Here is a 44,737-nt window from a genome sequence, read left to right on the forward strand (position 1 = left end):
CTGCTGCGCTGCATCCTCGACCACTGCGGTACCAATCGAGGATAGATCCGCTAGTTCGCTGAGCACTGCAAACCGCGTCCGTGCCTGCTCCCACTGCTCCGCCGACGCGGTCAGCACACCAGTCTCGGCGACATCGAACTTGTCCGCGTCCATCGCAGCCTCCGAACGCCCGGCCTGCGTGACCGACCGATTGTGCAGTCCACTTCTGCACTCAGAATGTCAGAAGACGACTGCAATCGGAGGTAAAACCCCAGGAATTTATGACGCCCACTTCTGAAACTGACACGATTTGTCAGTTTCAGAAGACGGCTGCACGATGTCAGAAGTGCACTGCAGTGCAACTCCGAGTTCTCGAGCACACGTCCGGCCTTATCCAGTGAGCGCTGCGATCCCTGACTGGATAGCGCATTGATGGTGAAATTTCCCATCAAGTTTTACTGGCCGTCGGTGAGCTGCGGGTCTAGCGCCGCGGCCGGCCATGGACGGCTGTTGTCGCGCGAAGTGCTCGATCGGACACTTGCGGCATGGGCGGCGAGAAAGTTGTCGACGATTTGGATGCAGTCGTCGGCGTGGATGTGGCGCAGTCCTGTGAGGCGAGCGAACACTATCGGTCCGAGGAGCTGAATGAGGGCGAAGGTGGTGTCGATCTCGCCGAGCACAGCGCGAGCGTCAGGCGCCGTCAGGATCTGATCCAGGGACCTGCGGTATTGCTCTATGACACGGGCCCGAAGCGAGACCACCGCGCCAGGATCGAGATCGCGCCGGCTGGCGTCGCCGCTGTTGACGGGCCCCATTGCCAGCCAGGCCAGCGTGGTCATCTGCACCGGAGCTTGGTCGATGAGGTCGGCTTGGGTGGTGAGCAACGAAATCAGACGTTCACGTAGCGGACCGGTATCGATATCGGTGTCGACTGGGGGTAATAGTCGCTCGAAGGTTGCAGCGAGCAGGTCAGTGGTACTTCCGAAATGTCGGTACAGAGTGGCACGTGCAACCTTCGACATGCGGGTGACCGCCTCCACGGTGACCGCCTCCACACCGCCGGTGGACAGCAGCTGACCGGCCGCTTCGAGTAACCGGTTACGTGAGCGCGCCAGCCGGGGGTCGGCCGAGCCCTCGGTTGCAACGAGAGGGTCGACCATGAACGGGCTCCGCTCCATTTGACTGACAAGACATGTCCTCGATTGATCATTCTGTCACACCCGCTGAGTTGTGATACTAATAGTCTCGTACCGAGACGATCAGTCTCGAACTGAGAGGCTGGCCGTTGAACGAACGTAGATCCGACTCTGCCAGCGTCGCTCGATGGAGCGGTGCCCAGTGGTGGATGTTGATTGTGTCGTGCATGGCAGTCGCGTTGGTGGTGGCCGCAATGGCGGCATTGTATTCAGCGTTGCCACAGATCGCGGTCGCGACAGGGGCGACGCAAGCCCAACTGACCTGGATAGTCGACGGTTACACGTTGGTATTGGCGTGCTTCGTGCTGCCTGCCGGTGCGATCGGTGACCGGTACGGTCGCCGGGGGGTGCTCGTGGCGGGGTTGGCGTTGTTCGCTTTCGCGTCGGCATTGCCCTTGTTTCTCGCCGACCCGGCGTGGCTGATCGCTGCTCGCGCGTTGGCTGGGGCGGGTGCGGCGCTGGTCATGCCCTCGACGCTGTCGATACTGACCGCGGGATTTCCACCGTCGCATCGCGGTCGCGCTGTAGGTGTGTGGGCCGGGGTTGCTGGATCCGGGGCGGTCCTGGGCATCCTCGGAGCTGGTGTGCTACTCGAGCAGTGGTCGTGGACCTCGGTGTTCGTCGGGTTGACCGTCGCCGGAACAGTCCTGGCCGGGTTGGCATGCAGTATCGCGGAGTCCCGCCAGCAGGAGCATCCACCGGTCGATTGGGTGGGCGCTGTGACCGTAGTTGTCGCAGTCGGGGCGATCGTCTTCGCTGTGATCGAGGTTCCGGCCCGTGGCTGGTCGGATTCGCTCGTCGCCGTCAGCACTGCGGTGGGCTTGTTCGCGGTTGTGGTGTTCGTCGTCGTAGAACTACGTTCCTCGGCACCGCTACTCGATGTCCGGTTGTTCGCCCGCCGTGGTTTCGGTGCCGGCGCGCTGTCTGTCTGTATCCAATTTTTGGTGACCTTCGGGGTGTTCTTGCTGTTGGTGCAGTATCTGCAGTTGATTCTCGGTTATGGACCGCTCACCGCCGCGTTGGCGTTGACCCCTATGGTCGTGCCGCTCATCGTGATCTCGGTGATTGCACCCTGGCTGTCGAACATTGTTGGGCTGCGGGTGATGACCACTGTAGGTCTGCTCACCATCGCGGCGGGACTGGTGATGGTGAGCAGACTGACCGTCGCGGCGACCTACCCTGACCTGCTGTGGCCCTTGCTCATCATGAGCGCAGGTTTGGGGTTGTGTACCGCCCCTGCGACTTTCGCCATCGTCTCGGACACTCCTGAGGCCAAGCACGGGGTGGCTGCCGCGGTCAACGACGCAGCTCGCGAAATCGGTGCCGCGATTGGGATTGCGGTAGCCGGTAGCGTGCTCGCGGCCGGTTACGTTCAGCACATTCAGCCGGCTCTGCCCCAGCTACCCGAGCCTGCCCGTGGTCCGGTGGCCGATTCTCTGGCCGCCGCGTTGCAGGTCGCCGACCGCGCAGGACCAGCTGGTCAGCCGCTGGCCGAGTTCGCCAGAGCCGCATTCGTACACGGAAGTGGTCAGGCGACGCTGTCGTTGGCGGCCCTGACCGCCGCTGGGGCACTCGTCCTCGCCGTCTTTGCGCCAGGTAGACGCAGCCGTACGACAGCCACCGCGGGTGATGGACGTCGGTGAAGGTCGGCCAGGGTGTCTATTGTTCGGTGTGATTCGTGTCTGTGGCCCGGAGTTGGGCTCGGGCTTGGGACTGCATGAAGTGTTCGACCTCGACCACCACGAACAGGGCAGTAGCGGTGGCTACGGAGCTGCCCTGCGCATCGTCCATCGTGGCCGTGAGATCCAGTTTGCGCCCATCACGAGACCGAACGGCAGCACGCAACACGTAGGGAGTGCCGAGCAGAACCGGCGCTAGGTAGTCGAGCTCGAGACGCCGCGTCACGGCGAGCTCACCCACTGTGTAGAGCAGGAAGCCGAACAGATCGTCGAGAACGGTCGCCACCGCGCCGCCGTGTGCTATCCCGGGTGCCCCGACATGACGTTGATCGAACACGTGGTGAGCCACCACGCCGTTCTCGTCACGCTGGACCGACAGGGCGTGGCCGTGCGGATTCTCCGGCCCACAACCAAGACAGTCGGGGTGGTGGGGCGGCAGATCAGGCGAATCGAAACTCGTGCTCCAGAACGAGCGCGCCCAGTTCTCGACAGCGGGGCCGGCCGACCCGCTGACCTCGTCCGGAATTCTCTTCATGGTCGGACCTCTCTGTCGTGAAAAAAATTGTGCCGAGTCTGTCGCGTCTTCGCGCGCTCGGCCTGCACCGCTGTCAGTTTCAAAAGAACAAACTGCACTATGTCAGAATTCAACTGCACTAAAGGATCGACCAAGCCGACATAGCTTAAAGAGAGAAGTGATCTGCCGCGAGGATTTCGGCGCACTCTTGGCGCTGATCGCGGAGTTGAACCGTCAGATCGGCGACCTCGAAGCCGAACTGACCCGCCATTTTGAAACACACCCGGACGCGGACACGCAACGCCGCCATCTACCTCTCCCCGCCAGGAATCGGTGTCATCCTCGCCGCCCGTGGCTCGGTGAATTCAGCGACGACGTCGACCGCTACACCAACGCCAAGTCTCGCAAGAATTACTCCGGTACGTCACCCCTGACAGTTGCGTCGGGCAAGAAGCGGGCCGTACTGGCTCGACATATCCGCAACCGGCGGCTCTACGATGCCATCGACCGGTGGGCGTTCTGCGCCCTCAGCCAGAGTCCGGCCGCTCGCGCGTTCTACGACCAACACCGTGCTACCGGAGACCCAAGCGCTCCGCGCACTCGCCAACAGACTTGTCGGGCTCCTGCACGGGTGCGTACGCCACTGCACCGAATACGACGAACACACCGCTTGGGCACACCGCACCGCGCAACAACCCGACGCAGCTTGACCAGTTACACTTCTGGGATATCTAGGGTGATTCAGTCTATTTTGTGGCGGGAGGCGAAACCGGGATGGCTGAATGGCAGACTGCGTGAGAAGGCCACGCCTACGGTTGCGGCCGCGCCGTCGATGATTCCCCACGTCGTCTCTGATAGGTGTGCGACGAAGAACGTATCGTCCACCCCTTGCTCACGACCGTTGTCGATCCACCACTGAGTCGCAGATAGACCAGAACCCAGAATGGACGCCACGGCCATGGGAATGACCGAGGTATCTGCGTGAACACGCTGAAGACTTTCAGTGAACCGATCGGCGACGACCTCCATCACCGACCTCAGTTCGTCAGCAACTCCGCCATTTCCCGATCCGGAGTACTGAAACAAGTGATTCGCCATAAGGAATCTGACGACCGTGGGATACCGCCCGACGATCGTGACGTAGCTCTGGACGGACGAGCGAACCATATCGTCAACCGAAAGATAATCTTGGTCGGCGAGAATAGTGACTTTCGCCGAATCCCACATCAACGCACCGAGTTTCGCCGCCACCGCCGCGTTCAAGCCCGCTTTGTCGCCAAAGTAGCGGTACAGCTTTGGTTTAGATACACGGGCCTCCGCAGCGATGTCGTCCATGCTGACGCCTGCACCATACCGTTCGATGATCCGTATGGTCGCGTCGACCAGCTGCGCGCGTACCTCGACTCTATGCTCATCCCAGCGGGTGCTACGGGCATCGGCCGCTCGACGCTGCACCTGAGATGGAGTAAATGAAACGCGGCGGACGAATGACATTGTGGGGTTAACAATACCCGGAAGGGTCCTCTCAAGCGAGTCGGGCTGGAGAGCCGTTCGCTGAAACCACTCGGTTCGCTCGCAGCGGTTCGGCACCCTCCCTCAAGCAGCCGATCGTCCGCCGGATCGCACCGTGTCGATCACATACACCGGCGGCACGACCGGAAAGCCGAAGGGAGCCATCGGCAGGCTTCGGCATTGTTCACGATGACGCAGATTCAACTCTCCGGAGTGAGAATGGCCGGGTACCCCAAATTCTCGTTGTGCACCCCGCTGTTGCGGGGCTGCGTTCTTCGTACCGACCCTGACGAAAGACGGCCCGATGATGGTGCTGCCGAAGTTTTATCCGCCGAGGTGCTGCGCACCATCGACGAAAAAAGATCACCGTGGCGATGCCATCGATGCTGTACGCCTCGATGGACCCCTCCCAACTCGGACACGCGCGGCCTGTCGACGATCGTGGCCGTCTCACGAGCTCATGTGTGTCCGGTCGACGGTTCAAAAGCCATCGCCTACCGTGGCTGCGTCCAATCGGGCCGCTGCTTCGTTAAAATAGGTTGGCGCCTCCATGTTGATCATGTGACCGATCTGTGGCAACGCCACGAACTCATGCAACCGGCGGCGCTGCTGCAGTCGGTCGGCGAGATCAATGGAATGAACCGCGGGTGTCAACTTGTCGGCCGAGCCCACGATCACTGTCGTCGGAACCGTAAGTGAGTCGATTCCTTTGCTCACATCGATGGTGGCCAGGACCCTGCCCCACATTCCCCGAACCGCAGGGGGGCACCGCAGTACTATGTCGGAACACTCAGCCACAACGTCTGCTGGCGCGTGTGGACCCATCGTCCCGTATTTCACCAACCGTCGGTTGAAGCGAGTGTCAAGCATCTCCGGTCCCGCGGTGGCGAGCCCGGCTGCGAAGGCCCGCTCCAGTGAGGCGCGGAATCGACGTGGCGACCCAATTAGCGTCGATTTACTCACCAACTGCGAGGGGCCGGTACTCGCCAAGACGGCACCGCGGGATAAGACGGGCACCGACTCCGGGTGCTCGGCAGCCCAACCCATGATGGACATCCCGCCCATACTGTGACCGGTCACCAATGCCTTACGATTAGACGTGACGACAGCGCGCAAGACAGCCTCGAGATCGTCGCCGAGCACCGACGAAGAGAAGGGCGCGCGACCCCGGTCGCTCCAGCCATGCCCTCGTTGGTCATACACCACCACACGGTGTGTGGTGGCGAAGTGCTCGATCTGAGGTCTCCAGAACCGACCTTGGCAAGCCCACCCGTGGCTGAACACCAGCAGCGGCGCATCATCACCGAGCCCGTACTCCTCGACAAACAGCCTCGTGCCGTCACTGGAGAGAACCTCCCGCGACCGCCGCGACAATAGGCCAGCTTTCGAGGAGTCAGAGGTCATCGAAACTCACCGTCACAGCGTCGGTGAGCGGAAGTGCCTGGCACGCGAGTCGCTCGCCGTCCTCAATGTCGTCGTCTACGAGGATGTTGTTCTGCACCATCTCGACATCGCCATCGATGAGCTTGCACACACACGCGCTGCATGCGCCCTCTCGGCACGAGTACGGGGCATTGTGCCCTCGCGAGAGCAGCACATCGAGCAGAGGCGTGTTACGTGGCCACTCCGTGGTGATGCACTCTCCGTTCAGGTAAACCGTGGCCGTAGCTACACCCTCGTCGTCACTGAGTCGACGCAGTGTTGCGGTGTCGAACGGGTCACCCGTCAGCGACTGGAATACCTCTCGATGTACATCCGAATGATCCACTCCGCATGCGGCGGCAGAGCTTTCCACAAGATCCATGAAAGGGGAAGGCCCGCAGGTGAAAATTGCCGATCCCTTGTGTTCACGAATAATCTTTTCTACAGCCTCTGATGTGGGAATCCCGTTCTCCGACTCAAGCCAGTCAACCAAAGTGAACCGCTCGGCGAATTCAGATCTAATCTGCTCAAGCTGGCACTCGTACATGATCGAATCGGAGTCACGGTTTGCGTAGAACAGGACAACTTCCCCACTGCCCGACACCAGAGCCGACTTCACCAGCGACAGAACCGGAGTGATGCCGCTTCCGCCAGCGAAGAAGAGCAAGTCGACGTCGAGGCTCTTAGCGGTAAACTTTCCCGATGGCGTGAGGACGGTCACCTCCATGCCGATGGAAACGTTGTCACACAACCAGTTCGACGCATACCCCCCAGCGGTGCGCTTCACCCCGATCTCGAGGCGGAAGTCATCGACATGAGGCGAACTGCTCAGCGAGTAGCATCGTGCGACGTGGCCCGTCTGGTCGGACGGGATCTTCAACGTAATGAACTGCCCGGGTAGATGCTTGAAATCGTCGACGATCTCGTCAGGCACTTCGAAGGCGATGCTCACGGAGTCCTTGGTCTCCTGCACGACCTCCGACACGGTCAGCGTTCGCGATCGCGCGGTGGTGCCCGGCCGATTCTCCTGTTCGAGGGTCATTTGATGATCCCCCGCTTACGAGCCAAGGCGTAGCCCGCGCGTGTGACAGGCGCAGAGATGTCCTGGTAGCGCGGACCGACAACGCGTGCGACAAAGTCGAAGCCACGTGCGTCTGCGCCGATCAGCACTCGGGGCTTCTTCTTGTCCATTCCCTTGAGGATGGCGCACGCAGCTTTCTCCGGAGTGGTCCTGGCGATGTTGTTGAACATCGAGGCAATGGTGGCGGTATCTGCCCCCATATCGGATACACCACGAGCGTTGTTGACGATATTAGTCTTGACGCCGCCGGGGTGAACGCATGTCACCGTGACCGGATGCCGACTGATTTTCATCTCTTGCCGAAGCGCTTCGGTGAAGCCACGCACACCGAACTTCGCGGCGTTGTAAGCGCTTTGACTGGGGATCCCGACCAGACCGAAGACGCTGGAGGTGTTTACCAGATGACCATCACCAGAGGCGATCAGATAAGGCAGGAACGCCTTGGTCCCGTTGACGACACCACCGAAGTTGATGCCCATCAGCCAGTCGAAATCCTCCCAGGACATGTCAACAACGTCGGCGCCGAGGGCGACGCCGGCATTGTTGAACACCATGTTGACGCGCCCGAAAGACGACTGCACGCTCTCTGCGTAAACCTGGAACGCAGCACGATCTGCCACGTCCAACACCGCGGTCTCCACGGTCGCACGATGCGCGGTACGGCACATGTCCGCCGTCTCCTCGAGATGCACTTCGTCGACGTCGGACAAGGCAAGGCTGGCCCCGCGTTCGGCCAGTTGGAGGGCAAGGGACCGACCGATCCCTGAGGCGGCTCCCGTGACGACTGCGACCTGGGTCGCGTAATTGCCTGCTGTCGAACTACTCACTGTCGGATACTCACTTCTCGATGACCTACGGTTGGATTGTCAGGCGATCTCGTACTCGGCGGGATCGAAGTCTTTCGTCGCTCGCCAGTACTGCCAGGTGAACCCGGGCCATACCGTACGGTTGACACCTTGCGAGTCCAGATACCAACTCGTACATCCGCCGTTGGTCCACACGCCCTTGGCGAGCTTGTGTTGGATGCTCTTGTTGAAGTGTTCTTGAACCTCGGCCCGCACATCAACACGCTCCGCACCTCGACTGTCGACGGCGTCGATGGCCTTCATGATGTACTTGATCTGCTGCTCGATCATGAACACGACAGAGTTGTGCCCAAGACCCGTGTTAGGTCCGAGCAGGAAGAACAGGTTCGGGAAGCCCTCGGTGGTGATGCCGAGGTGGGTATTGATGCCCGTCCGGTGCCAGTGCGACGGCAAGTCCTCGCCCCGAGCGCCCTTGAGCGCGAGTTGATCGAACCCGTCCGTGACATGGAACCCTGTGGCGTAAATGATCACATCCACAGGGTGTGACACGCCGTCAGGGGTGACGATCGAATCGGCAGTGATCTTTTCGATCCGATCGCTGATCACTGTCGTGTTGGGGGCGGCGAGCGCAGGGTAGTAGTCGTTCGATCCCAGGATGCGCTTGCATCCGATGCGGTAGGACGGCATCAGCTTCCGGCGGAGCTCGGGGTCGGTGATAGAACGCTCGATGTTCCATTTCGCCACCTTTTCGATCGGTCGCATAAGGTTGGAGTGGCCGTTAAGCCCGAAGGCCAGGCTCTCTGCGCCCCAGTAGACCGACCACCGAGCGAGGCGGCGAGTAATGGGGATCTTGCTGAGCAGCGTCCGAAGTACCGGCGGCACCGCGAAGTTCTTGCGTGGAAGTACCCAAGCCGGGGTTCGCTGGAAGACCGTGAGTGTGCCGGCGTCCTTCTGCACGAACGGCACGAACTGAATCGCGCTGGCACCGGTGCCAATGACGGCCACCCGCTTGCCCTGGAGATCCACCGTGTGGTCCCACTGTGCCGAATGGAACGCCTGGCCGGCGAACTCGTCGATTCCGGGGATATTCGGAAAATTCGGGATGTGCAGAGCGCCGACACCGGACACGATGTACTGCGCGACGTACTCCCGGCCCGACTCGGTACGCAGGTGCCACCGAGATTCGGACTCGCTCCAGTATCCGGAGACCAACTTCTGCCCGAAGTGGATCTTCTGAGTGACACCACGCTTGTTGGAGATATCTTTCAGGTACTGCTCGATTTCGGGCTGCGAGGACCACACCTTCGACCAGCTACCGCGACTCTCGAACGAGTAGGAGTACATCAGTGACGGTACGTCGCACGCGCATCCCGGATAGGTGTTGTCGCGCCACGTCCCACCGACGGAGTCGGCCTTTTCTAGAACGATGAAATCACTGTACCCGCGTCGTCGGAGCTGGACGGCCATACCGAGGCCAGAGAAGCCGCTGCCGATGATGAGAACTTTGGTAGTGATGGGCTCGGTTATTCCCGGGTCTGTCGCCGTGGCGGCGGACTTGGCGTTGGAGGACGGCATTGTGAAAATCTCCTGATCGAATGCAGAAAACGGACCCGCACGGCGCGCCGTGACGCGTGGCAGGTGTGGGAATGTCATCCGCCCAAGCCCACGAACCGAGGAATCCGGTGGTGGGGTCGAGGAATGGGCTGTGGGACGCGCGGACCGGGCCGGGCGTGTTAGCGCAGATCGTCGGGCAGGCTGCGCGTTGCGCGCCACATCGCCATCGTGAACTTCCCCTCCATCATTCCGGCCTCGTGGAAGAATCGGATCATCGGCTCGGACATGAACTGCAAGTTGACGCGATAGTTCGGGCTCGTCTGCTGCGCCCACAGGCCGCGCAGACGGCTGATTCCGACATCGGGATATACCTTCGGATTGATGAGCAACGGGTATGCAAAGTTCGCAATGGCCGCCAACGTGCCTCTATGCCAGGCGCGCGAGATGCGTCCGCGACGCTGCATCCCTTCCACCATTTCCAGCCGCGCGAACGTGATGTGACGGGCCTCTTCGAGAACGTGGATCTTCATGAGCTGGCGCAGCTGCGGCTGCATTTTCGGGTCATTCATCGCCTCGCGCTGAGCGCGGTCGAGGATCTCCTCGATGAGCAGAGTCGCGCCGGACACGGACGGGCCGAGAGGCACAAAGTGCAAGATCTTCGCGATGCTCAAGAACCCCTTCGGCAACTTGTACGGTGCCAGGCCCGTCTTGTTGATCAGTCGGGCGAACATCGTCGAGTGACGTGCCTCGTCGCCGATCTCGTTAAGGGCGTAGAGGGACCTTTGATCTGTCAGGGCGCCTTTGGCGGATGTTCGGAGCAGCGCCGAGCTGAGCAGATTCTCCGCGTAGATACCGAAGCTGAGGATGCTGACGATTTCGTGGCGCCCGAGTTCCGCCTTTTGCTCATCGCTCATTCTCTCCCACAGCTTGGTGCCGTAGAGCGAGACCCGATGCTCTGGCAGGTAGTACTTTCCTTCCTCCCAGGGTGAGTCCCAATCGATGTCGATCTCCGCGTCATAGAATTTTTCGGCCGCCGCCCGCAGCAGTCGGCCGGCAGATCTCTGCATGTCGACGGGCTTGCGGGCGCTGACACGCGCAGCGCCTTCCGTTGAGACGTCGGGCTTGGTCTCCACATTTTGAACGGTCATGTGACACCTCCGTTGCGTTCCGGGCCGAGCTGAGTCTCGACTTCACCCGTACTCCGGGTACCGGATACTGATAGTGTCAGCGCCAATGCGTTCTTTTGTCAATGTTCGATGTGAAGAAAGTGAGCCTTGCGTGTCTGACGACCACGATCTCGACTACTCCGGCGAGGGCACCTTGGTGTGCCGTGGCAAGGAGATTGCTGTCGGGGTGAAGATCAAAGGCTATTTCCAGCCCCTCAACGGCTTGTACACCTGGTACGGCAGGATCGACAAGAATGATGCGCTCCACGCCGCCCTCTCGGGAAGGCGCACGGTTGCCGTCTTTGCGACACCAGAGGGACGCGCCGAGTGCGTCGTGGGCGACCCTGATTTCTGGGACCGCTATCGCATCTCGGGCACGAGCAGACCGCCGTACCACATCCCCACCACGCTCGAGGAAGTTGAGTCGATAGCAGAGAGTGAACATCAGGGTTGACCGACCCGCTTTGCGCCCTGGGCGTTCCCCAGCATCCAGTCCGATAGCGCCCAGGCGGGTGAAGCAACGCCACCAGACAGCCGATTCTTGACTGCGGTAGGCCTTCTCGAATTCGTCTGGTGTGAGGTAGTCGAGGGTGCTGTGGGAGGCGGCGTTGGTTGAACCAGTCGACCCATCCCATCGTGGCGAACTCGACATCGTCGATGGTCTTGAGCGGGCCGTTCAGGAACGGGCTTCTCTTCGATACTGCCTCGGTCTTGAACAACCCAATTGTGCTCTCGGCCAACGCATTGTCGTACGCATCCCGACACAGCGGATCGATGCCGCAATCCCCTCGCAACGCTGCCACCCGCGACGGCAAGCTCGAGTACCGCACATCAGTGGCGCAATGGAAAGCCGATCTTGCGGCAAGGCGACCCAAGGTAGCCAAACTCGTTGAACACGAACCTCTTCGAGAGTACGTGCAGGAAGTGCTCTCGGGCGTGATCCGCGACGAAAACGGTGAGGTCTGATCATCGGGCTGGGCAGGTCCGCAGTGGGTACGCTTGTCGAACGCACCAGCAGATTCACCACGTTGCTGCATCTGCCACGTAAGGATGGGTACGGGGATGCGCCCCCGGTGAAGAACGGGCCGGCGTTGTCCGGTTACGGATCGGAGTCGGTCCGCGATGCACTCCAGGCTGCGATGACACCGCTGCCGGAGCACCTGCGCAGATCGGTGACCTGGGACCGCGGCGGAGCTTGCACGTCATGCGGAGTTGACCGCAGAAACCGGGATCCGTGTGTACTTCTGCGACCCGTACAGCCCCTGGCCGCGAGGACCGAACGAAAACACCAATGCATTGCTGCGACAATACTTTCCGAAGGGAACCGATCTCGCTCGATACCGTCGAAGTGACGTTCAGGCCGTGACGGATGCACTCAACAACCGCCCGCGCAAAACACATGGGTGGCGAACCCCAGCGGAAGTGCTTGCAGAGCAGATACGCTCGGCTTCACGGCACTGTGTTGCGACGACAGGTTGAATCCGCCCTGACTGCCGGCACCGCTGTGATGGATGAGCCCTGAGCCGACGCGGCGTCCACCGTGATCTCGTCGTCACAACGCCATCTTCAGCGCCGTGGTGACCATCGCTGTGTCTTTGACCGTCGGCACGGCGAGGAGGCCTGCAAAATCCCGACATTCCCGATTATGTCGGTGTTCGACCACTCGCAAACTGACCCGATCGAGTGGCACCCGCAACCCGAAGAGATCACCCAACTCCTCACCGGCGTCGACCCCGCCGACATCTCCGACATCTGCGACCGCGTCGAAGAATGAGTACCGTCCTGCATCTTGCTCTTCGTGGAACTCCTTCTGCGGAGCCGCCGCCTCATTCAGCTGGGCCATAGTCCTGAATTTGCCAGCCCTGGGCGGTTTTCGTCACGACCACCTTCAACAATGTCGGCAGTTCACTCGGTTGTGGATTCTGCACGTTCTGCGTCTTCTGGCTCGCGAAGACCATCACCGTGTATTCTTCGTCGGTGTCACCGGTGTCACCGGTGACGCTGGTGGCCAGAACGCGTCCCGACGCCTGCACCTGGGCCTGCTGGATAATCTGGGTCAGCGTCGGCCGAACCTCGTCATACCGCTTGACTAGAGCCTCACCCGCGTCCTCTTTGACTGCCGCGAAAAAGGCGTCGGTGTTCTGGTAGCTGTAGGTCAGGGATCTGGTCGTGTAATCCGAGGCGGCCTTCGCCGCGGCGGCCCGTTGCGCGGCGTCGTTTTCCAATACCGACTTCGCTTCGTCGGCCTCGAGGTAGAGGTAGGCGAACACGCCGGCCAGCACAGCGAGCACCACGATCACGGCCGAAACCACCACGGCACGTGATCGCGGCGATGCTGACCAGCGGTGCCCACCTGGCGAGGGGGGTTCGACGTCGCTGTCTCCAGCCCCAGCCGTGGCTACGGCGGACGCGGCTGGGGCGTTTTCGTCCATCAGTAGATCGCCATCCGGCGTCGCTGCTGCCGCGCTGTCCTCGACCTCAGTGGGCTCGGGGTGCGGTTTCGTTCGGTCGTCATTTGTCATGTGGGACCTTCTGTGTACTTACGGTGACAGTCGCTTGCGGACGGGGCGTCACCGTAGTGGCGGCGACACGGTGACGGGGACCTCGGCGCGACCTGGTCGCGACGCCGGGAAAGTTCGGCCGAGGAGGTCGCCGATCGACCCGAAGTCGACGTATGTGTCGGCAACTTTCTCGGTCGCCGGTTTCACCGCCCGGGTGATCGTCAGCAGATCCGGCTGCAGGATCTGAATATAGCCGTTGAGCTTTTCCACAAGCTTCAACACGGGAGGCCACTTGTCGTACGAGGTGGTTGTGAACCTGATGAACGCCCGTTGAATCCGCGCCAGCCCGTTCACGGCGTCAGGGGTGCGTACAGATGCCGTAGTGAGGACGTCCCCGGCATTGGACAAGAGGCCGAGCAGGAACTCGGCGTTGTCCGCGGTCACCCGGACGGACCCATCTTTGCCGACGAAATCGACTACACGGTGCATCATGTCGCCGATCGTGTCGAGGTCGTCCTGCCGTCCGGCGACGGCCTCGGCGACGGTCTTGTTGATGGACTCGATCGATTCCGGGTCGAGCCCATCTGCCACTGCAGCCAACTTTGGCAACACCTGGGGAACCGATTGCGACACGTGCACCGCGTCCGCGGGCACCACGTCTCCGTTATCGAAGTACCCACCGGTTGCCGTGCCCGCGGGCACGAAGTTGATGTACTGTTCCCCCGCGAGCGACAGATTCTGGATAGACATCTCGCTGTCCTGGGGGATCTTGTGGTCGGAATCGATCGTCATCTCGACCTTAATTGCCGAATCCGCGACGTTGATCGAGGACACCTTTCCGACGGGTACCCCCCGCACCATCACCGGCGATGTGTCCAGCAGACCGCCTGAGCTGTCGATGATGGCGGTTAACGAGTACTCGGAGCGGGTGGGGTTGATGTGTGCCACGCCGACGACGAGGTAGCCGAGCCCTACGACGAACACGACGGCGAGAGCCAGTATCGATATGAGCGTGCTGCTGCGGTTCACGGCATCATTCCGATTGATCTCAACACGGTTATGAAGGATTCGGCGTCACGCCGCGCTAGGTCCCGACCATCGATGGAGATGTCCGAGAGGTTGATGTCGGGCGACCGCACGAATGGAATGAGTTTGTCGCGGATGACGCTCGTTGCCTGCTCCGTGACGGACTTCGAGTAGATGTCGGAGTTGGCGATCGAATCGATCACCGGGGCGATCCCGGCCACTGACTCCTTGATCCGTAAGTACTCCGGATCCACGATCCTGCCCGCGGACACAGCGAAATCACGCAAGTTGGCGATGAGTAACGCGACCTCGATCAGGGAGTAGCCGAGGCCAGAAAAGTTGCGTCCGCCCTTGGTCAGCATCCGGTCGATTCCCGACGGATCGTCCAAGATCACTTTCAGAGTCTGATCAGCCGACCTCAACACTACGTCGAGTTTGTCGGTATTCGAGGAGACCTCCGAGACGGTCTCCAGCGTTGTCTGATACAGGGCGTCGAATTGCTGCAAGTCCTTGGGGAACGTGGTGTTCAATGTCGAGATCGCGGTGTGGATCTTGTCGAGCTCACCGCCGCCGAGAACATTCGACATCCCGCGCATGACGTCCTCGACATTTGCTGCCGGCTCGGTCCGTGCCAACGGGATCACCGAACCCGACCGCAGCAAGGCACCCGTCGACGGCTCGGCTGGGGGAAGGATGGCAACGTAGATCTCACCAAGGAGAGTGTCCTGACGTAGCTCAGCCCGCGATTCGCCCGGCAGCTGAGTCGTGTTGTCGATGCGAGCTTTCACGACCGCATGCCCGTTCTCGTACGTGACATCTTCGACGAACCCGACGCTGATTCCCCCCGAGAGAACTTTTGCGAGGGCCGGCAAGTTGAGTGCGCTGGTGAACTCCATCTGGATGTCGTAACCGTCCGCGTCGGAGGTCGCTATCGTCGGCGGATTGTCGGCGTTGATCCCACACGATGTTACGAAAACTATCGTTGCCATCAGTGCGACCACCATGGGTCCGAGGCATGCGCGATTTACCGAGATCATCAGGCCCCTCCCCCCATCATCCCTGCGATCGTCCTCGATACATCGCTGGACCCGCAGACTCCGTTTGCCACCGGCGCGGCGCAGCCACCGACCAGGCTTCGCAAAGGCAGCGACACTGCGAACGCCTGCACAATTGACTTGGCATCGGGGTGTTTCACGATGAGGTCTGCCGTGCGGGCTGCGATCGCTACCACCATGTCCGGCTGCTCTCCCATGTCGGCGATGAGCGGAACGGCAGCATCACCGATCGCGAATATCGGGGGACCGAAATCTGTTGCGAACCTCGAGAGGATCGGAACGAACGTCCCCGCGTACTCGACTGCCGCGCCGAAGGTCTGGCCGAACGCGATGATGACCTCGATGGCACCTACGAAGTTGTCGAAGAGGGCGGTCACCTCTTTGTCGTTCTCGGTTGCCACCCCCGTCAGTGCGGCGAGGTTCCCGACGATGCTGCGAATCTGCATATCCCGCTTTGCCGGGTCGTTGATGAGCGTGGCTGAGTCCTTGATGATCCCGGCCACGTCACCCTGCGTTCCTTCTAGATTGCGGGAGACGAGCTCGAGGGACTGCAAGATCGCGTCGGTGTTCCTGCCGTTGTCCTTGACCAGGTCCTCGGACAAGTTGCTGATCGAGTCGAGCGTCTGACTGATTCCCAGCGGGGTTCTCGTCTTACTCAACGGAATGCACTGATCCGTCTCGTATCGGGCTCCATCAGAGTACGGCTTGGTGAACTCGATTTGACGTTCGGTCACGATGGATGTCGACACCAGAGTCGCGCCGACGTCGGCGGGCAGCGGAACGCTCTTGTCGATCCGCATTTCGATCCTTACACCGGACTGATCACTATTCTGGTGCACCCCGACGACGCTGCCTATCTTCTTGCCGAGCATGGCTACTGTGTTGCCTTCGAAGAGGCCCGATGCGTCGGTGAACTCGGCACACAGGGAGCGCGTGTCGTCGGACACCCTCCCCCCTATTTCCACACTAGCGACCACCACAACCACCACGGCGATCAGGAGCAACAGTCTTCGGATCCATGTAGTCAACATTTGTCGTCACCACTCGGAATGCACACACGAACCTCTGGTTCTGTGGTAGTCGACGCACCGACCGGCGCCTGGAGGAGGACGCCGAGGCGCTGAGTGATCTGATCAACCTGGGCCAGGGCATCGGAGTAGCCTGGCAGCTCTGACGACACCTTGTCGAGGAGCGTCTTGTATTGTTGGACAGACGGTTCGATTCCATCGCTGTAAGCCACGAGCGGCCTCGTGAGAAGTTTGAACAGACGACTGAGAAGGTCGAACCCGCCGCGGACGTTCTCGATATCAGGTCCCAGCGTACTGGCAAGGAAGCTGAGTTGACGGAGAAAGTCGACCAGCACCTGTTTTTGATCGGCGAAAGCGTTGACGTATTCATCGGATAGAGCGACCGCTTTGTCGAGCTGACCGTACTGTCGCTCTAAGAGTTCCATCAAACTGCTGGTGTTCCTCAGTGCGTCGGGAATGTTTGTGTTGCCGTCGGAGAACGCATTCTGCAGCAGCGACGCAGTCTGACGGAGATCGACGCCCTTTACATCGCGGAACACCGGCGTCGTCGTCTCGAGCGTGTCCGAAATGTCGTAAGTACTCGATGTCTGAACAAGGGGGATCGCCCCCGACAGCGAGGTCGGTCCTGACCCTGGGTCCAGATCCAGAACTCGCCCGCCGATCGGCGTGATCAGGCGAACCGCTGCGGTGGCATCCGAACGGACTGGCACTGAGTCGTCGAGTCGAAATTCGACTGTGATAAATGTTCCCGCGAGGTCCACCGACGACACCGTTCCCTGTCTTATCCCCGCTATACGCACCTGATCACCCGACTCCAGCCCTCCGGTGTTGACCAGTTGCGCCGAGTACACCTTTTGGCCGGGCGGTGCGATATACACGGTCCCGGCGATTACCAGACCGACCACCACGGTCACCACCACCACAGCGGCGACGATGAGGTCGCGTCTGCGTTCGGACTGGTGATGCGGTCGATTTCGACTGAACAACCTCACTTACACACCACCAATCGTTGCCCCATAAGCGCAATCGTAGCTGTATCCGGCAGGGGCAGAAGGCCTTTCGAACATCGTGCCTCAGTCGGCGTGGAATTCGTCGAAGCGTTCAGCGAGTCCATAAGGGGCTTGAGCAGTACCGCGCCATTCAGTAGCCCCTCCAACTCCCCGGGTTCTCGCGCCAGACGCTGATAGATCGTCGCGAAACTCTGGTCGTAAGTTGACTCAAGTTGCTCCCCGGCGATGACAGTTTTCTCCATGGACCGGTTGACCTCGCCTAGCGACTCCCGCAACCGGTCACTCACGCGGCTGAAGGCGTCGACGATCGATCCCAGCTGGTCGACGAGTTCGACCAGCTGCGCCGAGCGGCCTTCGAGTTGGTCGGAGACCTGGCCGAGGCTCGTCACAATATTCGTGATGATCTCAGACCGCTGGTCCCCGTAGGCGGTGATGTTGGCGACCTGCTCCAGAACAGGCGATATACCCCTCCCATCACCTTGAGCAACGCGCAACAAGTTGGACTGCAGTTCATTGATCTCGTCGGCGTTAAGCGTGTCGAACACCGGCTTGAACCCGTTGAACAAGGTGGACACATCAAATGAGGGAACGGTCTTGTCGAGCGCCACCTGTGTAAGCGCCGCCCCCTGTGTCTTTCCCTGTGCCGCACCGATCAATTCGACATATCGCTGTCCGAGAAGATTCTGATAACGCACGGCGGCGGTAGTGCTCGACGTGATCGCGACGTCGTTGTTCAGTTGGAAATGAACGACCGCGGTGGGCCCTTTCAGGCCGATCGCCGTCACATATCCGACCTTTACTCCCGCCAAACGCACACCGTCGCGAGGCTTGAGCCCAGATGCATCGGAGAAGACCGCAGACCGTTCAGAACTCGCTCCGTCCGAGCTGGGTTCGAGGATGGCGATGATCACGTAGGTGAGAACGCCGATGACTGCGGCGAACGCGACGATCTTGACGATGGTGGGAATTAACGACTTGAGCTTCATCTTCTTGGTCCTCCTGCTGCAAGCGCGCTCTGCAGCGCAGGTGACGTCTGCACTACCAGGGCGACCTGAAGTTGTACTCGCTCGCCGACTTGCGGCGTGGCGTTGTCGATGCTGTCCAGGATCTGCGGGATGGTGTAAATGGTCTGCGCGAGTCCCGATGCCGATCTGGCGACCGGCCTCGCCAGATCGAGGCCGACGTCCAGTACCGAACTCAACGCCGGGTAGTTTTCGCTCAACAGTCCTCCCAGTCCCCCGAACAGAACCTCGCCGGTGCTGTTGAGGTTGCCTGTGGCCTGTTTGATGGCCTCGTCGGTGGCGAAGAAGTCAGCGACGTCGACGTTTATGAGGATGCCCGGAACGAACGGCGTCATGAAGTCGGCAACGCCCTGGGACAGGTCTGCCGCGATCGCCAAATCCTGGCCCACTGGCCGCTGTTGAACGTCCCGAGTGAGCTGCGCGATCTGGAACATGAGCTGGCCGGCATCGGCAAACGTTTGGGAATCATCGACGACAAACTTCACCACAGAATTGAACGCCGGCTGATCGAGAGCATCGACCAGCTTCGAGAGTTTTCGAATCAGGGTCGATACCGAAGTGTGTTCGGACTGCAGCTTGCTCACATAGACGCTGCCGCCATCACGGATGAGGACTCCCCGCCCGGGGTCCACAATCTCCAGTGCCGTCGGCCCCAGCGCGCTGGCGGACGTGTAATTCACGGCCATGCCCTGACGCAACCGGATGTCGTCGTTCACTCCGGTGAGCTCGATTTTCACATTTACACTTTGGTCGCGCCCCGACACCGAGGACACCTTGCCCACCGTGAAGCCCCGATACTTCACCTCCGATCCGCCCTTCAACCCGTCACCAACCGCGTCGGTGGTGATCGTCACTGTCGTGTTGTCTTCATATTTTCCGGTCGCGTTGCCCGCCAGAAGATAGCCGGCAACCGTCACTACGACGAGAACCCCGATCCCGCGCAGGGTCAAGTTCGCCAGTGAGGGCGCGCGTCCTGATGGATCTTGAAATACAGCCACTTGAACTCCTAGCCCGAAATCTGGACGCCCGAATCGAAACCCCACATCAACAGGGTTAAGATCATGTCCTCCACGACGATGATGATGAGACTGCTGCGGATCGCTCGACCAGACGCGCGGCCGACGCCTTCTGCCCCGCCGCTGGCGTAGTAACCCTGGTAGCTGTGGATGATGACGACCGACACCACGAAAACGAGGACCTTGATGACTGAGAAAGCCAAATCCTGCGGTTTGAGGAACGCATCGAAATAGAAGTCATAGGTGCCAGCCGACTGGCCGTGTAGAAGGATGACGACCAGCTTGGCCGCGCCGAAACTGAGTATCAGCGTTACGATGTAGAGGGGGATGATGGTAGTGATCGCCGCGACTACACGCGTGCTGACGATGTACGGAATCGGCCGCACCGCCATCGACTCGAGCGCATCGATCTCTTCGGCGATACGCATCGAACCTATTTCCGCAGTGAGGCGACAGCCGGCCTGGGCTGCGAAGCCGATCGCGGCGATCATCGGTGCCAACTCTCGAGTGTTGGCGTATGACGAAATGAATCCCGTAAGAGACCCCATCCCGACCAGGTCTAGCGAGGCGTAGCCCTGGATGCCGATGGACGCCCCGACAGCCATTCCGAGAATCACAAGCACGATCGCGGTACCCCCGCCGACCAGTACAGCGCCTCGTCCCCAGGCAAACTCCTGTATGAATAAAAACGTCTGTCGTCGATAGGTGGTTGCGACGTGCCGAATTCCGGCGACGGTGTCGATGGTGAATGTTGTAATGTGCCCGAGCTGCGCGGGGACCTCAGCGAGGGGTGTCACAGCACGCACGATCGGACGAGTAACCAAAGTATAACGGGTGGATGGTACTGCGGTCACGTGTTCTCCGTCATCCGATGGTCTGCGGGACGAACATGATGGTCAGTTGGGTGATGAACACGTTGATGACGAAGCACGCCACCACCCCTAGGACCACGGTGGCGTTGACAGATGTAGCCACACCTTTGGGGCCACCTTTCGTGGACAGGCCCCGATGACACGCGATTGTCACGACCACGAGACCGAACACCACTGACTTGATCAGCGCTACAAGGATGTCCGCCGATGATGCGAACGATGCGAACGATGCGACGTAGCTCCCCGGCGTGATGCCCTGGACGTTGACGCTAAGGATGTAGCCAGCCACGAGACCGGTAAACACGATGAGCATGCATAACATCGGAGCGACGATGAGAACCGCGACGAATCGAGGTGCGACGAGTCGACGTGTCGAATTTAGTCCGAGCGTCTCCATGGCATCGATTTCTTCACGGACGGTGCGTGCGCCAAGGTCAGAGGCGATGGCCGACCCTGCCGCACCACCGAGCAGGAGCGCGGTGACGATCGGTGCCCCCTGCTGAATGATCCCGAGTCCACCGGCGGCTCCGGCGATAGATGTGGCCCCGACCTGCTGGGTTAGACTTCCGACCTGCACCGAGACGATGACGCCAAACGGAATCGCGACCAGGATCGCTGGCAACGTCGTTACGGTGATGACGAACCACGTCTGTGTGACAAACTCCCGAAACGGAAACCGTCCGGTGACAATATCGCGCACGGCCCACCGCAGTGCCTGGCCGGCGAGGGCAATCGAATTTCCAAAGGTCACAAGACTGGCTGTCGCTCGACCAGCAATTTCTGTATAGATACCGGTCTCCTCTTCTGTCTGCGCAGCTCGTCGCGATAAGGTTGTTCGCACAGTATCAGGTACGTGCAGTACCTGATACATGGTTTCGGGAACTTCCCGGGATGTCGCATTTTGAGTGAGCGGTAGTTCTTCGTTCCGAAGGGGTGGCTCGGGTTCGATGCCCGGGTCACCTCTTTTTCGGCTCTGGGGTGCTCTGTTCCGCTCGGTCAGGCCAGCGCTACGTTGGGTGCGGCGGTCAGGTGGGTGAGAATCTTGCCGATGTTGTGCACCGCGGCATGGAAGGACCATTCACTGGTCGCTCGGTCGAGGCCGCGGCTGGTGAATCGCCGGAAACCGAGGTTGTGTTTGGCATGTCCGAACGGTGTCTCGGCGATGTGAGACCGTTTGCGGTACGTTGCGATTCCCTCCGGGGTGGCCAATCGTTCGGCCATCCTGGCAATCGAATTACCCTGTGCTGGTGCAGGATCCGATACCGGCGTCGCTACGGCCGCGGCAGCGGCGGCTTCGAGTGTCCGCGATTTTCCGGTGGCGATCAACCGGTCCGGACCCGGTGCATCGAGGTTCTCGATCGAGCAATAGCCGGCATCGAAGAGCATGATCCCGATCGACGGCGGCTCGGCCTGCGGTGGTGCGTGGTCGGCGATCACTGCCGCCGCAGCGACCGCTTTGTCGACCATCTTCTCGTAGTAGGTGACATCGGAAGGGCTGGCACCGACGCCGGTGGCGATGATGATGCCGTCCTCGGCGGTGTACGCTTGGCAGTTGTAGCCCTGCACCCAGCCACCACCTCGCAGCGGCTGCATCCGAGAATCCGGATCGGTGATGTTGCGCCGCAATACCGTTGGCGTTTTGCGCTCCGGAGCACTGTGCTCGGCGACCGCCTTCGACAACGAGGTGCGTGCGGCGATCACGCGGTGATGGTTCTCGACCGGAACCGGAACTTTGCCTTTCGGTTTCCCACCGCGACGCGCAGCAGCATCGGCTCGCTGCCGGTACCGTGCCTCGGTGGCCTCGTGTCGTGCGATTTCCCGTGCAAGACGCCGGTGAGCAGCAGCTACCTGCGCGGCAAGCGGCACCCGACCCGCCGGTGACTGCCCGGCGTCGAGACGCTCGAGATGACCCTCGGCAGCGGTCCTCGCAGCCTTCTCGCGGGCATCGTCTTCGGCTTCGATCTGCGCCAACGCCTCCGCGATCCGCTTCGATCGCGACGTCGGATCGGCCAACTCGGCAGGAACCCGACCCGGTCCGGGATCGTCCTCGCCGTAGAGTTCGTCCTCGGCAGCATCGACCTCGGCGTGCGCACGGGCCGCGGCGACAGCGATCTCACGTGCCCGAGCCTGAGCAGCTTTCGCCGCCTCGGCGTCGGCGGCGGCCTTCAATCCGTCCGCGCTGCGGTTGGCTCCGATGGAGGCGTTCGAGGCGATCTTGACCCCATCGAGAGCGATGGTCCCCAACGACCCCAAACCGACCCGCGCTGCCAACGTCAATACCTGTGCGAACAGCGACTCGCAGGCCGCGTGGTTGTCTTTACGGAACCGGGAGATCGTCGCGTGATCGGGGGCATCGCCGGCGCAGATGACCCGGTAGGACACCACATCGGTGCACGCGGATTCGATCTGACGTGAGGACCGCATCCCTTTCGACCAGGCCCAGATAAGCAGCGTGAGCAGCATGTCCGGGTCGTATCCGGCGCGGCCGACCCCACCGGTGCGTCGTCCGGCATGAAAGACAGAGGTGTCCAGATGGGTGTCGACGATGTCGATCAGCATCCACACCGGATGCGACGGTGGTAACCATTCGCGCATGTCCGGTGGAATCAGAAATTGCTGATCACGATCGACCGGTCGATAACCCTTCGCCACCAACACATTGTCCCGCACCACCGACAATGGGGCGCCTCGACACTCGAGACGCCCCACTATCAAAATGCAACAGCCCCTTCCGTCGGATTAATCAGCTGACAGGTTGGCGTGTCCCCAAGTGAACGGAGCCATCTCGATTTAGAGCCTTGTTGCCCATGAGCTGGGCGGATAGGACGATGGAAAACATGGCTGGACGGAAACGCAACTCTGCCGAGGGCATCGTGCGCAAGCTGCGCAGTGCCGACGAACTGACCGCTGCGGGCAAGACGCAGGAGGAGATCGCGGCGGCGCTCGAGGTGTCGGCGGCGACGTTGTACAACTGGCGGCGTCAGTACGGCGGGATGGACACCGATGCCGCGAAGGAACTCAAAGAGTTGCGCGAGCAGAACGGCAAGCTCAAACGGTTGCTCGCCAAGGCCGAGCTGGAGAAAGATGCACTGCGGGAGGTAGCGAAAGGGAAGATTCTGAGCCCAGCCGCCAAGCGCAGCGCTGTCGACATGCTCGTGTACACCATGAGTCTGTCGAAACGACTGGGCGTGCGAAGCTGTTGGGCTTACCCGCTCCACCTACGCACGAACACCGATCGCCGACGCAGCCCTGAGGGCCGCGTTGCGGACGTACGCAGGCTCGCATCCACTGCACGGCTTCCGCCGCGCCTGGGCGCATCTGAGGCACGACGAGGGGCTTGTCGGTGAACAAGAAGAAGGTCCACCGGCTCTGGAAGGAGGGTCTGCAGGTTCGAATCTACCATCCCCGCAAACGCGCCGGCATCAGTTCATGACCGCAGGTCGAAGCCGATGCCCCGAAAGTGTTGTGGGCTAAGGACTCTCAGTTCGATTCGACCGTCGATGGTAAGGCGATCAAGATCGCGTCGATGATCGACGAACACACCCGGCAGTCCCTCTTGAATATCGTAGAGCGGTCGATCACCGCACAGCGGCTGACCGGCGAGCTCGACAAGACGTTCGTGCTGTGGGACGGGCCGCCGCAAGTGCTGCGGACGGACAACGGTCCGGAGTTCATTTCCCATGTGCTGCAACATTTCTGCGCGACCGTGTCGGTATCTCCTACATCCAGCCGGGGACGCCGTGGAACAACGGACACATCGAATCCGTCAACAATCGACTACGGAGGGCCTCAACCGCAATCACTGGACGAGCTTGCTCGAAGCGAGGGTGGTGATCGAGGACTTCAAAGACCACCACAACCATCGACACCGGCACTCATCACTCGGATACCTCACGCCGCCCTGGGGGTCCTGACGGCGCTCAACGAAATTCCCCACTGACGCTCACTGAAATTCCCCACCCGTGTGGCACCGCCAACGAGGGCGGGTCTCCCCGGATGCTGATGGTCTCTGACCACACACCAGCTACCCGAAGGAGACCCGCTCCTCATGCTTACACGGGAGGAAGACGTGGAAATACACGCCCTGCATCAACGAGGCTGGAAGATCGCCGACATCGCGAGACACACCGGCCGCGACCGCAAGACCATCCGGTCCTACCTCAACGGGACCACCACCCCCGGAGTGCGTAAGCGCAGCATCCCGGACCCGTTCGAGGTGTTCCTCGCCTACGTCATCGCACGCCTGTCCGAGGACCCGCACCTGTGGGTCCGCACCCTCTGCGACGAGCTCGAAGACCTCGGCTATGCGATGTCGTATCAAACGCTGCACCGCAAGATCCGCGTGCTCAAACTCCGTCCGATCTGCAAAGCCTGCCTCACCGCGACCGAGCGACCCAACGCAGTGATCGATCACCCGCCAGGTGAAGAGACCCAATGGGATTGGGTCGACCTACCCAACCCGCCCGCTTCCTGGGGGTGGGGCTCGATGGCGCATCTGTTCGTCGGAACGTTGGCGTGCTCGGGCAAATGGCGCGGGGTCCTCGCACCGAACATGACCCAACCGCATGTCGTCGACGGACTCGACCGCATCTGCCGAGGCCTCGGCGGAGTCAGCCGAGTCTGGCGGTTCGATCGGATGGCGACAGTCTGCCACCCCGACTCCGGTCGCATCACGGCCAGCTTCGCTGGCATCGCCAAGTATTACGGTGTCTCCGTTGCCATCTGCCCACCCCGCCGCGGCAACCGCAAAGGTGCGGTGGAGAAGTCCAATCACACTGCAGCCCAACGGTGGTGGCGCGCAGTCGCCGACGATCTGACCGTCGAGCAAGCCCAAGCAAGCCTCGACCGGTTCTGCAGTCTGCGCAGTGACACCCGGCTGCGGCCCACGAAAGACGGGAAGGCGTCGGTGGCGACGATCGCCACCACCGAGGGGTTGCATCCGATGCCCGCGGCTGCATATCCAGCGATCCTGACCACCGACCGCGTCGTCTCGCGCCAAGCGCTGGTCTCCTATCGCGGCAACCGCTACTCGGTCCCACCCGAACTCGCCTGTGCCGCTGTGACAGTGACGCACGTCCTGGGCTCCGATGTCATCGACATCGTCACCACCTCGGGCATCACCATCGCCCGACATCGTCTCGCTGCCGATGGCACCGGGGCGATGGTCCGCGACCACGGCCACATCTACGCCCTCGAACAAGCAGCGATGGCGGGTGCGAACACCGGCCGCCCGCACCGCCGCAAAGAACGAATCCCACCCGGACCCGACGCTCTCGCTGCCGCCGAGAAGCTCCGAACCTCGGCCGAATCAACACTGTCCTCCAGAGATGGACGGCGCGAAAGTGGCAGTCACGCAGCCAAATCCACTGACACAGGCGCGGTTGTCTACGACCTGTCGATCTACGAACGGGCCGCACACGGAAGGAACACCCTCTGATGGCCGACAAGAAAACAGGCGACCGGATTCCGGCACCGAACACAGCCGAAGCGGCGAGTCTCTATCAACGCCTGCGCGGGCATCTGGCGGTCCTGAAACTCCACGATGCCGCCGAAGCGTTACCCTCGGTCCTCGACCAAGCCGCGGCCGAGGACCTGTCGATGACCGCGGCGTTGGATCGGTTGCTTTCGATCGAAGTCGAGGCCACCGAGGCACGCCGGTTGACCGGACGACTGCGGTTCGCATGCCTGCCGACACCGGCGTCGCTCGAGGACTTCGACTACGACGCCGCAGCCGGTGTCGACCGCAAGCTCATCGACGAGCTCGCGACCTGCCGATACCTCGAGACGGCGACGAATGTGCTGCTCATCGGGCCGCCCGGAGTCGGGAAGACACATCTGTCGGTCGGGCTCGCGAGAGCTGCTGCGCATGCGGGATATCGAACATATTTCACCACCGCTGCTGATCTCGCTGCCCGATGCCATCGAGCTGCATTGGAGGGGCGGTGGGCGACAACGATGCGTTTCTACGCCGGCCCGACGCTGCTGGTGATCGACGAACTCGGCTACCTTCCACTGCCCGGTGAGGCGGCGTCAGCGCTGTTTCAGGTTGTCTCGCAACGGTATATGAAAACATCGATCGTAATGACGACCAACCGCGGAGTCGGATCGTGGGGTGAAGTGCTCGGTGACAACACCGTCGCAGCAGCCATGCTCGACCGGCTCCTGCATCGCTCCGTCGTGCTCAACCTCGACGGCGATTCCTACCGGCTGCGAGACCACAACGCCCGATCGGAGAAGCTCCGCAAAGCCACCACCGGAACCCGCCAACCACTACAGTGAAGACCGCTCACGAGTGGGGAATTTCGGTGAGCGCGGTTGGGGAATTTCGCTGAGCCTCGTCAGGTCCCTCCCGCTTGCGGGGGCGTACGCTGCCCGATGCACCCACAACCACCAACCGGTCGAGGGCTGCGAGGTCGCTGAATCAACTACACCATGGATCTAGAACACGGTGGCCCGACTTATCGGGGACCTGCCAAGGTCGCCTCGTCGAGCGTTGAAAACGTCGGCGAGGTTGCAGATGAGGGTCATCCACCCCGCAGCCCAGTGGCTGGCGTCGTGATCTGATCGGCCCAGGGATTCGGACACTAGACCCGCTTGGAATAGGGATCTACAAGCATGAGCAGATCGCGTCGATCTTTCAGCACCGAGTTCAAAGACGAACTGTGCCGAGAGGTCATCGACTCTTCCAAGCCGATCAGTGAGGTCGCCAGGGCGTACGGTGTCGGCGACGACAGCTGCAGCACAGTGCGATGCGCCCCGTGTACCGCGCGCCATCGAACGACGGTGGGCATCATCTCGTGATGGCGGACAGCGAGCGTGAAGCAGACTCCAGGGACTCCACCAGGATCAGCTCGAGTTCCGACAGTCTGGCAGCCGACACGGCCACCGCAGCTGCGCGTGTTCGTACATCGAGACCGCGTTGTGTTCCGGCGCGGGCAGTTTCGGTCCAGGCCTGGGCGCAGTGATCGGCGGCCACCGCGAGGTCTGCGGTAGCGGGATCACCGGTCAGACGTGCAATCTCGGTACAGCCGTCGGCGAGAAGCCGACGAAAGAGCCCGCCTCCGGTTCCGGCCTTTTCGATGAAGATACCGAGACTGAACAGCAGCGTCTCGAGGTCATCGGGCGGAAGGTCGACCCAGCTCTTGACGTCGGTTGCCAGCTGGTCGACCGCGGCCAAACCGTCGGCACCGGCTGCTGGTATGTGGTCGGCTATTCCCGGTGTCGATGGGGCGTGCATGCTGGCGGCGGATCGGGCGAAGGCCGCGGCCGCGGCAGTCGACACGGGCGGCAGTGTCTGCGGCCACGTGATTCGGTACGTGCAGTGACGTGTCGGTTGCGGGAACGAGGTGGAAGATCGCGCCCGAGCCAGCGCGTCGAGCGGGATCTTCTGCACGTCGGCCCGATCGTTGTCGACGACCGAGGCAGTCCCCCCGATCTCGTCGTAGCCGATCACCACGATGTCGTGGCGACTCATCTGCAGTTTCACCCGTAAGTAGGGCAGCTCAGCGATATCGGCCCAGACCAGACTGGGTCGTCCCGCATCGATGTCGTCGCGAACCCATGACCATCCCTCACCGGGATCGTCGGTCGTGAGAACCTCGACTTGTCCGCCGAGCCTGCGCGGTAAGTCGATCTCGAAGTCGGCACCGCGGCCGACCAGGTACATCGGTGGGACCAGGTCGTCCGATCGCAGGTAGGACAAACCGAGATCACCACCCAGTGCGAACACCAACCCCTCGTCGGGTGGTCCGTCCCATCCCAGACCGTGCCAATGGAGAAGGTCTCGCATTGCACCTGACCCGCAGTGCCCTCCCATCCGGTGGGGATAGTTCTCGATCAGAGTCGTGTGGGGCACTGTGGCTGCCTTTCGGGTGGTTGGTCGAGCGCGCGTGTCGGCATGCTCAGCTGTTCTGGATTCTGTCGAGATACGTTCGGCGAGCAGTCATGTCGACGTCCGCGAGGAACACCGAATCTGTGTTCAGGGCCGCACCCAGTCCGGTCGCCAGCCGCCGGGGGACGAATTTCACCGCCGCGACCATTGCGCCTGCGAGACGGGTGACGCGGACGAAGGGGCGTGGATTCTCGATCAGATCTGCTGTCGCGCGGGCGATTTCCTCCGGCTCGGCGTTGCGTAATCCCTTTGCGCCGGCGGTTCCGGCGACGAGTTCGGTGTTGGTTAACGTCGGGCGGACTGTGGACAGTCGAACCCCTGACTTGCGGTACTCCAGTCGTGCGGCCTCTGTGAATCCGATGACTGCGAACTTGGTAGCGCAGTAGGTCGCCAAACCAGGTACCGCGAGCTCGCCGGCCAATGACGCAGTGTTGATGATGTGTCCGGTGCGGCGTGGCAGCATTCGCTGAAGAGCCAGTTTGGTCCCGAAGATGACACCCAGGACGTTGATCTCGACTTGCCTCCGGGTTATTGCATCGTCCTCTTCGTGGGCGTGGCCGGTAGGCATGATGCCCGCGTTGTTGATCAGGATGTCGAGGGGTCCGAGTTCACGTTCGACCAGGTCCAGAAACGTTGTGAACGAGTCAGGTTCGGTGACGTCGAGTCGGGTGACGACCTTCACCCCGAGTTCGGCGGCGGCCTCCTTCGCACGTGCCTCGTCGATGTCGCCGATGGCGACCCGGTGGCCTCGTCGAATCAACTCCTTCGCTGTCTGATAGCCGATGCCTCGAGCTCCACCTGTGATCGCTACGGTCCTGGCGGGGGTGTGAGGTGCGTTGTTTGTCATCTGCTGCGCTCCTTGCATAGATAAGAGACATCGGTAGACGCCGTTCGGGCCGCTCTCGCGGTGGTGGCTGCGCACACGAAAGAGGGATATGGGTATCGCGCGGCGTCTCGTGCCCGGGGAGGCGTTCGGATCGGTCGTTCATCGCCCGCAGCCGCAATTCCAGCGGCAGAGCGAGTCTCGTCTGTTCGGTGTAACTTCCGGTGTCGGCCTCAACACGGCCGCGCCGACGAGACAGTCATACGGCACAGCTCTGCCAGCAGGTATCGGCTCACCCGATTCGAAGGTGTCCGAGGTAGTCCGAGTGGTCACGCCGTGGTTGTTCGCGGAGAGAGCTCCGACCGATCGGCAGTCGGCCGCGATACGGGGTTCAAGACGTATGTTCTCACCGCTTGTGTTCATCGAGACTCCCGCGGAAGGTTTCGATCCCCGGGAGTTTCGTCCGGCCGGGTGCGGCCGGTGAAAACATCATCGAGTGGGTGAGCGCCCGTGAAGATCGTGGGGCCGTAGGAGTGCCGAAGCACCGTCAAGATCGCGTTCAAGGGTAGGTCGTCGAAGACTCCTCGTTCGCGGACATACTCCATGTGCTGGGCTCCGTCTGCGGTGAAGGCATGCATGAGAGCATCGCGATCGCCGTCGAATTCCACTGGCGGCACGCCGAAACGAGCGCACAACTCGACATTGAATGCCGGCGTGGCCTTCAACCACCGGCCCTCGATGTAGAGGCGACTGTAGCCGTGGTAGACGAACAGGTCGGTGCCGCCCATCAGCGTGCGCAACGTCTCGGTCTGCAGGTGATTTCGGACGTCGGCGAAGCCGAGCAGTGCTGGGATACCCGCCGCCCGGCACACTGCGGTCAACAGCACCGCCTTCGGGACGCAGTAAGCGCGCCCGGCCTCGAGGACGAAGCTCGCTCGATAGTGGGCCGGATCGTCCGACACGGTGTATGGGTCGTACCAGATTCGGTCGCGGACGGCGGCGAAGAGGCGTCTGGCCTTGTCACGGTCGCTGCTCGCATCTCCGATTGCCGCGGCGGTGAACGCCCGCACGGATTCGTGCTCGATGTCGAGGAAGTCCGTTGCTCCCAGGTATGCGTGTGGTGGCTGCGTAGTATGTGCTCCGGGCGGGCGGTCTGTCATGGTCATCGCTGATGTTCCCTTCTCTGAGCAAACCGGTTGCTGTTGTGTGCACAACGACCGAAGGATCGGTCAGTTGCGCGCGAGTCCGCCGAGCATCAGGTCTTCGCGTTGGACGGGGAGTCGCTGGGCGATCACCCGTTTGCTGTACATGAACTCGCGCGGGCGACCTATGCAGTCGGCGGCAATGAGCTCACCGGCCTGGAGATAGAAGCAACTGAAATCACTGTCGCGGGTGGGGTCACCGCTGAGAACCACTTCGTCGTATCCAGTGTTGAGGCCGGCGATCTGCAGCTTGAAGTGATACTGATCCGACCAGAACCACGGCAACGCTTCGATTTTTCTGGACTTCCCGCAGGCGGTCGACGCAGCGACTTTGGCCTGCTCTCCTGCGCTCGAGACGGACTCCAACCGTAGTCGACGGCCGTAACGGGCCATGTCGTGGCTCGCGCAGTCCCCCGCCGCCATGATGTCGGGGTCGTTGGTCCGAGTGTGATCGTCGATCACGATGCCGTTGTCGATGACAAGACCCGCATCGGCGGCGAGGTCGGTGTTCGGCTCGACGCCGACACCGACGATGACCAGATCTGCGGGGATCGATTCTCCGCTGGCCAAGGTGATTTCACGAACCTCACGGTCACCGGACAGGCCCTGAACCATCGCGTTCGTTCTGATGTCGACTCCCTGTTCGCGATGTATCCGCTCGAAGAACGTCGATACCTCGGGAGCAGTGACCCGCTCGAGCACACGCCCAGTTGCCTCGAGGACTGTGACCTGTACGCCCAGTGCGCGCAGCGATGCCGCTGTCTCGAGTCCGATGTAGCCGCCTCCGACGATCACCACCCGCTGGCCAGGGCCGGTGGCCATACGGATCCTCTCGACGTCCGCTGCGGTGCGCAGGTAGTAGACCCCGTGGAGATCGGCCCCGGGAACGGTGAGCCGACGAGGGCGGGCTCCCGTGCACAGCGCGAGCTTGTCGTAGGCCAGCTTCTCCCCGGTGTCGAGAACGACGTTGCCTTCCGACCGAACGATGGTCTCCACCTGCGCGTTCAGGAGCTGAATACCTTGCTTGGAGTAGAAGTCCGTGCTGCGAATGGCGATATCATCGAGTACGCATTTGCCCGCCAGGTATGCCTTCGACAGCGGGGGGCGTTGATAGGGAGCGGCAGACTCGTTACCGATGAGGACGATGTCGCCTGTCCAACCTTCTTGGCGCAAACTAGCTGCCAGTTGTGCCCCAGCATGGCTTGCGCCGACGATGATCGCCCGTTGCGATGTCATGCGCTGGAAGTAGGCGTCAGGCGCACCATCATCTTGCTGATGCCCCGCACGAAATTCGACTGAACATACTCGGGGTCGCCGACGACCTCGATGTTCTCGAAGCGGGGAAGCAACTCCTCCCACAGAATCCGCAGCTGCATTTCGGCCAGCCGATTGCCCATACACCGGTGCACACCGAATCCGAACGCGATGTGATTGCGCGCATTGGCACGATCGATGATGAAATCATCAGGATTCTCGAAAACGCGTTCGTCGCGGTTACCCGAGGCATACCACATCACCAATTTGTCACCCTTGCGGATGAATTGTCCGTTCAGAACGGTGTCGGCTTTGGCGATTCGGCGCATGTACGCCAAGGGTGTTTGCCATCGGATGATTTCCGAGTTCATGTTGGGGATCAAATCGGGATTGGCCTTCAATTTCTCGAACTGGTCGGGGAATTGGTTCAACGCAAGAACGCCACCGCTCATCGAGTTTCGCGTGGTGTCGTTGCCACCGACGATCAGCAGGACGAGGTTGCCCAGAAATTCCATCGGACGATCGATCAGATCCTTGGTGTCCTCGTTGCTCTGCAACATGGTGATCAGATCGAAACCGGACTCTTCCCCTGCAGACCTCCTGGCTGCTTTGTCATGCCAGAGAGCGCTGAGGCCACGGGCCATGTCACGCATGCCTTCGAACACCTCGTCGTTGTCCGAGGGCCCACCGTTGGCTTGCTCCATCGAGGTTGCCAAATCGGACCAGTAGACGAGTTTGCGGCGTTGTTCGTAGGGGAAATCCAGAAGAGTTGCGAGCATCCGAGCTGTCAACTCGATCGAGACATTCTGCACCCAGTCGAACGGCTCGTTCAAGGGGAGGTCGTCCAATACCTCCCGTACGCGCGATCGGATCAGTCCCTCCATCTCCCGGAGGTTCTTCGGTGCGACAACCCCCTGGACGGCAGCGCGCTGCTTGTCGTGGCGTGGTGGGTCCATCGCGATGAACATCTCGATATCGAGAAACCGGGGCGGAACGCCGATGACGATGAACGGTTCGGCCGAGAACACAGCGTGATTCTTGTCGACGGCCACGATATCGGCATGGCGCGTGACCGACCAGAACGGGCCGAACGGACTATTGGGTTGGTAGTGCACCGGTGCCTCGTTCCGCACGCGCTCGAAGTACGACTGCCACCGCCCTTGTCTGTAAAGAAAGGGGTTACTGAGGTCGATGTCGGCGAGCTCGACATCCTCGACCGGTGGGATGGGACTTTCGACGAAGATCTTCTTGCCATTCGTGCCAGTCACCCACCGTCGGGTCTTGTCGTACAAATGAGCGCCCTGGATCTGCAGCCCTATCGGGATGGTCGACTGGACCTTGTCGGCGATCGACTCAGAAACTTTCATGCTGTCGTGCCTGCCTTTCGCACATCACAATTGGAATTCAGGTGTTCGAACGATCAGGCCATCCCACGCTTCCGAGGCCACCATCTGGCACGACAACCGAGACGTGGGTTCACGCTCGGGGTTCATCGCCAGCATCTCCTCCTCGTCGGCGCCGGACAGACCCACCTCTCCTGACCACTGCGGGTCGACGATCACATGGCAGGTGCCACAGGCCGTTTCGCCCCCACAGTCTCCATCGATCCCCGGCACAGCATTGTCGGTTGCAATCTGCATCAGCGAGCGACCTTCGACCAGAGCCGCCTCGTGCTTCTCACCATCGTGGGCGACGAAAATTACAGCTGCCATGTCAACTCCTCGTTTTCCGGCGTGATTGACGAAAGTGTCGTCGCAAACGCGGGTGACGGCTATGTTCGGTGGAGTCATAAACTTGTGAATTCGGGTCAAAGGGGTCACCGTGAAGCTGAGCGACGAGGGCGTGCCACCGCTTGCGTTCGTTCAGTTGCTCGAACGCCGCGCACTCGACCCTGACGCCGCCGCGCGGCTTCGTGTGATCATGCACCGCGAAGGAACCAGTGAAGCGACGCTCATTCAGCATGACGTTCAGGCACCGATACGGTGGTTTCGGGAGGTCTATCCCGAACTCGATATCGCCCAGGCCACTCGACTCGGATTTGCGTTTGCCGAGCAGGCCCAGTTGACATCGTTCGGGCCTCTGAGTTCACCTTTGATCAGCGCTGGTTCGGTCGCCGAGATCGTCGACCTCCTGACATACCTACCATTGATCTCCACGGCGTTGAAGTCGCAGTTCCACACCGGCGACTACGGTCTGATCGTCGGGCTCACTGCGCACACAGGCGATTCCGCACTGGACTGCTTGGTCATCACCTACGGTGGGTCGGCGTTACTACGACTGCTGGACATGCTCGCCGGTGACATATCGCCGGTGACACTCCATCTGAGCTGGCCGGAGCCGGCCGAGGTGAGCCACGACGAAGGTCCGGGGGCGAATCGCCGGTTCTTCGACGCTCCGATTTCCTTCGTCCACGTACCCGAGGAGACCCTCAACAAGGCTTGTCGCTTCTCGGACCCCCTCGCATATCGTCTCGCTATCGCTGATCTGCAGCGAACACTCGCCCAGCGGAGTGGGTCCATGTCATCCGCCGAGAAGGTGAGGCAACAGTTGGAAAAGGACCTCGGACAGCGAACCAACCATGATGTTGCACAAGCATTGTCGATGTCGAGTAGCACGTTGAAACGGCGGCTTGCCGAAGAAGGAACCACCTATAGCAAGGTGCGCCACTCGCTGCTGTACGAGCGCGCGATGCTACGGCTCCTCGACCGATCGGTTTCGGTCAGCGAGATCGCTACCGAACTCGGATACAGCGACCTCGCCAACTTCTCTCACGCCTTCAAACGCTGGACCGGACGCTCTCCGAAAGATTTCCGAAATCCCCGACTCTCAGACGACCCGGTTTCGACGTAGACCCCGCAGAACGGGGTCGAGATCGATGCCTCCGTTCGTCCGCAACCTGATCGATCTTCGTCTCGGAGATGACGGAGACGTCGCCGCCTCCGTGCCATGAGAAGAAGAGTGTGTGCAAACCGGAGTACCAACCACTAGTCACTCGACGGTGTCGGTCGGCACGCGTGTGGTCTCCGATGCGAGAAAGTCGACGAGTGCTTCCAACAGGCTGTCCGCGCGGGTTTCGACATCGGCCAGGACAGAGTCCAGGTCATCGAGAAGACCGTGGGCGTGTCTACGCGCAAGCGTTCCGCGTTCGTAGTAGCCGGGGTCGAGCACGACCCGCGGTACTGGATCCGGTGCAGTGCTCTGCTCCGGCTGTTGTGACCGCGCAGTGGGCTGCAGGTGGGTGGGTGCCCTTCCGTCCCAGTGCATTCGCACGATGCCCGCTACCGCGCGGGCGGTCAGCGGAGTCGCAGCCAACGGGGTGTGGCCCCACCGGTCGATCGCAGTCGACAGCGGATGTTGACCGGCCGGGTCGAAATACCGGTCGTATCCGCCGAGCCCGGTGCCGTCCACGGCATCGAAAGCGTCGGCGAGCATTCGGGTGCTCGGATACCGGGCCTGATGGCCGAGCACCTCACACCAGCGCTGGTACACCGTGCGCGGAGAAATGCCCGTCCCCGCCAGCGCGAGGGAGGTGAGGGTATGAACGCCGCGGCCTGTCTCGATGCGAAGGGCGTCGAGACCCGCATCGGCGGTGACATCGCATGCCCGCAGGGCCGCGATCTGCGTGTACGGCAGACCTGTCGTAGCGAGCATGAGGATCAGCGCGTCTCTGCGCGCGAACAACGCTGACGGCCAACCGTATTCGGGGAGTCGGGCGATGATTCCGCCGATCACGGCTGCCACCTCCTGCAGGCGCGACGTGCGGGCCCCATCCAGCGCAGCCCGGACGGTCTCAGCGCGCCCTGGAGGAGGTAATAGATGCCGATGATGAGCGGAGTCGATCACCGCGATCCGGCGGCGTTGGGTCGTCGGCGCGGCGGGGTGCGCATACAGGAACCGAGCAAGTGACTCAGGAGAGGCCGCCAATGGGGGTTCGCCATGGGCGGTGCACCAGTCCTCGAACAGTGACCACGTGTGCCGATCCCGCCTCGGTATCGACGTGTTCGTGATGTCCGATGCACGTATCGGACAAGGGCGGTCGTCGTGGTCAGCATCTACCCCTGTCGTCCCGTCGCCGCTCACTGGTTCGGTCGGGTGACTGGCGGAGTGTCGATATTCAAAGTTGCAGTGTTCGGAAACGGTGACACTTCCTCCCCGGTTTGGCTGTTACAACAGTTTAGGCACCGCTCGCCCAGCCTTGGTGACGTCGAGCCGAGGTGGACGCCCCCGTAGCCCAAGCATCTTCAGATCTGCCCGCCGTCTGCCAGCGGGCGCGAAACCGTTCCGTACGAGCCCGTCCATTCGCACCGTCACGTCAATCGGAGGCTCGTTTGCGGCGGTGGACGTGATCGAAGGCGGATGTTGAACCGGTTAGCCATACCGTATTGTGATACGGTATGGCTATGAGCGAGGCCGCAGTGCGCAACCGACGAGCAGGTGGCCCCAAGCGTCTCCTCGTGCTCGATCAGGTGATATCGACTATGGCGGTCCGCGGATACGGCGGCACCAGGTACGCAGATATCTCCGAGGCCTCCGGTATCGCAGTAAGCACCTTGCAGGGCTACTTCGGATCTCGCGAGGACATGTTGATCGAAGCTTTCCAACGCGCCACTTCCGTTGCCGTTGAAGCCATGCGCGAATTCACGGCGCAATTCGATGACCCATGGAAACAACTGGTGGCGATGGTGGACCGTGGCCTTGCAACGGATGTTCCGACCTGGCGGATGCTCATGGAATTCTGGACGGCAGCCGCCCACGACACCGAACTCCGGCAGCACGCCACAGCATTGGCGACCCAGTACCGAGAACCCTTCGCGGACGCTGTTCGTCGAGGAGTGGAGAGCGGTCAATTCGACCCGCGCTTCGATGTCGAGTCCATCGTCGAAGTCGCAGTGGCAAACATCGTCGGCGTGCTGTACCCAACGGTACTCGGCCACCTGCCTCTTCCTGCAACGAATTACCGCGACGTAGTCATCTCCCAGTTGGCGTACGTCCTCCAAGTCGATACCCACGAAACTTCCGGCAACCCGCCGGCGCTCGGCGAACAAGAAGGGTGACACCCATGTCCCACTCAGTCATCAACCCCAGTGAGCTCCACGACCCAATTCCCTACGGCTACAGTCACACTGCGGCAGTGCCAGCCGGTACTGGCCTAGTGTTCGTCTCCGGTCAGTACGGATCCGGAAAGGACGGCATGGTCGTCTCTGCCGACTTCGCCGGCCAAGTGAAACAAGCATTCGCCAACCTCGGCGTGGCCCTGGCTTCGCACGGGCTCGACCACAGCAACATCGTCCAACTCAGAACCTACGTCGTCGGCCCGGATTTCGAGAAGCTCGGAATCATCGGAAGTGTTGTCCATGACAGCTGCGGGGAGCTGCCACCGACACAGACCGTAATCGGTGTGTCGGGTTTGGCCATGCCCGACATCCTGTTCGAGGTCGAAGCAGTCGCTTCCTACCCAAGCGCCGAATCGTAGACGCAACCCCATTTGGGGGCCACCGGCGACGTAACCTGCCCACTCGTCGGTGTATCCGAAAACTGGGACAGGTAGTCGAGACCCGATGCCCGGATCGAACCTGGTCGAAATGCTCGATGGTAGGACCTTGAATGTGTTGTGTAAGTGCACATTCACTGTTTCAGCTTGGCGTTCATGATTCGTCTTGTTGCTCTTCGGAACGAGCGAGCAGGTAGTCGGCCCAGTCTCGTCGTGTTCGACTGGACCATTTGGTGGCTGTAGATATGTTGACGCCGAGTAGGTCAGCGGCGATCGGGGCAGGGATGTCGCGGGCCCAGGCCGAGCGAGCCGAGTGGCGGGCAGGAAGCGGTTCGATCCCGTGGTGGCGGAGTTTGCGTGCGAGGACAGCAGACGCCATTGGCCTGCCCGGGGACCTTCCCGGAAACAGAAATCGGGTTGCGAGTTCGGTCTGGTAGAAGGTTTCGCGACCGACTCTGTTGTCTCGCAGGGTGGTCAGGAGTGCGGCCAGTGCAGGTGGCACCAAGGCGGGGCCTTCGTCGAAACGCAGGTAGGTCTCCTGGTCGACGACGTCGATGCGGCCACAGGTCAGCGTAGCGATGCTGGTGGTTGTGCGGCCGTAAAGCAGGACGAGCGCACCCGTGACTCGGACGTCGAGAGGCAGTTCGTCGTCGTGAAGACACCTGTCGAGCATGTCCCACCGGTCTTCTTCGGTGAGCAAGTTCGACGGGCCGGCGCTCGGCCTTTGGGGCACCGTCAGGTCGGAGCATAGCTTCCTTCCTTTCGACCATTCTATGAATGTGGTTACGAAGTAACGGTATTCGCTGCCACCGTCGAGCCAAACATCGATGTCGGCTTGATCGGTCGTGGGCAGTGTCTTGCCGCGTTCATCGAGCCAGGTCAGGAATTCGAGACTGATTGCGATTTGGCTCCGAACGTAAGTGGCAGCGCTGACCGTGACGGGCCGTCGGTTGGATCGTCGGCGAGCACGCCGCAGAACGTGCCAGGTGGCGAATGGTCGCACGAGTGCGATGTGATGAGCGGGCCGTTCACCGAGGGCATGCTCGAGCCACTGTTCGATTCGCTCGAGCAACTCGTCGCGCTCCGCGAGAATTCCCGCGTGGACGAGCAGATCACGCAGTCGGTGCAAAGCATAGCTCGGCGGGCACTGGTCGAGCAGTTCATGGCTCAGGGACTCGTGGTGGGCTCGTTGAGCGAGCTCGTGAAGCAACTTCGCACCGCCGGCGCGTCGATGAAGCCAGCGCATCGTCGAAGACGGATTGGGGACGTGGGCGAAGACGGCAACTAACGGAACGAGTTGCTCGGCAATGCCGTGTTCCGGGTGACTGAGGACGATGCGGAGCTTTGCCTCGAGTGCGTCGTGGGCGGTTTCGTGTTGTCGCCGGCGTACTCGTGTCGGGGATTCGGTGAGCTGGGGTTCGAGGACATGGCCGTCGTCGCGGCAGCGAAGACATACCGGTTGTTGGGCATCCGGATGTGCTGGATGCGCCGCACCGCAGATCACGCATGGGTGTCGTGGTCGGGTGAGGCAGCGGTTGCAGAGATCAGGTTCGGTGCCTCGGGCGGTGCGGTCGATTCCCCTGACTTCGCCGCACCCACCGCAGCGGCGCTTGGGCCGGGTGTAGCAGCTTTTGCAGATCGGGCCGTCGTCGGTGTGGGCGTATGTGGGCGCGTCCTCCCCGCACCGGATGCAGGTGCAGTGCGGAGTGCGGTAGCAATTCGGACACAATGCGGCGCCGTCGCTCCGCCGCGCCTTGATCGCCAACACTCGCCCACATTGTCCGCATGGCCCCCTCTTGCGGGGGACGCATGAGCTGCACAGTGGTCTGCCGTGGTCGTCGCGTTTGGCGATCGACCGATCCTTGCCGCAGCGACTGCACGGCGCGCAGTGGAAATATCGTCGGCAGTTGTCGCAGACACGACCTCCGTCGACTATGTGGTGCAGGATCTTTGGGGCCTTGCATCGTAGGCAACTGGGAATCGTGACCGTGGTGTGTCCGGCCGCGACGAGTAGCGCGGCCAGTCGCTGCACTGCCACTGGGGTGTTCGATGATCCCGACGTCAGCGCATCGGGATGCCGCGCAAGGTGCGCTTCCAACGGTCTCAGTGTTGAGTCGACTACCGCTTCGGCAACGAATTCCATTGCGGCGCAGAGACTGAGGTCAGGAACACTGTCTCTGACGTGATGGGCGGCTCGCTCGAGCACGATCTGGCGTGGCTCGACTCCCGGCCGTCGGCTCATGTCGTCTCTGGTCGGCGGATGGTGGTGCGTCGTGCCCGTGGCGGGGCTGGGTGCTCACCCGTACTGCCGTTGCTCGTCTTCTTGATAGCAGTGTTGACGACGTCGATCTCGATGAGGTCGTTCGGTGTGCACCCGAGGATGTCGCACAACGCGGCGAGGGTGTCCATCGATAACCGTTGCGGCGGTGCGGTGACGAGCCGGTAGACCTGTTCGCGGGAGAGGTGAATCCCGCGCTCGGCGAGCAGCGGGCCCAGCTCGGTGGTCTGGAACATCTCATGGTCGGCCATCAGGCGTCGCAGGTTCCAGCGGTAGCCCATCTTCTTGATCATGGCGCTCCCTTCCATAAAGTGTCGCGGCTCTGCAGCGCTCGGCGTATTAGTCGGGTTCGGTACTCGTCGGATACACCGGTATAGATCGCGGTCGTCGAGGCGTATCGGTGACCGACCTGTTCGGAGACGAACCGTTCTGGGTAGTCGAACTCCACCAGATGCGTGACGTACGAATGCCGCAGACAGTGCAGGTCGAGTTCGACCGGCAACCCCGCCGCCTGACGCACTTGCTCGAAGGCATCGTTGATGCTGCGCAGTGACATTCGACCGGCGCGCTCGCTGACCCAGAGCGCGGTCAGCGCGCCCGGCTTCATCAATGGCCGAACCTCCTCGACCCAGTGGTCGAGCACATCGACGATCCAATCCATCTCCGGAACCGTCAACACGGTGCGCCGCTTCGGCGGGCTTCCCTTCGATGCCTTCCCCCACCGCACGAACCAAGCACCGTACTGGCCGTACTGCGCTGCTTTCGGTGCGCGGCGTCGGTCGGAGAGATCTAACCCGCGGGCCTCTCGACGGCGCAGTCCGTAGGCGTAGACGGTCTTGAGCAGGGCGGCGTCGCGTAACGCTGTCAACGAACCTTTGCGGCCCAGCTTGCGGATCTGCTCGACGCGGCCGTCCGCGGCATCGAACAAGGTCTGCACTTCGTCGTAGGTCAGCGGCCGCCTCCCCGGTCCGCCCTCGAAATCTGCAGCATGCGCGATCGTGTTTCCCTCGTGAAAAACCTGTTGCGGCACAACCGAAAACCGATCCCAGCACTGCGCAGGCCAACCGTAGCGGCTGTCGGTGACGTACTCCATGAACAAGCAAATCGACATCTCGTACGACCGGGCGGTCGACACCACGATCGGCTTACGCCGGACCGAGGACCGCAGATGCACGATGAAATCTTCACCGTCCGCCGGTTCCCATTGCCACGGATACGAATTGGTGAACTCGGCCATCCGACGCACCAGCGACAAACGCGGCGCGATCGTCCCCTCGTCACTGAGAAACCGCGTTCGTTGCTGACGTTCCCACCCCGCCAGCATCGCTTCGAACACTGCCTGTTCGGGCTCGAGATGCACTACCCCGTCGGTCAACACCAGATGCGCCGCACCCGGAATCTCAGTCTCGCCCATGCGTTGCATTAAACACAACAATGTTGAATCAAGTCTAGTCTGACTGCCGTCGCCGCAGGTCAGGCGAGACGGAGGGCCGGCAACGGATAGGATGACACCGCGGTCAACGTCCAGGTCGCATCAGCTTATGCGGTGTAACGCAGTTGCATCGGACGCAATTCCGCCTACTTGCCTGGTCATAGGCCGAGCTCGGTGACGGCGTTGCCGACCAGTGGCGCATTCTCGTGAGCGTATGTTTCGACCATTGCGGGTGTGGTGTGCCCGGTTTGGCGCATGATCGCATGCGCGTCGGCACCGTTGCGGAAGGCCTGCGTGACGAAGCCGGAACGGAGGGAATGCCCGCCGAGCTGGGCGACGGTGTCGGGGCCGTATCCAGCTCGAGTAGCGCGGCGGCGGATCGCCGCGTGCACCGCGGCTCCGGACAGGGCTGTGTCGGAGAGGTTGCCGTTCTTGCGGACGGACCGAAACAGAGGGGACCGTTTCTCGACTACAGGAAGGGTGCCGCGGCAGATATGGGAGTCGAATTCCACTGCGCGGGAAAGTATTCGGATGACAGCAACTCTGCCGCCGGTGTCGAACGCTGCGACGATCTGCAGCCATCGCACCCACGCGCAGACCGGACATGACTCGTGGCGGTCGGTGAACGGGAGTGCTTTCACGGTTCCGGTGCCGTCCTGGTCGGTCTTCGATTTGCGGATACGTACGTGCGCGCCGTCGAGGCGGTCGCGGTGGACATCGCGGCATTCGAGCGCCACGAGTTCGCTGCGGCGGAATGCGCCGGTGTAGCCCATCAGCAGTAGCGCGGTGTCGCGGCGTTCGAGGACCTCCGACGCCCAGCCCGCTGCAGTGCGTCGGGCGTGGTCGACGATCGTAGTGATGTCAGCGGTGAGGAGCGGGGCACGGGGTCTGCGGGGCCGCTCCCCCGCAGACGCGTAATCCCGCCGGATACCCGAGAGAGTGGCGCGGACCATCTCGTGCCCGCACGGGTTGTCGTGGCCGGTAGCGCGGTGGCGGTCCGCGACCGCCGCGATCCATTTGTCGAACGTCGACGGCGCATACGCCCGCGTCCCGTCGACGGTGAGCGTATCGGCGGCGCCGACGAGGTACGCCGCCACCGTTGCGGGATGCGCCGGCAAAGCCTGGTGCCCGAGGACGATGCACCAGTTCTCGAATCGACTCCACGCCGAGGCATAGGCACGGCGTGTTCCGGCCGAACGAGAAGCTGCGATCGACTGTTCTATCCGAGCGGCGACCTCGACCGGTAGGTCCGGGAACACTGCCACACCACCCACCGAGACGAGTGAATCCGCGTCCCCGACCTCACCGAGCTGCCGTTCTGCCATGACAAGCACTGTAGCGAGCACCTCCGACAGACTTCTCGAGCCGAAAACACGCTGAGCAGGCCTTTTCGCGATTATGGTGCGGGAAGGAAAATTCTCGTCGGTCACCGCACATTTAAAGTTGGTGACTACGGCCCCCGCGCGACAACTGGCTTCTCGGCTGACGCCGCGTATGCATCGTCGCGGACAACCCCGCTCCATCGGGCGATAGCTATGTCGGCGGATGTTGCAGCGGGATCCCGTGGTCGAGGAACAGTTGCACCGTCTCATCCAGCTCCGCTGCGGTGCTGCACCCCCAGCGTAGGAAGTTGTACAGCGACCTGGCGGATGCGGGATCGACGCGCGCTGCCGCGATGGCGGCCTCGGCCGCAGCGTGCGCGTCGGCCCATAAATCGCGCTCGGGTGCGGGATAGGACGAGCGCGTCGGAGCTGTCCCGGGATCGACCGGCTCGTAGGGTCGTGGGCGCAGCAGAGATGCGTGTGCACCGCCGGCGTCGATCTCACCGCTCTCGACCATCGCGATGCCGATCGCTGCGGCCTCGAGGACTGTCGCCTGCTCGTCCCAGTGCAGGTCCTCGAACGGAACCCACGCGGTCCGGAGCGGGCGAGAACGACCGGCGGCCTTCCAGATCGCAACGAGTCTCGTCGCCCACCGTCCGGTGCGAACCAGTGGTGTGGACACTTCGTCGACGACGGTGCGCAGAAGCCGGAACCACACTGCGGCGTGCACCCGGCCTGGGCCGAGTTCCACCCATCCCGTTGTCAGAGCCTCGGTGCTGCGCCGATCGAGGTCCGTGACCGCTGAGGGAACCGGAACGGGCGAGACCCGTTCGTCCGAACCGAACCGGACCTGATCCCAGAAAATTGCATGACCAGGGAAAGCAGAGCAGGGTTCGAGTCGACAACGGTGGTCGAGGCAGCTGCTCAGCACCGGATATTGATGCAGCAGAGTCATGTTGATATCAGCAGTGGATTCGAGGCTGTCGACACATGCCGGGCATGCCCGACTGCGCGGAGTGCTCGCCCACGGCAACCATGCCTTGCTCGTAGGTGTGCGACGTCGTCGATCCTGCCTCGCGAGGTCGGCTGGTAGCAGGACCGAGAACTGGTGGACGTAGGTGTCGAAGTCGCAGTCGGCGGGGTCGGTGCTGTCGAGCAGCCACGGTGTCCACCCCGCCAACGTCATCATCCGCACCCTCTCTACCGGGACTACGCCGCGACCGGCCAGCTCGGCGAGGATCGGCTCCGGTGTGTAGCGGTCGAGATCCTCGACAGCACAATCGATATCGAGGTCTGCAAGCAGGTCAGAGGGCCTGATGTGCGGATACAGCTCGCATATCCGGGCCAACCAGGACGAGAGGGCCTCACCTGGCAGTGGCTGCGGATGCAGCGGCCACGGGCGAACGTACGCATCATCGGGCATCGCCGCGAGCCGCGCGTTCACGCGAGGTGGCGCTCGAACTGGCGGCGTCGCTCGGTGGGACCGAGGTACGGAGTGCGCGTGAGCACCGATGAGGTGATCGCTTCCTCTCCGCTGTCGACGGCGGTCACTGCTGCGGCAGTGAGCAGCGTTGTCAGTTCACCGATGGTGCCCTCGGAGCGAGTGAGGAGGTAGTCGGTCATCTCCGGTGATGTCAGGTGCGAGGGTTTACGGAGAGGGAAGCTCGTGGTGAAGCTGGCCAGCAGTGATCTGGTGTCGGCAGTGTTGGTCCAGACCGGCAAAGTCATGGGGTGGAATCGGTTCTCCAGCTGGGGATCGGTCCGGATGGCGAGGTAGGCGTCGCGGGTTCCGACAGCGACGAGAGGAATGCGTAGTTCGTTGCCCAGGAACCGCAGCACGTTCAAGAATTCGCGGCGGACGTTGTCGCGGCCGGCGAGGACGTTGTGGAGCTCGTCGATGATCAGCATCCGAACCCCGGTCGCTCGCAGCAGCGTGATCGCTTGCTGTTCGAGTTCGTGGACTCGGCTCCGTGGCCGGATCGGCGTTCCGAGGGCAGCAAGCATCGCCAGGTAGAACCGTGCGGGTGCCGGGTCCGGAGGCATCTGCATGCACAACACCGGTATCTGCTCGCGATCGGGCAAGCTGACAGTGGGGTGTGCACGGCGGAACTTCTCAACGATCATCGACTTGCCGTTGTTCGTCGGTCCGATCAGAAGCATGTTCGGCATTCGTTGTCGATCCGGCCACCCCAGCAGCGTCTCGAGGTGCTCGATGACCGACTGTGCACGCGGATACCCGATCCACCGTTCGGCCCGAATGTGCCTGATGCGTTGTGCAGCAGGCAGAATCGCGATGGATCTGACCGAAATTCGCAGGTGGGTGAGGTCCGCGCGATCGACGTCGATGTCGTCGTCGCTACGGTCGTTATCGTCGCCTTCGAGAGCGCTGCGGGCGTCGTTGTTCATCGATTCACCATTCTTCGATGTCGTCGAAGATCGGAACCGACACGTCGTCGGTGCCTGGATCATGCTCGGGCGGGCTCTGCGTGTTCGGTGGTGTGGCGATGCTGCTCAGGTGGGCACGGCGAGTGCGATTACGTCGGGCTCGTTTGGTGTCCCGCTCTGCCGACGTGGCTACCTGACGCATCTTCTCGATCATCGCGAA

Annotated in this window: 42 protein-coding genes and 6 pseudogenes; 14 read left to right on the top strand and 34 right to left on the bottom strand. The window is 61.8% G+C overall.

Translation table 11 applies throughout. The annotated features are described in order from the left end of the window. Positions 1 to 434 precede the first annotated feature (434 nt). Entirely contained in the window at positions 435 to 1,139 is a 705-nt protein-coding gene (locus CH285_RS25190) for a TetR/AcrR family transcriptional regulator (RefSeq protein WP_032364248.1), read from the bottom strand. 203 nt (positions 1,140 to 1,342) lie between these two features. On the opposite strand from CH285_RS25190, the gene CH285_RS25195 reads away from it, so the two are divergent. Next, a complete protein-coding gene (locus CH285_RS25195) occupies positions 1,343 to 2,818 on the top strand; it encodes an MFS transporter (protein ID WP_373453553.1) in 1,476 nt (491 codons plus the stop codon). A gap of 16 nt (positions 2,819 to 2,834) precedes the next feature. Here CH285_RS25195 and CH285_RS25200 read toward each other — a convergent pair whose 3' ends face one another. Then, positions 2,835 to 3,389: a PaaI family thioesterase gene (locus CH285_RS25200; protein WP_024793411.1), complete on the bottom strand. Its 555-nt coding sequence runs from the start codon at positions 3,387 to 3,389 to the stop codon at positions 2,835 to 2,837. A gap of 181 nt (positions 3,390 to 3,570) precedes the next feature. On the opposite strand from CH285_RS25200, the pseudogene CH285_RS25205 reads away from it, so the two are divergent. Further along, positions 3,571 to 4,078, top strand: a pseudogene (locus CH285_RS25205) (transposase); the annotation flags it as partial. A 31-nt stretch (positions 4,079 to 4,109) separates the two neighbouring features. Here the strand turns inward: CH285_RS25205 and CH285_RS25210 are convergent. The 6 genes from CH285_RS25210 to CH285_RS25235 form a co-directional block, all read right to left on the bottom strand. Then, positions 4,110 to 4,862 (bottom strand): TetR/AcrR family transcriptional regulator, encoded by a 753-nt coding sequence (locus CH285_RS25210; protein WP_094643797.1) that lies wholly within the window; start codon positions 4,860 to 4,862, stop codon positions 4,110 to 4,112. Between the two features lie 498 nt (positions 4,863 to 5,360). After that, a complete protein-coding gene (locus tag CH285_RS25215) occupies positions 5,361 to 6,284 on the bottom strand; it encodes an alpha/beta fold hydrolase (protein ID WP_032370855.1) in 924 nt (307 codons plus the stop codon). Further along, complete coding sequence (locus CH285_RS25220; protein ID WP_032370854.1) at positions 6,274 to 7,344, bottom strand: ferredoxin--NADP reductase; 1,071 nt, start codon at positions 7,342 to 7,344, stop codon at positions 6,274 to 6,276. Before CH285_RS25220 ends, CH285_RS25215 begins: the two co-directional genes overlap by 11 nt. After that, entirely contained in the window at positions 7,341 to 8,210 is an 870-nt protein-coding gene (locus CH285_RS25225; RefSeq protein WP_027498241.1) for an SDR family NAD(P)-dependent oxidoreductase, read from the bottom strand. The genes CH285_RS25220 and CH285_RS25225 overlap by 4 nt, the downstream gene beginning before the upstream one ends. 39 nt (positions 8,211 to 8,249) lie before the next feature. Then, positions 8,250 to 9,764, bottom strand: coding sequence for a flavin-containing monooxygenase (locus CH285_RS25230; protein ID WP_032370853.1), 1,515 nt, complete (start codon positions 9,762 to 9,764; stop codon positions 8,250 to 8,252). Between the two features lie 158 nt (positions 9,765 to 9,922). After that, positions 9,923 to 10,891 (bottom strand): AurF N-oxygenase family protein, encoded by a 969-nt coding sequence (locus tag CH285_RS25235; RefSeq protein ID WP_027498243.1) that lies wholly within the window; start codon positions 10,889 to 10,891, stop codon positions 9,923 to 9,925. 130 nt (positions 10,892 to 11,021) lie between these two features. On the opposite strand from CH285_RS25235, the gene CH285_RS25240 reads away from it, so the two are divergent. Further along, a complete protein-coding gene (locus CH285_RS25240) occupies positions 11,022 to 11,363 on the top strand; it encodes a DUF4873 domain-containing protein (protein WP_027498244.1) in 342 nt (113 codons plus the stop codon). A 96-nt stretch (positions 11,364 to 11,459) separates the two neighbouring features. On the opposite strand, the pseudogene CH285_RS28520 reads toward CH285_RS25240, so the two are convergent. Next, a pseudogene (locus CH285_RS28520) lies at positions 11,460 to 11,667 on the bottom strand (integrase core domain-containing protein); the annotation flags it as partial. Here CH285_RS28520 and CH285_RS28825 point away from each other — a divergent pair. Together CH285_RS28825 and CH285_RS25250 are read left to right on the top strand one after the other, a co-directional pair. Next, a complete protein-coding gene (locus CH285_RS28825) occupies positions 11,573 to 11,875 on the top strand; it encodes a hypothetical protein (protein ID WP_441344216.1) in 303 nt (100 codons plus the stop codon). The pseudogene CH285_RS28520 and the gene CH285_RS28825 overlap by 95 nt on opposite strands. Further along, positions 11,872 to 12,388 (top strand): annotated as a pseudogene (locus tag CH285_RS25250) (IS30 family transposase); the annotation flags it as partial. The gene CH285_RS28825 and the pseudogene CH285_RS25250, both read left to right, overlap by 4 nt. Before the next feature lie 73 nt (positions 12,389 to 12,461). Here CH285_RS25250 and CH285_RS28100 read toward each other — a convergent pair. The 11 genes from CH285_RS28100 to CH285_RS25305 all read right to left on the bottom strand — a co-directional run bounded on the left by CH285_RS28100 (position 12,462) and on the right by CH285_RS25305 (position 23,097). Continuing rightward, the gene (locus CH285_RS28100; RefSeq protein ID WP_032370852.1) at positions 12,462 to 12,752 is read right to left on the bottom strand and encodes a hypothetical protein; all 291 of its coding nucleotides are present in this window, start codon (positions 12,750 to 12,752) and stop codon (positions 12,462 to 12,464) included. Then, positions 12,736 to 13,431, bottom strand: a complete 696-nt coding sequence (locus tag CH285_RS25260) for a hypothetical protein (RefSeq protein ID WP_032370851.1) — start codon at positions 13,429 to 13,431, stop codon at positions 12,736 to 12,738. The genes CH285_RS28100 and CH285_RS25260 overlap by 17 nt, the downstream gene beginning before the upstream one ends. A gap of 48 nt (positions 13,432 to 13,479) precedes the next feature. Further along, positions 13,480 to 14,439: an MlaD family protein gene (locus CH285_RS25265; protein WP_230593002.1), complete on the bottom strand. Its 960-nt coding sequence runs from the start codon at positions 14,437 to 14,439 to the stop codon at positions 13,480 to 13,482. Continuing rightward, complete coding sequence (locus CH285_RS25270) at positions 14,436 to 15,473, bottom strand: MlaD family protein (protein WP_032370850.1); 1,038 nt, start codon at positions 15,471 to 15,473, stop codon at positions 14,436 to 14,438. The genes CH285_RS25265 and CH285_RS25270 overlap by 4 nt, the downstream gene beginning before the upstream one ends. Further along, a complete protein-coding gene (locus CH285_RS25275; protein WP_032370849.1) occupies positions 15,473 to 16,522 on the bottom strand; it encodes an MlaD family protein in 1,050 nt (349 codons plus the stop codon). Before CH285_RS25275 ends, CH285_RS25270 begins: the two co-directional genes overlap by 1 nt. Continuing rightward, entirely contained in the window at positions 16,516 to 17,511 is a 996-nt protein-coding gene (locus tag CH285_RS25280; RefSeq protein WP_032370848.1) for an MlaD family protein, read from the bottom strand. The genes CH285_RS25275 and CH285_RS25280 overlap by 7 nt, the downstream gene beginning before the upstream one ends. After that, positions 17,508 to 18,515: an MlaD family protein gene (locus CH285_RS25285; RefSeq protein WP_032370847.1), complete on the bottom strand. Its 1,008-nt coding sequence runs from the start codon at positions 18,513 to 18,515 to the stop codon at positions 17,508 to 17,510. The genes CH285_RS25280 and CH285_RS25285 overlap by 4 nt, the downstream gene beginning before the upstream one ends. Continuing rightward, a complete protein-coding gene (locus tag CH285_RS25290) occupies positions 18,512 to 19,549 on the bottom strand; it encodes an MlaD family protein (RefSeq protein WP_032370846.1) in 1,038 nt (345 codons plus the stop codon). Before CH285_RS25290 ends, CH285_RS25285 begins: the two co-directional genes overlap by 4 nt. 8 nt (positions 19,550 to 19,557) lie before the next feature. After that, positions 19,558 to 20,421, bottom strand: a complete 864-nt coding sequence (locus CH285_RS25295; RefSeq protein ID WP_032370845.1) for an ABC transporter permease — start codon at positions 20,419 to 20,421, stop codon at positions 19,558 to 19,560. Between the two features lie 10 nt (positions 20,422 to 20,431). After that, complete coding sequence (locus tag CH285_RS25300; protein WP_255032464.1) at positions 20,432 to 21,310, bottom strand: MlaE family ABC transporter permease; 879 nt, start codon at positions 21,308 to 21,310, stop codon at positions 20,432 to 20,434. A 125-nt stretch (positions 21,311 to 21,435) separates the two neighbouring features. Then, entirely contained in the window at positions 21,436 to 23,097 is a 1,662-nt protein-coding gene (locus tag CH285_RS25305; protein WP_441347016.1) for a transposase, read from the bottom strand. Positions 23,098 to 23,276: 179 nt separating this feature from the next. Here CH285_RS25305 and CH285_RS28830 point away from each other — a divergent pair. The 4 genes and pseudogenes from CH285_RS28830 to CH285_RS28525 form a co-directional block, all read left to right on the top strand. Next, positions 23,277 to 24,353: pseudogene (locus CH285_RS28830) on the top strand (IS3 family transposase). A 134-nt stretch (positions 24,354 to 24,487) separates the two neighbouring features. Beyond that, positions 24,488 to 25,876, top strand: coding sequence for a Mu transposase domain-containing protein (locus tag CH285_RS25315; protein WP_094643791.1), 1,389 nt, complete (start codon positions 24,488 to 24,490; stop codon positions 25,874 to 25,876). After that, positions 25,876 to 26,718 carry an IS21-like element helper ATPase IstB gene (istB, locus tag CH285_RS25320; protein WP_094643792.1) on the top strand — a complete coding sequence of 281 codons (843 nt, stop codon included), beginning with the start codon at positions 25,876 to 25,878 and terminating at the stop codon, positions 26,716 to 26,718. Before CH285_RS25315 ends, istB begins: the two co-directional genes overlap by 1 nt. 336 nt (positions 26,719 to 27,054) lie before the next feature. Next, positions 27,055 to 27,174, top strand: a pseudogene (locus tag CH285_RS28525) (transposase); the annotation flags it as partial. Positions 27,175 to 27,229: 55 nt separating this feature from the next. Here the strand turns inward: CH285_RS28525 and CH285_RS25330 are convergent. From CH285_RS25330 to CH285_RS25355, 6 genes are all read right to left on the bottom strand, one after another. Then, positions 27,230 to 28,294: a BtrH N-terminal domain-containing protein gene (locus CH285_RS25330; protein WP_032370842.1), complete on the bottom strand. Its 1,065-nt coding sequence runs from the start codon at positions 28,292 to 28,294 to the stop codon at positions 27,230 to 27,232. A 46-nt stretch (positions 28,295 to 28,340) separates the two neighbouring features. Further along, entirely contained in the window at positions 28,341 to 29,177 is an 837-nt protein-coding gene (locus tag CH285_RS25335; RefSeq protein WP_032370841.1) for an SDR family oxidoreductase, read from the bottom strand. Positions 29,178 to 29,572: 395 nt separating this feature from the next. Continuing rightward, positions 29,573 to 30,313, bottom strand: coding sequence for a transglutaminase-like domain-containing protein (locus tag CH285_RS25340; RefSeq protein WP_094643799.1), 741 nt, complete (start codon positions 30,311 to 30,313; stop codon positions 29,573 to 29,575). Positions 30,314 to 30,382: 69 nt separating this feature from the next. After that, a complete protein-coding gene (locus CH285_RS25345; RefSeq protein ID WP_032370840.1) occupies positions 30,383 to 31,591 on the bottom strand; it encodes an NAD(P)/FAD-dependent oxidoreductase in 1,209 nt (402 codons plus the stop codon). Then, positions 31,588 to 32,976 carry a cytochrome P450 gene (locus CH285_RS25350; protein ID WP_094643793.1) on the bottom strand — a complete coding sequence of 463 codons (1,389 nt, stop codon included), beginning with the start codon at positions 32,974 to 32,976 and terminating at the stop codon, positions 31,588 to 31,590. Before CH285_RS25350 ends, CH285_RS25345 begins: the two co-directional genes overlap by 4 nt. Positions 32,977 to 33,000: 24 nt before the next feature. After that, a complete protein-coding gene (locus CH285_RS25355; RefSeq protein WP_024793405.1) occupies positions 33,001 to 33,321 on the bottom strand; it encodes a 2Fe-2S iron-sulfur cluster-binding protein in 321 nt (106 codons plus the stop codon). Positions 33,322 to 33,430: 109 nt separating this feature from the next. Here CH285_RS25355 and CH285_RS25360 point away from each other — a divergent pair, with 109 nt between their 5' ends. Continuing rightward, positions 33,431 to 34,459, top strand: coding sequence for a helix-turn-helix domain-containing protein (locus tag CH285_RS25360; protein WP_052068872.1), 1,029 nt, complete (start codon positions 33,431 to 33,433; stop codon positions 34,457 to 34,459). A gap of 138 nt (positions 34,460 to 34,597) precedes the next feature. On the opposite strand, the gene CH285_RS25365 is transcribed toward CH285_RS25360, so the two are convergent. After that, positions 34,598 to 35,350 (bottom strand): recombinase, encoded by a 753-nt coding sequence (locus CH285_RS25365; RefSeq protein ID WP_255032466.1) that lies wholly within the window; start codon positions 35,348 to 35,350, stop codon positions 34,598 to 34,600. A 659-nt stretch (positions 35,351 to 36,009) separates the two neighbouring features. Between CH285_RS25365 and CH285_RS25370 the strand changes: the two genes are divergently transcribed. Both CH285_RS25370 and CH285_RS25375 read left to right on the top strand, forming a co-directional pair. Beyond that, positions 36,010 to 36,663: a TetR/AcrR family transcriptional regulator gene (locus CH285_RS25370; protein WP_255032467.1), complete on the top strand. Its 654-nt coding sequence runs from the start codon at positions 36,010 to 36,012 to the stop codon at positions 36,661 to 36,663. Between the two features lie 5 nt (positions 36,664 to 36,668). Then, positions 36,669 to 37,082, top strand: a complete 414-nt coding sequence (locus CH285_RS25375; RefSeq protein ID WP_006898173.1) for a RidA family protein — start codon at positions 36,669 to 36,671, stop codon at positions 37,080 to 37,082. Between the two features lie 172 nt (positions 37,083 to 37,254). Here the strand turns inward: CH285_RS25375 and CH285_RS27605 are convergent, their stop codons facing one another. Then, positions 37,255 to 37,833: a hypothetical protein gene (locus CH285_RS27605; RefSeq protein WP_141214937.1), complete on the bottom strand. Its 579-nt coding sequence runs from the start codon at positions 37,831 to 37,833 to the stop codon at positions 37,255 to 37,257. A gap of 282 nt (positions 37,834 to 38,115) precedes the next feature. On the opposite strand from CH285_RS27605, the gene CH285_RS27610 reads away from it, so the two are divergent. After that, a complete protein-coding gene (locus tag CH285_RS27610; RefSeq protein ID WP_141214938.1) occupies positions 38,116 to 38,388 on the top strand; it encodes a hypothetical protein in 273 nt (90 codons plus the stop codon). A 33-nt stretch (positions 38,389 to 38,421) separates the two neighbouring features. Next, the gene (locus CH285_RS27615) at positions 38,422 to 38,913 is read left to right on the top strand and encodes a hypothetical protein (RefSeq protein ID WP_141214939.1); all 492 of its coding nucleotides are present in this window, start codon (positions 38,422 to 38,424) and stop codon (positions 38,911 to 38,913) included. 425 nt (positions 38,914 to 39,338) lie between these two features. Here the strand turns inward: CH285_RS27615 and CH285_RS25385 are convergent, their stop codons facing one another. The 6 genes and pseudogenes from CH285_RS25385 to CH285_RS28105 form a co-directional block, all read right to left on the bottom strand. Further along, a complete protein-coding gene (locus CH285_RS25385; protein ID WP_006898170.1) occupies positions 39,339 to 39,671 on the bottom strand; it encodes a helix-turn-helix domain-containing protein in 333 nt (110 codons plus the stop codon). Next, complete coding sequence (locus tag CH285_RS25390; RefSeq protein WP_006898169.1) at positions 39,668 to 40,792, bottom strand: tyrosine-type recombinase/integrase; 1,125 nt, start codon at positions 40,790 to 40,792, stop codon at positions 39,668 to 39,670. The genes CH285_RS25385 and CH285_RS25390 overlap by 4 nt, the downstream gene beginning before the upstream one ends. A 176-nt stretch (positions 40,793 to 40,968) precedes the next feature. After that, complete coding sequence (locus CH285_RS25395) at positions 40,969 to 42,135, bottom strand: site-specific integrase (protein ID WP_024793402.1); 1,167 nt, start codon at positions 42,133 to 42,135, stop codon at positions 40,969 to 40,971. A gap of 208 nt (positions 42,136 to 42,343) precedes the next feature. Next, positions 42,344 to 43,576, bottom strand: coding sequence for a TniQ family protein (locus tag CH285_RS25400; RefSeq protein ID WP_231893886.1), 1,233 nt, complete (start codon positions 43,574 to 43,576; stop codon positions 42,344 to 42,346). After that, positions 43,573 to 44,538 carry a TniB family NTP-binding protein gene (locus tag CH285_RS25405; RefSeq protein ID WP_231893887.1) on the bottom strand — a complete coding sequence of 322 codons (966 nt, stop codon included), beginning with the start codon at positions 44,536 to 44,538 and terminating at the stop codon, positions 43,573 to 43,575. The genes CH285_RS25400 and CH285_RS25405 overlap by 4 nt, the downstream gene beginning before the upstream one ends. A 4-nt stretch (positions 44,539 to 44,542) precedes the next feature. Continuing rightward, positions 44,543 to 44,737, bottom strand: a pseudogene (locus CH285_RS28105) (Mu transposase C-terminal domain-containing protein); the annotation flags it as partial.

It is taken from the genome of Rhodococcus sp. 05-2256-B1, from assembly GCF_002258465.1.
GTDB lineage: Bacteria > Actinomycetota > Actinomycetes > Mycobacteriales > Mycobacteriaceae > Rhodococcoides > Rhodococcoides fascians.

What these genes read in the sequence shown, in the direction of transcription:
- CH285_RS25190 (WP_032364248.1), bottom strand. Translation starts at nt 1,139, where the DNA reads ATGGTCGACCCTCTCGTTGCAACCGAGGGCTCGGCCGACCCCCGGCTG.
- CH285_RS25195 (WP_373453553.1), top strand. Translation starts at nt 1,343, where the DNA reads ATGGCAGTCGCGTTGGTGGTGGCCGCAATGGCGGCATTGTATTCAGCG.
- CH285_RS25200 (WP_024793411.1), bottom strand. Translation starts at nt 3,389, where the DNA reads ATGAAGAGAATTCCGGACGAGGTCAGCGGGTCGGCCGGCCCCGCTGTC.
- CH285_RS25210 (WP_094643797.1), bottom strand. Translation starts at nt 4,862, where the DNA reads ATGTCATTCGTCCGCCGCGTTTCATTTACTCCATCTCAGGTGCAGCGT.
- CH285_RS25215 (WP_032370855.1), bottom strand. Translation starts at nt 6,284, where the DNA reads ATGACCTCTGACTCCTCGAAAGCTGGCCTATTGTCGCGGCGGTCGCGG.
- CH285_RS25220 (WP_032370854.1), bottom strand. Translation starts at nt 7,344, where the DNA reads ATGACCCTCGAACAGGAGAATCGGCCGGGCACCACCGCGCGATCGCGA.
- CH285_RS25230 (WP_032370853.1), bottom strand. Translation starts at nt 9,764, where the DNA reads ATGCCGTCCTCCAACGCCAAGTCCGCCGCCACGGCGACAGACCCGGGA.
- CH285_RS25235 (WP_027498243.1), bottom strand. Translation starts at nt 10,891, where the DNA reads ATGACCGTTCAAAATGTGGAGACCAAGCCCGACGTCTCAACGGAAGGC.
- CH285_RS28100 (WP_032370852.1), bottom strand. Translation starts at nt 12,752, where the DNA reads ATGGCCCAGCTGAATGAGGCGGCGGCTCCGCAGAAGGAGTTCCACGAA.
- CH285_RS25260 (WP_032370851.1), bottom strand. Translation starts at nt 13,431, where the DNA reads ATGACAAATGACGACCGAACGAAACCGCACCCCGAGCCCACTGAGGTC.
- CH285_RS25270 (WP_032370850.1), bottom strand. Translation starts at nt 15,473, where the DNA reads ATGATCTCGGTAAATCGCGCATGCCTCGGACCCATGGTGGTCGCACTG.
- CH285_RS25275 (WP_032370849.1), bottom strand. Translation starts at nt 16,522, where the DNA reads ATGTTGACTACATGGATCCGAAGACTGTTGCTCCTGATCGCCGTGGTG.
- CH285_RS25285 (WP_032370847.1), bottom strand. Translation starts at nt 18,515, where the DNA reads ATGAAGCTCAAGTCGTTAATTCCCACCATCGTCAAGATCGTCGCGTTC.
- CH285_RS25300 (WP_255032464.1), bottom strand. Translation starts at nt 21,310, where the DNA reads ATGTATCAGGTACTGCACGTACCTGATACTGTGCGAACAACCTTATCG.
- CH285_RS25315 (WP_094643791.1), top strand. Translation starts at nt 24,488, where the DNA reads ATGCTTACACGGGAGGAAGACGTGGAAATACACGCCCTGCATCAACGA.
- istB (WP_094643792.1), top strand. Translation starts at nt 25,876, where the DNA reads ATGGCCGACAAGAAAACAGGCGACCGGATTCCGGCACCGAACACAGCC.
- CH285_RS25335 (WP_032370841.1), bottom strand. Translation starts at nt 29,177, where the DNA reads ATGACAAACAACGCACCTCACACCCCCGCCAGGACCGTAGCGATCACA.
- CH285_RS25340 (WP_094643799.1), bottom strand. Translation starts at nt 30,313, where the DNA reads ATGACAGACCGCCCGCCCGGAGCACATACTACGCAGCCACCACACGCA.
- CH285_RS25345 (WP_032370840.1), bottom strand. Translation starts at nt 31,591, where the DNA reads ATGACATCGCAACGGGCGATCATCGTCGGCGCAAGCCATGCTGGGGCA.
- CH285_RS25350 (WP_094643793.1), bottom strand. Translation starts at nt 32,976, where the DNA reads ATGAAAGTTTCTGAGTCGATCGCCGACAAGGTCCAGTCGACCATCCCG.
- CH285_RS25355 (WP_024793405.1), bottom strand. Translation starts at nt 33,321, where the DNA reads ATGGCAGCTGTAATTTTCGTCGCCCACGATGGTGAGAAGCACGAGGCG.
- CH285_RS25370 (WP_255032467.1), top strand. Translation starts at nt 36,010, where the DNA reads ATGAGCGAGGCCGCAGTGCGCAACCGACGAGCAGGTGGCCCCAAGCGT.
- CH285_RS25375 (WP_006898173.1), top strand. Translation starts at nt 36,669, where the DNA reads ATGTCCCACTCAGTCATCAACCCCAGTGAGCTCCACGACCCAATTCCC.
- CH285_RS27610 (WP_141214938.1), top strand. Translation starts at nt 38,116, where the DNA reads ATGAGCGGGCCGTTCACCGAGGGCATGCTCGAGCCACTGTTCGATTCG.
- CH285_RS25385 (WP_006898170.1), bottom strand. Translation starts at nt 39,671, where the DNA reads ATGATCAAGAAGATGGGCTACCGCTGGAACCTGCGACGCCTGATGGCC.
- CH285_RS25390 (WP_006898169.1), bottom strand. Translation starts at nt 40,792, where the DNA reads ATGGGCGAGACTGAGATTCCGGGTGCGGCGCATCTGGTGTTGACCGAC.
- CH285_RS25395 (WP_024793402.1), bottom strand. Translation starts at nt 42,135, where the DNA reads ATGGCAGAACGGCAGCTCGGTGAGGTCGGGGACGCGGATTCACTCGTC.
- CH285_RS25405 (WP_231893887.1), bottom strand. Translation starts at nt 44,538, where the DNA reads ATGAACAACGACGCCCGCAGCGCTCTCGAAGGCGACGATAACGACCGT.